The sequence below is a fragment of the Pseudomonas sp. FW305-70 genome, from assembly GCF_058783925.1.
This window is the reverse complement of record NZ_JBYSYZ010000002.1, coordinates 57672-114211: the sequence shown is the minus strand read 5'-3', so window position 1 is coordinate 114211 and position 56540 is coordinate 57672. Positions and strand designations below refer to the sequence as shown.

Genomic DNA, 56540 nt, shown 5'->3' with positions numbered 1-56540 from the left:
GCTCAATGCCGTACTGGCTGACCTTTACGGTCCGCAACGGCTGATTGCCGAAGGCCTGCTGCCCGCCGAACTGGTGTTCGGTCACAACAATTTCCTTTGGCCCTGTCAGGGCATCAGCCCGCCTGACGGAGCCTTTCTGCATCTGTATGCCGTGGATCTGGCGCGCACACCCGATGGCCGCTGGTGGGTCACGGCGGACCGCACCCAGGCGCCTTCGGGTGCCGGGTATGCGCTGGAAAACCGCACGATTGTGTCCCGGGCCTTTCCCGAGTTGTACCGTGATTTGAAGGTGCAACACCTGGCCGGGTTCTTCCGAACCTTGCAGGAAACACTGGCTCGTCAGGCCCCCAGTGACGAGGACGCACCCTTGGTGGTGCTGCTGACACCCGGGCGGTTTAACGAAAGCTATTTCGAACATCTGTACCTGGCGCGTCAGCTCGGTTATCCGCTGGTGGAGGGCGGCGATCTGACGGTGCGCGACGCCACGGTCTACCTGAAGACCCTGAGTGGACTGCGCCGGGTGCACGCGATCATGCGTCGGCTCGACGATGACTTCTGCGACCCGCTGGAACTGCGCACTGATTCGGCCCTCGGAGTCCCTGGTCTGCTGGAAGCGGTGCGGCAGGGGCGTGTGCTGGTGGCCAACGCGCTCGGCAGTGGTGTGCTGGAATCGCCGGGCTTGCTGGGTTTCCTGCCGAAGATCAATCAGTTCCTGTTCGGCGAAGAGCTGATCCTGCCGTCCATCGCCACCTGGTGGTGCGGCGAAGCGCCGGTATTGGCCCAGGCCCTGGAAAAACTGCCGGAGCTGCTGATCAAACCGGCGTTTCCGTCCCAGAGCTTTGCACCGGTATTTGGCCGCGACTTGAGTGAAAAAAAGCGCCAGGAGCTCGCCGAGCGCATGCAGGCCCGGCCATACGCTTATGTAGCGCAAGAACTTGCGCAATTGTCCCAGGCGCCGATCTGGCAATCCGAAGACGGTCAACTGCAACCCCGGGCCATCGGCATGCGCGTATATGCGGTGGCCAGCCGCGAGGGTTATCGGGTGTTGCCCGGTGGCTTGACCCGGGTCGCCGCCGACGCCGATGCCGAAGTGGTGTCGATGCAGCGCGGTGGCGCCAGCAAAGACACCTGGGTGCTGGGCGATCGTGCGCCCAGCGGCGAACAATGGAAGGCCCAACGCAACATCGGCGTGCATGACCTGGTGCGGCGCGATCCGTATCTGCCATCGCGGGTGGTGGAAAACCTGTTCTGGTTTGGCCGTTACTGCGAACGTTGCGATGACAGTGCTCGTTTGCTGCGCATCATGCTGGCGCGCTATGTCGACGGCGACGACCCGCAAGCCCTGCAGGCCGCAGTCGATCTCGGCGAACGGTTGATGCTGCTGCCCGAAGAGGGCGAATTACCCGAACGCCTGTTGGCGGCATTGCTCGGTGACGACTGGCCGTTCAGCCTGCGCTCCAATCTGCAACGCTTGCAGTGGGCCGCTTCGCAAGTGCGCGGCAAGCTCTCGCGGGAAAACTGGCAGGCGCTGGTGGAGTTGCAGCGCGAAGCCATGGAGCTGGAAACCGAAGAACCGGATTTCGGCGAGTTGCTGGATTTCCTCAACCGTCTGGTGATGTCCCTGGCGGCGCTGTCCGGCTTTGCCCTGGACGACATGACCCGGGACGAAGGCTGGCGTTTCCTGATGATTGGCCGGCGGATCGAACGCTTGCAGTTTCTCAGCGGCAGCCTGGCGGCGTTCCTGCGGGGCGCCGGGGTTTTCGATCAGGCCGGGCTGGAATGGTTGCTGGAGCTGGGCAACAGCAGCATCACCTACCGGTCGCGCTATCTGGCGGTCGCGCAGTTGATCCCGGTACTCGACCTGTTGTTGCTCGACGAGCAGAACCCTCACGCCGTGTTATTCCAGTTGAAACTGGTGACACGCACCCTCAAGCGTCTCAACGACGACTTTGGCGTACCGCGTGAAACAGTACTGCCGCAATTGGTCGAGCGTCTGGCGCGATTCGATCTGGGTTGCCTGGAAAACCCGCTGTTCGGCGACGCCAGTGTTCGCGCCGCCATCGAAGGGCTGGCCGCACTGTTGCAGGAGATCGCTGACGCCAGCGGGCAAGTCTCCGATCGCCTGGCGCTGCGGCATTTCGCCCATGTCGACGATGTCAGCCAGCGCACGGTGTCTGTCTGATGAGCGCCCGTTACCAGATTTTCCACGACACCCATTATCACTACGACAGCCCGGTGTCCCTGGCCCAGCAGCTGGCGCATTTGTGGCCGCGCCCTTGTGCCTGGCAGCGTTGCTCCGACCGGCAATTGCAGATCAGTCCGCAGCCGACCTCGCGTCGCGATGAGCTCGATGTATTCGGCAATCCGCTGACCCGGCTGGCGTTCGAGCGTCCCCACGATGAGTTGCTGGTCAACGCCAGCCTCACGATCGAAGTATTGCCCCGACCTGTGCTGGACTTCAGTAAGTCTGCGGCGTGGGAACACACACGAAGCGCACTGACCTACAGCAGCCAACCGTTGTCGCCAGAATTGCTCGAAGCCTGTCGATACCGGTTCGAATCGCCGTATGTGCATTTGAAGAAAAACTTCGTCGAGTTCTCGCAAAGCTGTTTTCCACCCGGTCGACCGTTGTTGCTAGGCGTGCAGGCGCTGATGGAGAAAATCTTCAGCGAGTTCACTTTCGATGCTGAAGCTACCCAGGTGGCGACGCCGCTGGTGGAAGTACTGGAACGCCGACGCGGGGTCTGCCAGGACTTTGCTCACCTGATGCTCGCTTGCGTACGCTCCCGTGGATTGGCCGCGCGCTACATCAGTGGCTACCTGCTGACCCAGCCACCACCGGGCCAGCCACGGCTGATCGGCGCCGATGCGTCCCACGCCTGGGTCTCGGTGTTTTGTCCGGTGTCGGGGTGGGTGGATTTCGATCCGACCAACAATGTGCAGCCGGCGCTGGAGCACATCACCCTGGCCTGGGGCCGGGATTTTTCCGATGTGTCGCCGTTGCGGGGGGTAATCCTGGGAGGAGGGAACCACGACCCGGAAGTTCGGGTAACCGTGATGCCACTGGAATAACAACGATCGACTGTAGGAGCGAGCTTGCTCGCGATGGGCGTGAACGATGACGCGTACTGTCAGGAAAAATGCGTTGTCTTGGAGTTTTTCGCGAGCAAGCTCGCTCCTACAGGGGGCGGTATGTGCAGCTCTTTGGGGTGGGGTTTTAGATCGGCCTGTGAGGATCGGCAGCCAAGCTGCCAATCCATTACACAGATCCGGTGGGCCAGATCAGATCAACCGGCCGGAGGTTCTCAGGCGTCGGGCGCCGAGTCTTTTGGTGCATCAACATCGTCTTCTGCCGCCACTTCACCCTCAGGGTTCAGTGCCGCTTCTTCAGCTGTAGCTTTCTTGCGCTGAAGCTTTTCCTCTTTCTTCTGCTCCTTGGCCAAGTCTCTCTGACGTTTGGCGAAGGAATAATTAGGTTTAGCCATGGGCGATCCTCTGGGGTCGAAGGTGAGGTTGAGCGGCGCATATTCTGCCCTGTATCGGTGCCGAGCCGTTAGCTGGGTTTTTGCTCGGCCCACTTTGGCGCTACGGACGGTTGCCAGGCATCCAGCGCATCGAGCAGGTTTTGCGGTGATTCGCTCACCTGCAGCATGTCACGGTGCTGGCCGCGAACGAAGCCTTCGCCGACGATGTGATCAAGAAAAGACGTCAATTTGCTGTAGAAACCGTTCACTTCCAGCAATCCCAGCGGTTTTCCGTGGTAGCCGAGCTGGCCCCAGGTCCAGACTTCGAACAGTTCTTCAAGGGTGCCAAGGCCACCGGGCAGCGCGATAAAGGCATCGCTGAGTTCGGCCATCCGGGCCTTGCGCGCGTGCATGCCATCGACAACTTCCAGGCGGGTCAGGCCGCTGTGGCCGATTTCCTTGTCCTTGAGGCTTTGCGGGATGATGCCGATCACTTCTCCGCCGGCCGCCAGGGCCGCATCAGCGACGATGCCCATCAGCCCCACGGCGCCACCGCCATACACCAGGGTCAGCTTGCGTTCGGCCAGAGCCCGGCCAAGGGCCACGGCTGCTTCGCGGTAAGCCGGGTGGGTGCCGGTGCTGGCGCCACAAAATACACAAACGGATGTTAAAGACATGCCTTGCTCCATGGTCAATCAGGGCCACAGAGTAAAGGCAGGCGCGCGGCACTCCAAGGGCTAGACTTGGTGTTTTGGCGTTTCGTACGTACCGCTGGCGCCGCAGGCGTAGGCGGCCAGCAAACTGCACAACAGGCTGTTGATCGACATGACAGGCATTCCATTTGAAGGGGGACGGCCTGATGATAGGCCCGGGCCAGACACTTGGCCGTTAGATATTTCGCATCGGTGCCATAGCGCGAAAGTTGTATACAATTTTTGATTCAAGTCATATGAACTTGCGAAGTTTTCAGGCAGTCTTCTGTTTATTCGCGATTTCGTTAACCCTGCCTTGGAGATTCACCATGTTTGCCAAACTTGTTGCGGTATCCCTGTTGACACTGGCCAGCAGCCAATTGATGGCTGCCGAGTGCAAAGTCACTGTCGACTCCACCGACCAGATGTCTTTCGACACGAAGGCCATCGAAATCGACAAGAGCTGCAAGACGTTTACCGTGGAACTCAAGCACTCCGGCAGCTTGCCGAAGAACGTCATGGGCCATAACTGGGTGCTGAGTAAAGAAGCCGACATGCAGCCGATCGCCACCGATGGCCTGAGCGCCGGCATCGACAAGAACTACCTGAAAGAAGGTGACGCCCGTGTGATCGCCCACACCAAGATCATCGGCGCCAAGGAAACCGATTCGGTGACCTTCGACGTGTCCAAGCTCGCGGCCGGTGAAAAGTACGGGTTCTTCTGCTCGTTCCCGGGCCACATCTCGATGATGAAAGGCACCGTGACCCTGAAGTAATCAGGTACACCGCGTCATCGTTCTTCGCGAGCAAGCCCGCTCCCACATTTAGACCGCGATCAAATGTGGGAGCGGGCTTGCCCGCGAAGGGGCCAGAAGCATCGACATATGTTGGCCAAAGAAAAAGCCCGCTGAAGCTCAACACATCAGCGGGCTTTTTCATTCACTCACGCTTCAAGGCGCAAATGGCATCACACGCTTGTGATGGGTCTTGTTGTAGGTGTCGCAAATGATCTTGAACGCTTCCTCACGCACCGGATGGCCGTGCAGGAACGCGTCGATCTCGGCATAGGTCACGCCGTGGGAGGCTTCGTCCGGTTTGCCGGGCGACAGGTCTTCAAGGTCCGCCGTCGGGACTTTTTCCACCAGCGATTCCGGCGCGCCGAAGCTGCGGGCGATGGCGCGGACCTGGTTTTTCACCAGACCGCTCAGTGGCGCCAGGTCGCAGGCGCCGTCACCGAACTTGGTGAAGAACCCCATCACCGCTTCCGCCGCGTGATCGGTGCCGATCACCAGGCCATGGGCCGCGCCGGCAATGGTGTACTGGGCGACCATGCGCATGCGCGCCTTGGTGTTGCCAAGCACGAAGTCCACCGACACCGCATGTTTGCCTTCGAAGGCCGCCACTTCACTGGCCAGGGATTTGACCGCCGGGCCGATGTTCACGGTGTGGCGCTCGTCCGGCTTGATGAAGTCCACCGAAGCCTGGGCGTCGTGTTCATCGAACTGGGTTTCGTAGGGCAGGCGCACGGCAATGAATTTGTACGCGGCATCACCGCTGCGCTGGCGCAGTTCACGCACGGCCCGTTGGGCCAGCAGGCCGGCGGTCAGGGAGTCGACACCGCCACTGATGCCCAGGACCAGGGTCTTGAGCCCGGAGTTGACCAGGCAGTCCTGAATGAAAGTCACCCGCCGGGCGACTTCGGCCTCAAGGGCGGCTTCGTCGGCGAATGGCGGCTGGACCTTGAGCTGTTCAGCAATCTCACGCTGTACGGCTTGCATGAATTCACTCCTTGCTTGATGGACTTGAAAGGGCGGCAGGTACTTGGAAAACGTGTCGCAAGTACGCGACGAAATTCGGGTCTTTGCAGTGCGTCTTGCCAGGCTCGTCGGAGATCTTCGCCACCGGCTGGCCGTTGCAGGCGGCCATTTTAAGCACGATGCTCATCGGTTCGACACCCGGAATATCACAGGTCAGGTTGGTGCCGATGCCGAAGCTGACATTGATCCGACCGCGCAGCGCCCGGAATATCTCCAGGGCCCTGGGCAGGGTCAGGCTGTCGGAGAAGGTCAGTGTCTTGCTCATCGGGTCGATACCGAGCTTGTGATAGTGGGCGATGGCTTTTTCCGCCCAGACCACCGGATCGCCCGAATCGTGGCGCAGACCGTCGAAAAGCTTGGCGAAAAACAGATCGAAATCGCCGAGGAAGGCATCCATGGTGATGCAGTCGGTCAGGGCAATCCCCAGCAGGCCACGGTATTCGCGGACCCAGCAATCGAGTGCGGCGATCTGGCTGTCGATCAGCCGCGGGCCGAGCTGCTGGTGCGCCATGATCCATTCGTGGGCCATGGTGCCCAGCGGTTTCATGTCCAGCTCCCGGGACAGGTGCACGTTGCTGGTGCCGACAAAGCGTCCGGGGAAGTCGTGCTTGAGCACATTCACCACTTCTTCCTGTACGCGATACGAGAACCGGCGGCGCGTGCCGAAATCGGCCACCTGCAACTCGGACAATTCATCGCTGCTGGCGTTGGCGCTCAGCCAGTCGAACTTGCGGTAGAGCTGCTCGCGGGCCTGCTCCAGCACGACTTCGCGATAGCGATAGCGATTGCGTACCTCGCTGACCAGCGCCAGCAGCGGCACTTCGAACAGGATCACATGCAGCCAGGGGCCGCGCAGGCGGATGACCAGCTCGCCGTTTTCGATACCGGTGTGGAGGTAGCGCAGGTTGAAGCGAAACAAGCCGAGAAAGCGCAGGAAATCCGGCTTCAGGAAGCTGATGCGTTCCAGAAAGCTCAATTGATCGGCGCTCAGGCTCAGTTCGGCCAGGCGCTCGATCTGGAAACGGATCTCCGCCAGGTAGGGGCGCAAATCCTCGCCGTTACGGCAACGAAACTCCCATTCGACTTCGACGTTGGGGTAGTTGTGCAGCACCGCCTGCATCATCGTCAGCTTGTAGAAGTCGGTGTCGAGCAGGTTCTGCACGATGCGATCGGCAAACACACTCTCGCTCATAGCGGGGGGTCTCCAGCGTTGCAGCGGTATTGATCAATGGCGCTAGTGGCGCATATCAGGGGGCAGGATTGCCAGCGATTTCTTGGATCAAAACTGATCCCTGTGGGAGCGGGCTTGCTCGCGAAAGCGGTTTCACATCCAACAATGATGTTGCCTGACACTCGGCCTTCGCGAGCAAGCCCGCTCCCACAGGGGGTGTGCAAGGGCCTAATGCGGCACCGCCTCCGGGCTATCAATCTGCTCCAGCATCCATTTCACAAAGTCCCGCACCTTGGGCACTTCCGCCGAGTGCTCCGGGTACGCAAGGTAATAGGCATCGCTGCTGGGCATTGCATGCTGCCAGGGAATGACCAGCTTGCCGTCGGCCAGTTCCTCTTCCACCAGAAAGCGCGGTAGCAGCGCCACGCCGCAGCCAACCTGGGCGGCGCGGATGCACATGTAAAAGGTTTCGAAACGCGGGCCGTGGTAGCTGTGCTCGGTGTGGTAGCCCTGGTGGTCGAACCAGTCATGCCAGGCCTGGGGGCGGGAGGCGTTTTGCAGCAGGACCAGGTCGGTCAGTTGCGTCGGGTCGGTGAACGGCGTATCCGGCAGGCTACCCGGGGCGCACACTGGCACCAGCTCTTCACCAAACAGCTTCAGGCATTCGGTGCCGGGCCGCGAGCCCTGGCCGAAGTAGAACGCCAGGTCGCTGCGACCTTGCAGCAGGTCGTCGGCTTCCTGTTCGCTGCACAGGTCCAGATGGATCGACGGGTGCCGCAGACGCCAGCCTTTCAGGCGCGGTACCAGCCAGCGCGCGCCGAAAGTGGGCGGCGTCGAAACCCGCAGGACTTCGGTTTCGCCACCGTAGGAACGCAAGTAGTGGGTCGACATCTCGACCTGAGTGAGGATTTTTCGCACCTCGACCAGGTACAGATCGCCGGCCGGCGTCATCTGCAGGCGGCGGCGCACCCGACGGAACAGCAGGTGCTGCAACAGCTCCTCGAGTTGCGCGACCTGTTTGCTCACGGCGCTCTGGGTCAGGTTCAGCTCTTCGGCAGCCCGGGTGAAGCTCAAGTGCCGGGTGACGGCTTCGAAGCACTGCAACGCAGCGATCGATGGCAGGTAGCGTTTATTCAGCATGGGCGGTCCTTGGTTCTTGTTTCTTATTGCCAGCAATGCACAGCATGAATAAACGGAATGATATCTCTCTTAAAGGTCGTTTGTTGAGTAACCTCCGGGCAGCTAAAACTACAGGCCTGATCAGCCGTGATTTTCCGGCTGCACGTGTTCTGTCTTTTGCTTGAGGAGTGACCCATGGTTGCCGCATTGCTTGATCGTCTAGGTGTGAACCCGGCCCTGTACCAGAACGGCAAAGTGCCGGTGCATTCGCCGGTCGATGGCAGCAGGATCGCCGCCGTGAACTGGGAAGGCGCGGCTGAGGTCGAGCAGCACATCAGTCGCGCAGATCATGCGTTCGAACTGTGGCGCAAGGTTCCGGCACCGCGCCGTGGTGAGTTGGTGCGTCAATTCGGTGAAGTGCTGCGCGAATACAAGGCCGACCTCGGCGAGCTGGTGTCCTGGGAGGCCGGCAAGATCACTCAGGAAGGCCTGGGTGAAGTTCAGGAAATGATCGACATCTGCGATTTCGCCGTCGGCCTGTCCCGTCAGTTGTACGGTTTGACCATCGCCTCCGAGCGCCCTGGCCACCATATGCGTGAAACCTGGCACCCGCTGGGCGTTGTCGGGGTGATCAGTGCCTTCAACTTCCCGGTTGCGGTATGGGCCTGGAACACCACGCTGGCACTGGTGTGCGGCAACCCTGTGGTGTGGAAACCGTCGGAAAAGACCCCGCTCACCGCGCTGGCCTGCCAGGCGCTGTTCGACCGCGTCGTGAAGAACTTCAGCGATGCACCTGCGAATTTGTGCCAGGTAGTGATCGGTGGTCGCGATGCCGGCGAAGCCTTGGTGGACGACCCGCGCGTAGCCCTGATCAGCGCCACCGGCAGCACCCGTATGGGCCGCGAAGTGGCACCGAAAGTGGCCGCGCGCTTTGCCCGCAGCATTCTCGAACTGGGCGGTAACAACGCCATGATCCTCGGCCCGAGCGCCGACCTGGACATGGCTGTTCGCGCGATTCTGTTCAGCGCCGTCGGCACCGCCGGTCAGCGCTGCACCACCCTGCGTCGACTGATCGCTCATGAATCGGTGAAAGAAGAAATCGTCACCCGCCTGAAAGCCGCGTACTCGAAAGTACGTATCGGCCATCCGCTGGAAGGCAACCTGGTCGGCCCGCTGATCGACAAGCAAAGCTTCGACAACATGCAGGATGCGCTGGAGCAGGCCTTGAGCGAAGGCGGCAAGGTCTTCGGCGGCAAGCGTCAGCTGGAAGACCAGTTCCCGAACGCTTACTACGTTTCGCCGGCCATCGTCGAAATGCCGGAGCAGAGCGACGTCGTGTGCCACGAAACCTTCGCCCCGATCCTGTACGTGGTCGGCTACACCGACTTCCAGGAAGCGCTGCGCCTGAACAACGCCGTGCCACAAGGCCTGTCCTCGTGCATCTTCACCACCGATGTGCGTGAAGCCGAGCAGTTCATGTCGGCGGTGGGCAGCGATTGCGGCATCGCCAACGTCAACATTGGCCCGAGCGGTGCGGAAATCGGTGGCGCGTTTGGTGGTGAGAAAGAAACCGGCGGCGGTCGTGAGTCCGGTTCCGATGCATGGCGCGGCTACATGCGCCGCCAGACCAACACCGTGAACTATTCGCTGGAGTTGCCGTTGGCGCAGGGCATCACGTTCGATTAATTGTAGGAGCGAGCTTGCTCGCGATGATCGTCAACGATAACGCGGGCTTGCTGTTTAAAACGCGTTGCCATGACGTTTTTCGCGAGCAAGCTCGCTCCTACAGTGATTTGTGTGTTGGTTAGGTTTCTGTTGGAGTCTGGCAATGCCGTTACGCGAAGAGTGTCTGTGGGAAAAACTGACGCCACAGAGGCCGGACAATTCGGCCCTCAAGGGGGAGGTCACGGTGGATGTCTGCGTCATCGGCGCCGGGTTTACCGGTTTGTCGGCGGCGGTGCATCTGCTGGAGCAAGGCAAGACCGTCTGTGTGCTGGAGGCCCATCGTGCCGGCCATGGTGGCTCGGGGCGCAACGTCGGGCTGGTCAATGCCGGGATGTGGATTCCCCCGGACGAGATCGAAGCCGGGTTCGGCACTGAAGTCGGCAGCCAGCTCAACCGCATGCTGGGGGCGGCGCCATCCCTGGTGTTCAGCCTTGTGGACAAGTACAACATCGATTGCCAGTTGCGCCGCGAAGGCACGCTGCACATGGCGCACAACGCCCGTGGCGAAGCCGACTTGCGCAGTCGTGAAGAACAATGGAAACGTCGCGGTGCGCCGGTAGAGCTGCTCACCGGTCAGGCCTGCGAGCAAGCCACCGGCACGAAAAAGATCGCCGCGGCATTGCTCGATCGCCGCGCCGGCACGCTCAACCCGATGGCCTACACCACCGGGCTGGCCAAGGCGGCCATCGGCCTGGGTGGTCAATTGTTCGATCATTCCCCGGTCACCCGGCTCGAACGCCAGGGCCAGCGCTGGTCGGTGCAAACCACCCAGGGTTCGGTGATGGCCGAGAAGGTGGTGATTGCCTCCAATGCCTACACCGAAGGCGACTGGACGGAACTGCGGCGCAATTTCTTCCCCGGTTATTACTATCAGGTGGCCTCGGTGCCGCTGACCGAAGAAGCCGCCCGGCAAATTCTGCCCGGTGGCCAGGGCTCCTGGGACACCCGACAGGTGCTCAGCAGCATCCGCCGGGATAAAGACGGTCGCCTGCTGCTGGGCAGCCTGGGTAATGGCAATCAGAAGCCGACCTGGTTCCTCAAGGCCTGGGCCGACCGCGTGCAGCAGCACTATTTCCCGTACCTCAAACCGGTGGAATGGGAGTGCACCTGGACCGGCCGCATCGCCTTCACCCCCGATCATCTGATGCGCCTGTTCGAGCCAGCGCCCGGTTTGGTGGCAGTCACCGGTTACAACGGGCGGGGCGTGACCACGGGAACGGTGGTCGGCAAGGCCTTTGCCGATTACCTGTGTAACGGAAATCCTCAAGCGCTACCGATTCCTTTCGCGCCCATGCAGCCATTGGCCGGGGTGGGGTTGCGCAGCTGTCTGTATGAGGCGGGATTCTCGCTGTATCACGCAGGCCAGTGCCTGCGGATCGTGATCTGAATGTTGATTTTTGCAGTGGGGAAGCGGCGCTTTTTCGATCTGCAGCTAGCCTGTAGTGGTGCGGGTTGTAGCAGTCTCGCACCAGCAGTGTGCACTTCGGTGACGCACGTTGTTACAGGCTGGTTGCACGTCGTTTAAAGCCGCGGTTGCAATGATGGCGCAGGCGGGTTGCGCCTCAAAAAAATAATGGTTTTACCTTCTGCGGTTTAGACGGTTGCACGCCCAATGAAAATGGGATCGAAACAGTCGAAATAACAAGAAAGCAGCGACTTTTTTCAGAATAAAAAACCGATGGCACGGCCCTTGCTCTGAGCATTCATTGAAGTCGCAGTGCCAATTAAAAAAACCATGGAGCACCACCTCATGTCCCAGACGTTTTACAAGAAAGGCTTTCTGGCCCTCGCAGTGGCAACTGCGCTGGGTGTTTCTGCGTTTGCTCAGGCTGACATCAAGATCGGCGTAGCGGGACCAATGACAGGCGCCAACGCGGCATTTGGCGAACAGTACATGAAGGGTGCACAAGCGGCGGCCGATGCGGTCAACGCGTCGGGCGGGGTCAACGGGGAAAAAATCGTACTGGTCAAGGGCGATGACGCCTGCGAACCGAAACAGGCTGTGACGGTCGCCAAGGACCTGACCAACCAGAAAGTCGCCGGCGTAGTCGGTCACTTCTGCTCCTCGTCGACCATCCCGGCCTCCGAGATCTACGACGAAGCAGGCATCATCGCCATCACTCCAGGCTCCACCAACCCGGCTGTGACCGAGCGCGGCCTGAGCGCCATGTTCCGTATGTGCGGGCGTGACGACCAGCAAGGCATCGTGGCCGGCGACTACATCGTCGACGTGCTCAAGGGCAAGAAAGTGGTCGTGCTGCACGACAAGGACACCTACGGTCAGGGCCTGGCGGATGCCACCAAGGCTCAGCTTGAGAAGCGTGGCGTGAAGCCTGTGCTGTATGAAGGCCTGACCCGTGGCGAGAAAGACTTCAGCACCATCGTGACCAAGATCCGCGGCGCTGGCGCTGACGTCGTCTACTTCGGTGGCCTGCACCCGGAAGCCGGTCCTCTGGTGCGTCAACTGCGTGAACAGGGCCTGAAAGACGTCAAGTTCATGTCCGACGACGGCATCGTGACCGACGAACTGGTGACCACCGCTGGCGGTCCGCAATTCGTTGACGGCGTGCTGATGACCTTCGGCGCCGACCCACGCCTGCTGCCAGACAGCAAGACCGTGGTAGACGCCTTCCGCAAGGCCGGTACCGAGCCTGAAGGCTACACCCTGTACGCTTACGCTTCGGTCCAGACCCTGGCCGCAGCCTTCAACGGCGCCAAGTCCAACAAGGGTGAAGAAGCGGCCGCATGGCTGAAGAAGAACCCGGTCAAGACCGTCATGGGCGAGAAGACCTGGGACAGCAAGGGCGACCTGAAAGTCTCCGACTACGTGGTTTACCAGTGGGACAAGGACGGCAAATACCACCAGCTGGAAAAACAGAAGTAAGGGCTGACTCGATCACCTGAACCCCACTGATCCCTTGTGGGAGCGGGCTTGCTCGCGAAAAACGTCAACGATAACGCGTGTTTGCTGGTTCAACGCGTTGTCCTCAGGTTCTTCGCGAGCAAGCTCGCTCCTACAGGGGGCGGTGGTGGCCAGCCTGATCGTGGTTGTCATTGCTCCGACGTATATCTGTATTTTCCTTAGAAGAACCGCACAGCCACCTGTGCAGGTTCTCATTGCGTGAGATTGCGTTATGGATGGTATTTTCCTGCAGCAACTGGTCAACGGCCTGACCCTCGGGTCGGTCTATGGCCTGATCGCCATCGGCTACACAATGGTCTATGGCATCATCGGCATGATCAACTTCGCCCACGGCGAGGTTTACATGATTTCCGCTTACCTCGCGGCAATCAGTCTGGCTCTGCTGGCTTACTTCGGTATCGAATCCTTCCCGCTGCTGATGCTTGGCACGCTGATCTTCACCATCGTCGTCACGGCGGTGTATGGCTGGGTCATCGAGCGTGTCGCCTACAAGCCCCTGCGCAACTCCACTCGACTCGCACCGCTGATCAGTGCGATCGGTATTTCCCTGATCCTGCAAAACTACGCACAGATCTCCCAAGGCGCGAAGCAACAAGGCGTTCCGACGTTGCTCTCGGGTGCCTGGCGCGTTGATATCGGTACCGGTTTCGTTCAGTTGACCTACACCAAGGTCTTCATTCTGGTCGCCGCGTTTGTCGGGATGGCCGCGCTGACCTACATCATCAAGTACACCAAGCTCGGCCGCATGTGCCGTGCAACCCAGCAAGACCGCAAGATGGCTTCGATTCTGGGGATCAACACCGATCGGGTGATTTCCTACGTGTTCATCATCGGTGCAGCGATGGCGGCCCTGGCCGGCGTGCTGATCACCATGAACTACGGCACATTCGACTTCTATGCCGGTTTCATCATCGGGATCAAGGCGTTCACCGCCGCGGTGCTCGGCGGGATTGGCTCACTGCCTGGCGCGATGCTCGGCGGGATCATTCTCGGGATTTCCGAGTCGCTGTTTTCCGGCCTGGTGAACTCGGACTACAAAGACGTTTTCAGCTTCTCGCTGTTGGTCCTCGTTCTGGTCTTTCGGCCTCAAGGCCTGCTCGGCCGTCCTCTTGTGTCGAAGGTGTAAGCGATGTCTTCAACCACTCATAAAACAATCGATATCAAAAAAAGCCTGGTTGACGCGATTCTTGCCGGTCTCATTGCCCTGATTGTGTTCGGGCCGATTGTCGGTGTCGTTCTCGATGGCTATGGCTTCAACCTGGAAACCACCCGGGTGGCGTGGATCGTGGCGATCGTCATGGCCGGGCGTTTTGCCCTGAGCATGTTCCTGCAGACAGCCCAGGGCCTGAAAATCCTCGAAGGCTTTGAAACGACAGGCTCCGGGGTGCATGTGCTGGCGCCTGACTACAAGTCGCGGCTGCGCTGGATCATCCCGCTGGTGATCTTGATTGCCCTGGTGTTTCCGTTTTTCTCCAACTCCTACCTGCTGGGCGTGGTCATCCTCGGGCTGATCTACGTGCTGCTGGGGCTGGGGCTGAACATCGTGGTTGGCCTGGCCGGCCTGCTCGACCTTGGTTACGTGGCGTTCTACGCCATCGGCGCCTACGGCCTGGCACTCGGTTACCAATACCTCGGGCTGGGCTTCTGGACGGTGTTGCCGCTGGCGGCGATCATCGCCGGCCTGGCCGGATGCATCCTCGGTTTCCCGGTGCTGCGCCTGCATGGCGACTACCTGGCGATCGTGACCCTGGGCTTCGGTGAAATCATCCGCCTGATCCTCAACAACTGGTTGTCGCTGACCGGAGGCCCGAACGGCATGCCGGCACCGCTGCCGACTTTCTTCGGCCTGGAGTTCGGCAAGCGAGCCAAGGACGGCGGTGTGCCGTTCCATGAGTTCTTCGGCATCGCCTACAACCCCGACGTGAAGTACTACTTCATCTACGCGGTGCTGTTCCTGGTGGTGCTGGCTGTGCTGTACATCAAGCATCGCCTGACCCGCATGCCGGTCGGCCGCGCCTGGGAAGCCCTGCGTGAAGACGAAATCGCCTGTCGCTCCATGGGTCTGAACCACGTATTGGTCAAGCTCTCGGCATTCACCATCGGTGCCTCGACGGCCGGTCTGGCCGGGGTGTTCTTCGCCACCTATCAGGGCTTCGTCAACCCGACCTCGTTCACCTTCTTCGAATCGGCGTTGATCCTCGCCATCGTGGTACTGGGCGGCATGGGTTCGACCATAGGCGTGGTGATTGCAGCCTTCGTGCTGACCGTCGCTCCGGAACTGCTGCGTGGCTTCGCCGAGTACCGCGTGCTGCTGTTCGGCATCCTGATGGTGTTGATGATGATCTGGCGACCGCGCGGCCTGATTCGGATCAGCCGTACCGGTGTGACGCCGCGTAAAGGAGTAGCGCCATGAGCGAAGTCGTACTCTCCGTAGAGAAGCTGATGATGCACTTCGGCGGCATCAAGGCATTGAATGATGTGAGCCTGAAGGTCAAGCGCAACTCGATCTTCGCCCTGATCGGCCCCAACGGCGCCGGCAAGACCACGGTGTTCAACTGCCTGACCGGGTTCTACAAGGCCTCCGGCGGCAAGATCGAACTGAACGTGCGCGGGCAACAGACCAACGTTATCAAGTTGCTGGGCGAATCGTTCAAGCCGACCGATTTCGTGTCGCCAAAAAGCTTCATCACCCGGCTGCGCTACAAGATGTTCGGCGGCACCCACCTGGTGAACCGTGCCGGCCTGGCGCGGACGTTCCAGAACATTCGCCTGTTCAAGGAAATGTCGGTGCTGGAAAACCTGCTGGTGGCCCAGCACATGTGGGTCAACCGCAACATGCTGGCCGGCATCCTCAACACCAAGGGGTATCGCAAGGCCGAAAGCGATGCGCTGGACCATGCCTTCTACTGGCTGGAAGTGGTGGACCTGGTGGACTGTGCCAACCGTCTGGCCGGTGAACTGTCCTACGGCCAGCAACGCCGCCTGGAAATCGCCCGCGCCATGTGCACCCGTCCGCAGATCATCTGCCTCGACGAACCGGCCGCCGGCCTCAACCCTCAGGAAACCGAAGCGCTGAGCGCGATGATCCGGCTGCTGCGCGATGAGCACGATCTGACCGTGGTGCTGATCGAACACGACATGGGCATGGTAATGAGCATTTCCGATCACATCGTGGTGCTGGACCACGGCATCGTCATCGCCGAGGGTGGTCCCGACGACATCCGCAACGACCCGAAAGTGATTGCCGCGTACCTGGGCGCCGACGAAGAGGAGGTGGTATGAGCAAACCCATCCTCGAACTCAAGGACCTGGACGTGTTCTACGGCCCGATCCAGGCCCTGAAAGGCGTCTCGCTGCACATCAACGAAGGGGAGACCGTCAGCCTGATCGGCTCCAACGGCGCCGGCAAATCGACCCTGCTGATGTCGATCTTCGGCCAGCCACGGGCCGCCGACGGGCAGATCCTTTATCAGGGCGTGGACATTACCCACAAGTCGTCCCACTACATCGCCTCCAACGGCATCGCGCAATCGCCGGAAGGGCGGCGGGTGTTCCCCGACATGACCGTCGAAGAAAACCTGCTGATGGGTACCATCCCTATCGGTGACAAGTACGCCAAGGAAGACATGCAACGCATGTTCGAGCTGTTCCCGCGGCTGGAAGAGCGGCGTACCCAGCGGGCGATGACCATGTCCGGTGGCGAGCAGCAGATGCTTGCCATCGCCCGCGCCCTGATGAGCCGGCCCAAGTTGTTGCTGCTGGATGAGCCGAGCCTGGGCCTGGCGCCGATCGTGGTCAAACAGATCTTCGCGACCCTGCGAGAACTGGCCAAGACCGGCATGACCATCTTCCTGGTAGAACAGAACGCCAACCACGCCCTGCGGTTGTCGGACCGGGCGTACGTGATGGTCAACGGCGAAATCCGCATGACCGGCACCGGCAAGGAGCTGCTGGTCAACGAGGATGTGCGTAACGCTTACCTCGGCGGCCACTGAGTTTCAGTGGGTTATGCACAAGCCCCGGCGCGCAATCGCCGGGGCTTTTTTACACTCCAAACACCGCCAATTTCCTTGTAGGAGCGAGCTCGCTCGCGATAAACCGGAGAACGCTGCGGGGTGTCTGGTTTCCCGCGTTATCGTTCACGAACATCGCGAGCAAGCTCGCTCCTACAGGGATCGCAGGAAATTGTGGAAAACAATATTCAAGAGCTTGCGAAGCGCGACATAAAGCCGCTGCAAATAGTTGTTTTGTCACGGTTTTGACTTGTCCCCGTTTGCTGTGGAGCCGGCTGTGAATAACGTGGGAGTAGCTGGCTGCAGGCCTTTTAAACCGTGGCCTGCAGAGGCGTGTTCAGTTTTTGATCAAGTGTTTTTGCGCAACTTGAAGAGCGCTTTGTCAACCTTTTTGTTCGAGATGAAACTGTGTGGAATCAGCGTGGACAATCCTGTGGATAAGTCTGTGATTAAACTCTGGAAAGACCCGGCTGAAGGCCGTGGTTACTGGCTTGGCGCCATCGCTGGTTTGACCCGTCAGTCATGAAAATCCCCAGGGGCTACACGGCGGGCTATTGAGGGTCAAGCAAAAAAGTTTCAAAAAACCGCGCAAAGCCTTGTGGACAGCGGCTTGCAGCTTTTCCACTTGCCCCCAAAGACTGTGGACCGGCCTGTGGATAACGTGCGCGCACATGGCTGCAAGCCAGGCTGGCCAAGGGCTTGCGATGGTTGTTCGTTTTTTGTACAGAAAGTGCGGTTGCCGCTATGGGCAAGGCCGGGCATTCTGCCTGCTGACTTACCATTCCAATGGCTGGCGATCAGCCGAAGCAAGGAGAACACGATGTCCAACACCCTGTTTATTACCGGCGCGACCTCCGGTTTTGGTGAAGCCTGTGCCCGTCGTTTTGCCGACGCAGGCTGGAAATTGGTGCTGACAGGCCGTCGTGAAGAGCGCCTCAATGCGCTGTGCGCCGAGCTGTCGAAGCAGACCGAAGTCCATGGCCTGGTGCTCGATGTGCGTGATCGCAAGGCCATGGAGGAGGCGATTGCCAATCTGCCGCCGTCCTTTGCCAAGCTGCGTGGGTTGATCAACAACGCCGGGCTGGCCCTGGGCGTCGATCCGGCACCCAAGTGCGACCTGGACGATTGGGACACCATGGTCGACACCAACGTCAAAGGCCTGATGTACAGCACCCGTCTGCTGTTGCCACGCCTGATCGCCCACGGTCGTGGCGCCGGCATCGTCAATCTGGGGTCCATTGCCGGCAACTATCCGTACCCGGGCAGCCATGTGTATGGCGCGACCAAGGCGTTCGTCAAACAGTTCTCCCTGAACCTGCGCTGCGACCTGCAGGGCACAGGCGTACGGGTCAGCAACATCGAACCGGGCCTGTGCGAGAGCGAGTTTTCGCTGGTGCGTTTTGCCGGTGACCAGGAGCGCTACAACGCCACCTACGCCGGTGCCGAGCCGATCCAGCCGCAAGACATCGCCGAGACCATCTTCTGGGTACTCAATGCGCCTGCGCACATCAACATCAACAGCCTGGAGCTGATGCCGGTGAGCCAGACCTGGGCCGGGTTTGCTATTGATCGCAGTGGTGGCAAGGCTTAATACCGAGTCATCGTTCTTCGCGAGCAAGCCCGCTCCCACAGGGATCACATGAAACCTGTGGGAGCGGGCTTGCTCGCGAAGGGGCCGGAACAGACAAATCAGGACATCAGCTAGACTCCTCTCCCAACAACCCCGCCGCACCCTGCGGTCTAGAGGTTCCAGAGGAGATCCAGTGAGTAATCGAGTCGAGCAGGCGCTGCTCAAACAATCGACCTTCCTGATGCTCGCCGTGACATTCGCCGGGATCATCACCGGTTTTGTGTCGGGTGCCCAATCCATCCTGTTCGATGGCTTCTTTTCGTTGATCGCGGCCTTCATCAAGGTCCTGATGCTGATCACCGCCAGGCTGATTGCCAAGGAAAGCAACCAGCGCTTCCAGTTCGGTTCCTGGCACCTGGAACCCATGGTGCTGGTGATCGAGGGTAGCTTCATTTTTCTGGTCGCCATTTACGCCTTTCTCAACGGCGTGTTCGGCATCATCAATGGTGGTCGCGAGGTCGAACTCGGACTGGTGATCGTCTATGCGGCAGTGTTCACGGTCGTCGAGCTCATTTATTTTTTCTACGTCCGCCATCGCAACCGCACGCTCAACTCATCGCTGATCCAGTTCGACAACATCAGTTGGCTGGTGGACGCGATGCTGTCGGCGGGCTTGCTGGTGAGTTTCCTCATCGCGCTGCTGCTCAAGACTCAGGGTTACGACAAGTGGGCGGTGTATGTCGACCCGATGATCCTGATTCTGCTGGCCTTGGGCATGCTCCCCCCTGCGCTCAAAATCCTCGGACCGGCCTTGCGCGATGTGTTGGGGATCGTCCCGGATCAGCTGGACGACAAGGTGCGTCAGGTGATGGAGGTGGCGAAGGTCGAGCATGGTTTCGACGACTACATTTCCTATGTGCAGAAGCACGGCAGGGCGTGTTTTATCGAGATCCACATCGTATTGCCGAAGGATTACTGGCTGGACGGGGTGGGGCAACTGGACAGCTTGCGCGAGGAAATTTCCGCGAAGCTTGGCGAGCCGGATGCCGCGCGATGGCTGACCATCAGCTTTACCGGGGATCGCAAGTGGATTGAGTGACAGTTAGGTGACCTCTTTGAGGTCATTCGCGAGCAGGCTCGCTCCCACATTGAAATGCGATCTACTGTGGGAGCGAGCCTGCTCGCGAAAGCAACCAAACAGTCAGCCGAGATATTCAGCCAACCCGCGATAACAGGTCGCCAGGTGATAAGGCGTGGTCGACGGCATGTCGCGGCGGCTGACTTCACCGTGGGCGTCACGGCATTCATACCAGCCGCCGGTATGCAGCGAACGCTGCTGCAACGCCTGCAACTGACGCAATACATCCGCTTCGCTGTCCGGACGCAGCGTCAGGGCGCGCAGGTACTCGGCCTGGGCCCAGATACGCTGTGTGGCATCCCGGACGCCACCACCTGGTTCGAGGTCGAGCATGGCCCGCACCGCACCGGTCTGCTGATCGACGCCCAACTGCTCGGTAAAGGCGAAGGCCCTTTCCAGATCGGCATGCAGGGTTGAAGTGCGCAGCAGTGCCGAGGATTCCAGCAGGAAATACCACTCGAACTGATGCCCCGGTTCAAACCAGTTATCCACAGACCCCAGCGGCTTTTCCATCAACACGCCGTGCTGCGGATCGATAAAACGCGCGTGCATGGCTGTGCATAACTCGGTGAGTGCTTGTTGCACATCGAGGTCTTCACGCACCGACAGGGTGGCGAGGAATGCTTCGGCCAGGTGCATCAGCGGGTTTTGCAAGGGGCCGCTGCCCAGCGATGCCCAGTTGCTGTCGAGCGTGGCTTCATACAGACCGTCATCCGTGGCGAAACGCTGCGCGATCACTTCCAGCGAGGCGTTGAGTACCGACTCGACCAGCGGCTCGCGGACCTTGTCCCAGTAATGGGCGCAGGCGAACAGGATGAACGCATGGGTATAGAGGTCCTTGCGCTGATCCAGCGGCGTCCCTTGAGCATCGACGCTGTAGAACCAGCCGCCGTGCTCTGCATCGTGGAAGTGCCGCTGCAACGAGCGGAACAAGGCGGCGGCACGCTCTTCGGCGCCCGGCACCTGACCGATCAGGCTGGCAAACAGATACAACTGCCGCGCACAGGCCATGGCCCGGTAGCGTTGCGGTGGCAGCGGGTGGTGTCCGGCATCCAGCGCCTCATAAGGCAACGCCATGTCGGCATTCCAGCCCGGACCTTGCCAGAGCGGCACGATGACGTTCAGGAAATGCTGCTGCACCGAGGCGAACAGGGCGGTCAATTCGGGCTGGGAGGCGGAGCGGGGAACAGGTGGCATTGGCTGGCGTCGTCACGGCAAGGGCGATTGCGCGACATGTTAGCAGAGAGGCTGACTTGAGAGAGGTTGTGTCTGTCAGGCCGCCTTCGCGAGCAAGCCCGCTCCCACAGGTGTACGCATTCCAATGTGGGAGCGGGCTTGCTCGCGAAGAGGCGGTGGAAGGCGCTAGAGAATCAACCCGCCAGCAACCACACCCCGGTCGCCGCCGAAGCCGCGCCCGCCAGTCGAACCAGCGGTGCTGCCGCCAGCGGCAAGGTCCGCACCAGCGCATAACCCGCCGCATGCAACACCGCCGTCGCGGCGACAAAGCCTGCGGCAAAGGTCCATGGACTCGACATGTCCGGCAGTTCCAGCCCATGTGCAACACCATGAAACAGTGCAAACAAGGCTGTCGCACCTACCGCCATCACCAACGGTGGACGCACAGCCAGCGCCACCGCCAGCCCCAAGGCCAATACGGAAGCGGCAATCCCGCTCTCCAGGGCAGGCAGGTTCATTCCTTCAAAACCCAGCACCCCGCCAATCAGCAGGGTCCCGACGAAGGTGCATGGCAGCACCCAGCGTGCAGCACCTTGTTGCTGTGCGGCCCACAGGCCGACCGCGAGCATCGCCAGCAGGTGATCGAGACCGCCAAGCGGATGGCTGATACCGGCGATCAAGCCATTGTCGCCGTGCCCCGGATGGGCGAGGGCAAGGGCTGGCGTCAGCAGCAGGGCCAGGGCGCCCAGAATGTGTTTCAGTGTCATGGAAAGCTTCCTTGTTGAAGGGGTGATCAGGCCGCGCTCAGCAAGCCCTGGCGTTCGATGAAGGCGATGATCTGTTCCAGACCCTGGCCGGTTTTCTGGTTGCTGAAGACAAATGGCTTGCCGTTGCGCATGCGCTGGGTATCGCTGTTCATCATCTCCAGCGAGGCACCGACCAGCGGCGCCAGGTCAATCTTGTTGATCACCAGCAGGTCGGATTTGCAGATCCCCGGCCCACCCTTGCGCGGCAGCTTGTCGCCGGCCGAAACGTCGATCACGTAGATCGTCAGGTCGGACAGTTCCGGGCTGAAGGTCGCGGAGAGGTTGTCGCCACCGGACTCCACGAGAATCAGGTCCAGGCCCGGAAAGCGGCGATTGAGTTGATCCACGGCTTCAAGGTTGATCGAAGCGTCTTCGCGGATGGCGGTGTGCGGGCAGCCGCCGGTTTCCACGCCGATGATGCGTTCCGGCGCCAGGGCTTCGTTGCGCACGAGGAAGTCGGCGTCTTCGCGGGTGTAGATGTCGTTGGTCACCACGGCCAGGTTGTAGCGCTCGCGCAGGGCCAGGCACAGGGCCAGGGTCAGGGCGGTTTTGCCGGAGCCGACCGGGCCGCCGATGCCAACGCGCAGGGGTTGTGTGTTCATGTGATTCTCCAAAATAAACGGCCCTAGGAACGGAACAGACGGCTGTACTGGCGCTCATGGGCCATACACGCCAGGGACAGGCCGAAAGCGGCACTGCCGTAGTGATCGGGATCGATCCGGGTGGCGTTCTGTTGAGCCTGTTGAAGCCGCGGCAACAGTTCGCTGGTCAGGCGTTGGGCGGCTTGCTGGCCCAGTGGCAAGGTCTTCATCAGCACCGCCAACTGGTTTTCCAGCCAGTTCCATAGCCACGCAGCCAAGGCGTCCTGCGGGCTGATCTGCCAGGCGCGCGCGGCCAGGGCCCAACCCAGGGCCAGATGGGGTTCGCTACGTTGTTCGAGGAAGGCACGGGCGGCTGTGTCGAGTTCCGGCAAGCCGTTGAGCAACTGCTGCAACGAGTAGCCCATCTGCCGGCTTTCCTGATGCAACTCGCGGGTTTCGCGACTGGCGCGATGTTCCTCGCAGCGTTGCAGCAATTGCCCCCAGTTGTCCTCGCTGGCGGCCACGCAATGGGCAAGCAGCAAAGGTGCTTCGAAGCGTGCCAGATTCAACAGCAACTGATCGCCGATCCAGCGTCGCGCACTGTCGCGGTCGTTTACCCGGCCGTTATCCACAGCCATTTCCAGCCCTTGGGAGTAGCTGTAGCCGCCAATCGGCAATTGCGGACTGGCCAGGCGCAGCAGCGCCCAGGCCGGGTTCATGGGCGTACGCCGAACTGGTGCAGTTTCGGCGCGTAGTTGAAGTCTTCATCACCGTGGCGCGAATGATGATGGCCACCGCCGTAGGCGCCATGTTCCGGCTGGAACGGCGCTTCGATGTTCAAGGCAATGGCACCGAGTTGTTCGAGCATGGCCTTGAGCACGTAATCGTCGAGCAGGCGCAACCAGCCGTCGCCGACTTGCAAGGCGACATGGCGGTTGCCCAGGTGATAGGCCGCGCGGGTCAGTTCGAAGGCATTGGCGCAGGTGACGTGCAGCAATTGTTCGGGGCGGGCGCAGACACGCACGATTCGCCCGTCTTCGGCTTGCAGGCATTCGCCGTCATGCAGGGGCGGTTGGCCGCGCTCCAAAAACAACCCGACGTCTTCGCCCTCGGCACTGAAACAGCGCAAACGGCTTTTGCTGCGGGCTTCGAACGTCAGGTGCAGTTCCGCGGCCCAGACGGGTTGAGGGTCGATTCTGCGATGAATCACCAGCATCGGAAGGCTTCCAGCAATGGACGATGCTCAGGCTAGAGCAAGGGGCTTGCCAATCGACATGATGCGTAGGAAATGGCTGACGGAGACGTAGGAGGGGGATCGATTAAGTGGGTTTTTTGGTTGAAGTTGGTGCGTTTATTTTGATTTGCGCACCAAGCTGAGGCGCTGAGGTTCAATGTGGGAGCGGCGGTGCGACGATTCGACTTGCTCGCGAAGGCGGTGTACCTGTCACATCAATGTTGAATGTGCCGGCGCTTTCGCGAGCAAGCCGGCTCCCACAGGGATATGGGCTTGCTCAAGAGGTTACTCGGTGCTGCCGAGCCCTTGCCAATGCTTGAGGCCGATAAAGATGAAACGCAGTTGCTGGGTGATCTTGGCCTGGGGCGTCAGGTGCTCAGGCAAGGCCTCGGCGGGCGGATCGATGATGTCCGGCAGGGTGGCGAACACGCTTTTGACGATCAGATCCGCCATGACGCTCAGGTCGGCGATGTCCAGGTGCTGCAGTTTCGGCATCAGTGACAAATCCGCCGCCAGGTCCGAACTGATGCCTTCGCGCAGACGGCCAATGGCCTGGCGCACCGGCAGCGAACCGCCGTATTGCTCGCGGGCGAGAAACAGGAACTGCGAGCGGTTGGCGCTGACCACGTCGAGAAAAATCCGCACCGAGGCATCGATGATGCCCCCCATCACGAATTCGTTGTGCCGTACCAGGCGAATGGTTTCGCGGAAGGTCTGGCCGACTTCGCGGACCAGCACCAGGCCCAGTTCGTCCATATCGGCAAAATGGCGGTAGAAACCGGTCGGAACGATGCCGGCGGTTTTCGCAACTTCACGCAGGCTCAGGCTGCCGAATCCTCGGCCGCCATCCATCAGGCGCCGGGCAGCGTCCATCAGGGCATTACGGGTCTGTTGTTTCTGTTCGGCGCGGGGCAGCATCGCAAGGGCGTTTTCTGGACAAGGACGCGGCGCACTCTAGCAAATCGGCTTTGCCGGCGTCGAACGACTGTGATGGATCAAGCGGGGAAGTGCGGCATCTATAAAGCGCAGTGCTGAAAAGTCAAAAGCCCAATCCGGGGATTGGGCTTTTTTTCTGGGCGGCCATGGGGCTTAGCTCAGAGCGCTGTTGCGTTCGATCACACGGTCACCACCGCCTTCAGCGAGGGTTTGACCTTGTGGAGTGCGATCCGAACCGTCGGCAGCGAGGGTTTGACCTTGTGGGGTGCGATCCGAGCCGTCGGCAGCGAGGGTTTGACCTTGTGGGGTGCGATCCGAACCGTCAGCGGCGAGGGTCTGGCCTTGTGGGGTGCGATCGGAACCATCGGCAGCCAGGGTCTGGCCTTGTGGAGTACGGTCCGAGCCATCCTGAGTGATCAGGCCTTTTTCTTTCAGGCGATCATTACCGCCTTCGGCAAGGGTCTGGCCTTGTGGGGTGCGGTCGGAGCCATCGGCGGCGACGGTCTGGCTGAACACCGAGTGGTCTTGTTTCACTTGTGGGGTGGCCTGGTCAGCTGCTGGCAGGGCAAAAGCAGTGCTGGCCAGCATCGAGAGTGAAAGGCTAAGCAGTAATTGGCGTTTCATGATTGTTGTGCTCCTCGGGGGTGCGAAAAAGTGGGTACGAGGGCAATGCTACTCTCGATAAGTCGATATAAAAGTTCATAAACGCAATGGTAATAATCAACGGAATTGATTGTTTGCTGGGGAGGCTCTAGGCCGGGCGTTTCCGACGAGTTGTCTGGCACTGGTTTGGGTATTTTCGACTCACTCGTGACGTGTAAAAGTGCGGGGTCGGTAACGCTGAATGACTGATGGGTCAGTATTGGACTGGCTGAATTCGGCGAAATCGGTCTATCGATTAAACCTGCCGGGTCTTTATCAGTCGTAGACTTCATGGCGAGCCGCTTCCGGCTCACCGTTTCACCTGTGCGTCGCAGTCGGGGCACACAGTCGTATCAGGAGCCCTGTGCAATGACGCGCACCCAAAAGACATTTGTCTGGACCCTTTCCACCTTCCTTACCTTGTTGGCGTTGCTGGTGCTGATCATCGTGTTCTTCGACTGGAACCGGATCAAACCGCCGCTCAATGCCAAGGTTTCCGAAGAACTGCACCGCGCTTTTGCCATCAACGGCAATCTGTCGGTGGTCTGGCAGACCGAGCCCGATGAAAGCGGCTGGCGCGCTTGGGTGCCATGGCCTCATGTGGTGGCCGAGGACATCAGCCTGGGCAATCCGGACTGGTCCAAGCAACCGCAGATGGCCACTCTCAAGCGTGTCGAGTTGCGCATTTCACCCCTGGCTTTGCTGGCGCAGCGGGTGGTGATCCCGCGTATCGACCTCGCCGAGCCGAATGCGCAGCTGCAACGCCTGGCTGACGGGCGCGCCAACTGGACGTTCAAATTCGATCCCAAGGACCCGAACGCCGAGCCTTCCAGTTGGGTGGTGGATATCGGTGCGATCGGTTTCGACAAGGGCCACGTCACCCTCGACGACCAGAGCCTGAAGACGCAGCTCGACGTGCTGATCGATCCGTTGGGCAAGCCGATTCCGTTCAGCGATATCGTCGGCGACAAAGCGGCGAAAGCCGTGCAGGAAAAGGGCTCGTCCCCCCAGGATTATGCGTTCGCCCTCAAGGTCAACGGCCAGTACCACGGCCAGAAACTCGCGGGCCAGGGCAAGATTGGCGGGTTGTTGGCGTTGCAGGATGCGGCACGCCCGTTTCCGCTTCAGGCGCAGGTGAAGATCGCCGATTCCAGCGTCGAACTGGCTGGCACCCTGACCGATCCGCTGAATCTCGGCGCCCTGGACCTGCGCCTGAAACTGGCCGGCACCAGCCTTGGCAACCTCTACCCACTGACCGGCGTAATCCTGCCGGACACCCCACCCTATGCCACCGACGGCCATCTGATCGCCAAGTTGCACGAGCCAGGTGGCGCGGTGTTTCGCTATGAGGAATTCAACGGCAAGATCGGCGAGAGTGACATCCACGGCAGTCTGACCTACGTAGCCAGCCAGCCACGGCCAAAACTCAGCGGCTCGCTACTGTCCAATCAATTGCTGTTCGCTGACCTGGCGCCGCTGATTGGCGCTGATTCCAACGCCAAACAGAAGGCCCGTGGCGGTGACAGCAAACAACCGGTGGACAAAGTGTTGCCGGTCGAAGAGTTCAAGACAGACCGCTGGCGCGATATGGACGCCGATGTCGAGTTCACCGGCAAGCGCATCGTGCACAGCGAAAAATTGCCATTCAATGACCTCTATACCCATCTGGTGCTAACCGATGGCGTGCTCAGCCTCGAACCGCTGCGCTTCGGCGTGGCCGGTGGCAAGCTGGACGCGCAGATTCGCCTGAACGGCCACACCGATCCCCTGGAAGGCCACGCCAGGCTCACGGCGCGGGGTTTCAAGCTCAAACAGTTGTTCCCCGGCTTTGAGCCGATGAAAACCAGTTTTGGCGAGCTCAATGGCGACGCTGATATCAGCGGGCGCGGCAATTCGGTGGCCAGGCTGCTGGGCAGCGCCAATGGCAATCTGAAAATGCTGATCAACGATGGCGCCATCAGTCGCGAATTGATGGAACTGGCGGGCCTGAACGTCGGCAACTACGTGGTTGGCAAGATCTTTGGCGACAAGGAAGTGAAGATCAACTGCGCGGCCGCCGACTTCGGTATCCAGTCCGGCCTGGCAACCACCCGGCTGTTCGTATTCGACACCGAGAACGCCATCGTCTACATCGACGGCACCGCTAACATGGCGACGGAACAACTGGACCTGACCATCACCCCGGAATCCAAGGGCTGGCGCCTGATTTCATTGCGTTCGCCGCTGTATGTGCGCGGCAAGTTCATGAAGCCCGATGCCGGGGTCAAGGCCGTGCCGTTGATGCTGCGCGGCGCCGGAATGGTGGCGCTGGGTGTGATTGCCGCACCGGCGGCAGGGTTGCTGGCGCTGGTGGCACCGAGCGGTGGTGAGCCGAATCAATGCGCGCCGTTGCTGGAGCAGATGAAGTCGGGCAAGGCGCCGAAGACGGTCAAGCAATAGAAGAGTTTGTGTGCACGCTATTGGACCAGAGAGCCAATAGCGTGATGAGCGGTTACGCTTCGATGGGAAACAGGCAGGTGTGAGGCTTGCTTCCAAGCTTACTAATGACCTGATCCCGAATCTTGGCGTAGTTGCCTTCCGACAGATAGGTTGTCCACAAAACGGATTCGGTATCACCCAGGATGATCTTGTCAGAGATTGGTTGTTCAAAGACGGCAAGTCCTACTGCGCGAGTAGTTTCGAGCGATATTTGGAGTGAAAGGATTTTTTTATTTTCGCAAACCAGAGTGAACAGTGTGCTCACGGTGAACGTGGGTGCTTCACCGTCGACGGGTGCATTTTGCTTTTGAACCCTGTTCAGGAGCGTTTCACCTGCAGGTGTATCAGCGGCTAACTGTGCGATGGAAGATAATGCATCGCTCAGTTGCTGTAATCGTTCTTTTTGTATTGCATCAGGCAAGGCTGTGGATGCGATATTTAGCAGGCTGGTTGTTTCGTTGGGAAAATTGTGGGGGTTGGTTTTATTGATTGCCCAGTAAAATTTGCCCAGTGTGGTTATATAGGAAGAGAGCCAGGTGTTGGGGGAATGGTCCGCAATCAACTGACCCAGCAAGCTGGAGTGTAAAATATCTTTTTTGAATTGCTCGGCATGAGTACCAAAAAAAATCGTGATATTGCCATTGACGATGTAAGTATCGGATTTTAAAGATTCCATGTAGGCCTCGGATCAATTGGGGCGGTTGGGTTGAGGTCTCGATTCGACCTCAACGCCAATTTGAAAGCTTTTGGTTATTGGAAACCTGGAATTCCATCGAGGAACTCTTCGGCCGCATTTCCCAGTTTCTCAAGAACCTTGTTTCGTACTTTGGAATAGACTTGAGTATTGAGGTAAACCGGTGTTGCCTGCGATTTTACGGTGGTGGATTTAGTTGTCGATTTCCACCAAAGAATACCGCGAGTACTTTCCCTGACATCCACACTTGTACAGCTGAGGATCATCATCGGAGAGCCTTCCCGGGTTTGCCAGACTGGGGAAATATCAAATACCGCTTGAGAACCTTTTTGAGCGTTACGATTGTAGATCTGGATCAGGCCGTCCTCACCTTTCACTCCCTCCACGGCTTTGCCAGTCAGTTCTGCCAAGCGAGGAGCGTTTACCCCGACCAGCTTCTGAAGTATGTCAAAAGCGACGGCATCCATGGTAAGGCCGGTTCTTTCAATGATTATGTCCTGAGCGTAAATCTTGTTGATCGTCCATCCGAGGTTACGCAGGCCTTCTGTGTAAAAGTTGTACCACTGATGCAACTCTTTAATCATGTCGTATTTTTGCGATGCTGCGTTTTGCATCAGTAATTTGCAGTTGTCTACATCTTCACGGTTTTGCACCGATACACCGGGTACATAGATGTTCATCATGTCCGGGCCGACGGTGCCACTTTCCTTGTTTGGATCAATTGGAAGCTCGTCTGAGACGCTTTGAGTTTGAGCATAGGCAGCACGTCGAGCACGTCGAGCAGGCAGGGCGGGCAGGCTGTCCAGAAATTCAAGTTGTTGTTCAAAGTGCATGGTTGTTTAGTCCTTAATATGTTTTGCAGACTTCTTGTCTGTCAGTTTAATATAAGGGCTGGGAGAGTTTAGTCCATGGTGTGGTTGTAACTTGATAAATATCGTGCCTTGCTGTTTTGGTGTGGGGAGTTGGTCGGGTTAAGTTTGTGAACAGTATGTCTGGTAACTAATGTCGTTATTTTCGTCGCTCGATGAGCGTTCATCGCAACGAATGACCGGATGCCAATGCCTCCTCACGCAACCACCCAAAAAACGCCCGCACCGGTGGATGGCGTTCGCGTCCCGGAACACACAGCGCACTGTATCCGGCGCCATCCACCTGAACGTCCCCGCGATAAGGCGCCAGTAATCCACTGGCCACGCTCTCGGACACCAGAATATTGCTCGCCAGCACCAGACCCTGCCCGGCAATGGCCGCTTGCAGGGCGTAATGCTCTTCGTCGTATTCGCGCACCGCTGGCCGACCGCTCAGCCAGGTTTCGCCCGATTGCGCGCACCAGGCTTCCCAGCCGTGGGCATAGAGTCTGGAGTTGTGCCAGCGCACGCTGATCAGCGTCGGGGCACGATTGACCGCCAGCGCCACTTGTTCGGGCGAACCGTAGACGCCGAAGGACTCATCGAACAGGCACTGGCCGTACAGGTTGGGGTAATCGTCGAGGCTGTAGCGCAGCACCAGATCGACACTGGCGTCCTGATGCAAATCGATGACTTCGCAGTGGGTGTCGAGGCGCACGCTGATGTTCGGGTGGCGCGCATAGAAGCGTCCCAGGCGCGGTACCAGCCACAGCGCGGCGAAGGCCGCGGTGGTGGAGACCGTCAGGTTGGCGCCGCTGCTTTGCGGGCGCAGGGTATCGACACTTTGCGCCACCTCGAGGAACGCCCCGTGCAGGCTCTGGAACAGCCGTTCGCCGCACTCGGTCAGGCGCACCTGGCGTGGCAGGCGTTCGAACAGCGGCACGCCGAGCCAGCTTTCCAGGGAACGGATCTGATGGGACACCGCCGTCGGGGTGACGGACAGTTCTTCGGCGGCGGCCTTGAAACTCAGCAGGCGTGAAGCGGATTCGAAGGCGCGCAGGGCGGTCAAGGGCAGCGAGGCGAACATCGGAAACTCCACAGGTGAAATAGATTCACCTTGGCTGATTTTTACTCATTTGAAGGGGTGCAGCCACGAGCTTCAAGCTGCAAGCCACAAGCCGTTTGAGTTTAGCCCTGAGGAGAGACAGATGAGTAAAATTCTTGCTGTTCATGCCAGCCCCCGTGGCGATCGTTCGCACTCCCGGCGTTTGGCCGAAGTGTTTCTGTCGGCCTGGCAGGCCCGTCATCCACATTCGCCACTGACCCGGCGCGAAGTCGGCCGGGCACTGATCCCGCCGGTCAACGAGGCATTCGTGGCCGCCGCGTTTTACCCCGAGCCCGACGCTCGGCCGCTGTCGATGCAGGCCGACCTGGCGTTCAGCGACGAACTGGTCGGCGAACTGCTCGGCCATGATGTGCTGGTGATTTCCACTCCGATGCACAATTTCAGCGTTCCCAGCGGCTTGAAGGCCTGGATCGATCAGATCGTGCGGGTGGGGGTGACCTTCGATCACAGCCTGGACAACGGCGTGGCCCAGTACGAGCCATTGGTGCAGGGCAAAAAAGCCCTGATCATTACCAGCCGTGGCGGCTTCGGTTTTGGTCCGGGCGGCGAGCTGGAAGCCATGAACCATGCCGACACGCTACTGCGCACGGTGCTCGGCTTCATCGGCATCACCGATGTCACAGTGGTCGCTGCCGAGGGCGAGGAGTCCGCCGAACGCAGTTTTGAAATCTCTGCCGCCGAGGCTGAGCAGCGCTTGTTGGCGCTGGCCGGGGAGTTCTAGATGGCCTGGGTGTTTCTGCTGGTCGCCGCCGGGTTCGAAGTCACCTTCGCCATGGGCATGAAGTACGCCGAGGGCTTCACCCGGCTCTGGCCTTCGCTGATCACGGTGGTGGCCGCTGTGGGCGGGATCTACTTCCTGACCCTGGCCATGCGCGAGTTACCCGTGAGCATCGCGTACCCGATCTGGACCGCCATCGGTTCGCTGGGCACGGTGTTTCTCGGGTTCGCGCTGCTGGGGGAAAGCCTGAGCGTGATCAAACTGGTCTCGGTCGGCCTGATCGTGGCGGGCGTGGCAGGGTTGAAGTAGGGTGGATGACATAGACTTGTCGTCGAGTTGTCATCTTCGCAGGCGTAGCTTGGCGGATGTCTTGCATTGCGCCTTGCGTCACCACCCGACCACAAGGATGTCCACCCATGTCGCAAGGTTCTGCCCCGCGCTACCCACTGGTGCTGGTCCCGGGAATGCTCGGGTTCATCCGGTTGGTGCTTTATCCGTACTGGTACGGGATCGTCGAGGCGCTGCGCCGCGGCGGTGCGGTGGTGTTCGCGGTGCAGGTCTCGCCGCTTAATTCGAACGAAGTACGCGGCGAGCAATTGCTGGCGCGTATTGACGAAATCCTGCGGGAAACCGGGGCCGACAAGGTCAACCTGATCGGCCATAGCCAGGGCTCGCTGACTGCCCGTTACGCCGCGGCCAAACGCCCGGACCTGGTGGCATCGGTGACCTCGGTGGCGGGGCCGAACCACGGTTCGGAGCTCGCCGATTACCTGCATCAACACTATCCCCATGACAGCCTGCGTGGTCGTCTGCTGTGCTTTTTGCTGCGAATGGTCGGCACGCTGATGGGGTGGCTGGATACCGGTTACCACGGGCCGAAGTTGCCGGTGGATATCCATGCCTCCCATCACGCCCTCACCACCGCTGGCGTCGCGCTGTTCAACCAGCGTTATCCACAGGGCTTGCCTGAAACCTGGGGCGGTCACGGGCCGGAGGAGGTCAACGGTGTGCGCTATTACTCCTGGTCCGGCACTTTGCAGCCGGGCATCACCGATCGCGGACGCAATCTGCTGGACGGTACCAACCGCAGTTGTCGGTTATTCGCCAAAACCTTCATCCGTGAAGCCGGGCATTGCGACGGCATGGTCGGGCGCTACAGCTCACACCTGGGCACGGTGATTGGCGATGAGTACCCACTGGATCACTTCGATATCGTCAATCAGTCGCTGGGGCTGGTGGGCAAGGGGGCTGTGCCGGTCCGGTTGTTTGTCGAGCATGCGGCGCGGCTAAGCGCGGCTGGACTTTAGACCGCGTTATCGTTCTTCGCGAGCAAGCCCGCTCTCACATGGGAATGCATTCCAAATGTGGGAGCGGGCTTGCTCGCGAAGGCGCTGGATCAGGCAACGCTGACCTTACGCCCCAACACCGTCGTCCAGCGCTCGGAAACAATCACCCCGCCCAAGGTCAACACCCCGCCCACCAAGTGGTACATCGCCAGTTGTTCATGCAGCACCACCGCTGCAATCAATGCGGTAATCAACGGCAGCAAATTGAAGAACTGCGTGGTCCGGCTCGGACCCAAACGTACCACCGCCTGCATCCACGCCAACGGCGCGACCATCGAAGCCAGCAGGCAGGCGTACAGCACCAGCGGGATGTTCTGCAGGGTCGGGCCGACTTTCGGTGAGGCGAGGAACAGCGGAAACAGCACCACCACGGCCACCAGCACCTGCAGATACAAGAGCACCAGCGGCGGCAGTTTCAGCTGCCATTTTTTCAACAGGGTGCTGTAGACCGCGTAGGCCAGGGTGGCGATCAGCATCATCGCGTCGCCCAGGTTGACCCCGTGTTCGAGCAATGTGCCCAGGCTGCCGGACGACACCACCACCAGGACACCGGCGAACGATAGCACCGCTCCGGCCAGGGCTCCCATGGTCAGGCGCTGGCCGAGGCTGATGATCGCCATCGCGAGCGACATCAGCGGCATCAGCGACAGGATGATGCCCATATTGGTGGCCGAGGTCAGGCTCGCGGCGAAGTACGCCAGGCTTTGATAGACCGCCATGCCGAGAACACCGAGGACAAAGATCTTGCCCAGTTTCGGGCGGATCAGCGGCCAATGGGCGAGCACCGGTTTGAGCATGAAGGGCGTGAACAGCAACCCGGCCAGCAGCCAGCGGTAGAAACCGATCTCGGCGGGGAAGATCGCCCCGGCCGACATTTTGGTGATCACGGTATTGCCGGCCCAGATGAAAATGGCCAGCAGGGGGTAAGCGTATTGCATCGGGAAAAACCAGAACGTTAATGAAGTGCAATTATCCGCTTGTCTGGATGCAAGCCTATACTTCGATTCGGACAACTCGCCCCTGATGACGGACAGCATGAGCAGTAAACACATCGACCTGCTGGACTTCAGCGAACTGCCGTCGGCGGTGTACTTCCGCTACGCCGATTTTGACGCCCACGAATACGCCGCCCCCCATCGGCATCCCTGGGGGACGCTGGAATATGCAGCCCACGGCGTGCTGCACATGGATGTCGAGGGCAGCCGCTTCATGTCGCCTCCGCAATACGCGGTGTGGGTGCCGCCACAGATCGAGCACAGTTTCTATAGCCACCAACCGGTCAACTACCGCGCCGTGTGCCTGGCGCCCAAGGTGTGCGCTGATCTGCCGTCGCGAGCCTGTACCCTGGCCATCAGCGACATCCTCAAGGCGATCCTCAAGGACTTCGCCGCCCGGGACGTGCAAATTCCCGAGCGCGATGCGGACCAGCGTCTGGCCCAGGTATTGGTGGATCAACTGCAACAGGCCCCGGTGCACGAGTGCTATCTGCCCTACGCCAGCAGCCCCGGATTGCTGGGGATTCTGGAAGCATTGCAGGCCGAGCCTGGGGATAACCGGCCGCTGGCGGAATGGGCCGCACGCATCCATGTCAGCGAACGCACCCTGGCACGGCAGTTCATGCGGGAGTTGGGCATGAGCTTCGGTGAGTGGCGCCAGCGCTTGCGTTTTCTGGCGGCGATCGAAGCGCTGGACAGCCAGCGCAGCATTCAGGAAATCGCTTTCGACATGGGCTACAGCACCGGCTCGGCGTTTATCGCGATGTTCCAGCGCCAGGCCGGGTGTACGCCGGAGCAGTACCGGCGCAGCCATCTGGAGAACAGGAAGGTGTAACAGGGGTTGTCTACACTCCAGTACGAGGCCGCCCACCTCGGTGTGGCAACAAGGAGAAAACTCCATGAAGATGTTGCGTGTCCCGTTGTTGATGATCGGTTTGCTGCTCTGCTCCCAGGGTTTCGCCGCCACAGCCCAACAGGAAAAGATGACTACCTGCAATGCCGACGCCACGGCCAAAAGCCTCAAGGGCGACGAGCGCAAAGCCTTCATGAGTACCTGCCTGAAGGCTACTCCGGCGGCAAACGATGCCGGCAAGGCCTTGACACCGCAGCAAGAGAAAATGAAAACCTGCAACGCCGACGCCGCCACCAAAGCCCTCAAGGGTGATGAGCGCAAGGCGTTCATGAGTGATTGCCTGAAGAAAAAATAATTCACAGGGATCAACTCAGTCGAGTGTGGGAGCGGGCTTGCTCGCGAAGGCGGTGTACCTGTCACAACAATGTTGAAGGTGATGGCGCCTTCGCGAGCAAGCCCGCTCCCACAGGTGATCGGCGATGTATGGGCTGTCTGGGGAATGTCAAAATTTGCCCAGCCCCCGACCAAGGTCGAGCCACACAATCCCTAGTGCTCGCACCGGATCGCTGGCAGACTGCCAATCCTTTTTACGCCGTTCGTTTTTGAGGCTGTATGCCAACGTTTTCTCAGCGTCAAGTTTTGCTGGTCATCAGCTGGGTCATCATTTTTGGCGGGCTGCTGCTGGTCCTGCCGCTGCGGTTGCTGCCGAGCCTGCTCGCCGGATTGCTGGTGTTCGAACTGGTCAACATGCTCACTCCGCAACTGCAACGGCTGATCGAAGGCCGGCGTGCGCGCTGGTTGGCGGTGGCATTGCTGGGGACGCTGATTGTCAGCGTACTGTCGCTGATCTTTGCCGGTGCCTTCAGCTTCCTGTTGCACGAGGCGGAAAACCCCGGCGCCTCCCTCGACAAATTCATGGGGGTGGTCGACCGCGCACGCGGGCAACTGCCGCCGTTCATCGACGCCTACCTGCCGGCCAGTGCCGCCGAGTTTCGTGTGGCCATTGGCGAGTGGGTCAGCAAGCACCTGAGCGAATTGCAACTGGTGGGCAAGGATGCGGCGCACATGTTCGTGACCTTGCTGATCGGCATGGTGCTGGGCGCGATCATTGCGTTGCAGCGTGTACCGGATCTGACCAAGCGCAAACCGCTGGCGGCGGCGCTGTTTGATCGACTGCACCTGCTGGTCCAGGCGTTTCGCAACATCGTGTTCGCCCAGATCAAGATTTCCCTGCTCAACACCATTTTCACCGGTATTTTCCTGGCGGTGATCCTGCCGATGTTCGGCATCAAGCTGCCGCTGACCAAAACCCTGATCGTGCTGACGTTCCTGCTCGGCTTGCTGCCGGTGATCGGCAACCTGATGTCCAACACCCTGATCACCATCGTCGGTCTGTCGCTGTCGATCTGGGTCGCCGTCGCGGCGCTGGGTTACCTGATTGTTATCCACAAGCTCGAATACTTCCTCAACGCGCGCATCGTCGGCGGGCAGATCAGTGCCAAGTCGTGGGAGTTGCTGCTGGCGATGCTGGTGTTCGAGGCCGCGTTCGGCCTGCCGGGGGTGGTGGCGGGGCCGATTTACTACGCGTATCTGAAGAGTGAGTTGAAGCAGGTGGGGATGGTTTAAGAGCAGCTACGAGCCTCAAGCTTCAAGCTGCAAGTCAAAGCCAGGAGCGAACACCGCACCTGCTCCTACTTGAAGCTTGCAGCTTGAAGCTCACAGCTGCTTTTCAACCGTAACGTTTCGCAGCCTCGATCGCCAGACCACTACCGATACTGCCAAAGATATTCCCTTCCACATGCCGCGCTTTCGGCAGCATCGCCGAGACGCTGTTGCGCAGCGCCGGGATGCCGCTCGAGCCGCCGGTGAAGAACACCGTGTCGACCTGATCGACCCGGACATCGGCGTCTGTCAGCAATTGGGTGACGCTGTTGCGCACCCGCTCCAGCAGGTTGTCGATGGCCGACTCGAACAGCGCACGGCTCAAGTCCACGCTCAGGCCCGCTTCAATGCGGTCCAGCGGCACGTGGCGGTTGTCGGCGTGGGTCAGCTGGATCTTGGTTTCTTCCACTTCCATCGCCAGCCAGTGGCCGGCGCGCTGTTCGATCAGCTTGAACAGGCGATCGATGCCGCCGGTGTCCTCGATGTCGTAGCGCATGCTGCCCAGGGCCAGTTGCGATTTCTGCGAGTACACCGAGTTGATCGTGTGCCAGGTCGCCAGGTTCATGTGATGGCTGGTGGGCATGTAGGCACCGCTCTTCATCCGGCTGCCATAGCCGAACAGTGGCATCAGGCCGGCCAGCGAGAGTTGTTTGTCGAAGTCGGTCCCGCCGATGTGCACGCCGCCGGTGGCGAGGATGTCGTCCTGGCGGTTATCCACAGCGCGCCGCTCCGGTGACAGGCGCACCAGGGAGAAGTCGGACGTACCACCGCCGATGTCGACGATCAGTACCAGCTCTTCTTTCTCGATGGTCGACTCGTAGTCGAATGCCGCGGCAATCGGTTCGAACTGGAACGAGACTTCCTTGAAGCCGATCTTGCGCGCCACGTCGACCAGGGTGTCTTCGGCTTCCTTGTCGGCCATCGGGTCGTCGTCGACGAAGAACACCGGGCGACCCAGCACCACTTCTTCGAATTCCCGACCGGCGGCGGCTTCGGCACGGCTCTTGAGCTGGCCAATGAACAGCCCGAGCAGGTCCTTGAACGGCATCGCCGTGCCCAGGACGCTGGTGTCGTGCTTGATCAGCTTGGAACCCAGCAGGCTCTTGAGCGAGCGCATCAGGCGGCCTTCGTAGCCTTCCAGGTACTCGTGCAGCGCCAGCCGACCGTACACCGGGCGACGTTCTTCGATATTGAAGAAGACCACTGACGGCAGGGTGATCTTGTCGTCCTCCAGCGCGATCAGCGTTTCCACGCCGGGGCGCAGCCAGCCGACGGTGGAGTTGGACGTGCCAAAATCGATACCCACGGCACGGGCTGGAGATGCGTTGTTCATGTCTTTCAGGTTCCGGTTAAAAAACGGCCGCGCAGTGTATGCCAGTGCGCGCCAGATTCGAAGGCCGGTTATCTGCTAATTCTTCGCAAACAATGCCTTGAAAGATGGGGCATCCCCCCCAAACTACCCTGCATCAACCGGACAGCCGCGGGCGTGCTCGCAAGAAGCCCCGCCGGCTGCCGATAAACTTCTGCCGCGCCGCCCGGTCACAAATTTGAGATCGGTCAAACCAACGGCTGCAAACAAGCGCATGCTGTGGCCCGTGGCGCGATTTGATAACGGATGGTGATTCCCGCGATGGACTTCAAAGACTATTACAAGATTCTCGGTGTGGAGCCGACCGCAGACGATAAGGCGATCAAGGCCGCCTATCGCAAGCTGGCGCGCAAATACCACCCCGACGTCAGCAAGGAAAAGGACGCCGAGGCCAAGTTCAAGGACGCCTCGGAAGCCTATGAAGCGCTGAAAAGCGCCGACAAGCGCGCCGAATACGATGATCTGCGCCGCTATGGCCAGCACGGCCAACCGTTCCAGGGGCCACCGGGCTGGCAGAGCCGTGGCGGTTTCGGTGGCGGTGGTCAGGACACGGGCGATTTCTCGGACTTCTTCAGTTCGATCTTCGGCAACCGTGGGCCTGGTTTCAGTGGTGGTGGACAGTCGCGTCGCAGCACCGGACGTCGAGGGCAGGACGTGGAAATGGAGCTTGGGGTTTTTCTCGAAGAAACACTGTCGACCGAGTCGAAGAAGGTCACCTTCCAGGTACCGCAGTACAACGCGGCCGGCCAGCATGTGAGCAACACCAGCAAAAGCCTGAACGTGAAGATTCCGGCCGGTGTGGCCGACGGCGAGCGCATTCGCCTCAAGGGGCAGGGCGCTCCGGGTGTGGGTGGCGGCGCCAATGGCGACCTGTACCTGACGATCCGTTTCGCACCGCACCCGAAATTCGACGTCGAAGGCGATAACCTGATCATCACCTTGCCACTGGCTCCGTGGGAGCTGGCGCTGGGGGCCGAAGTCGCCGTGCCGACCCTGACCGGCAAGATCAACCTCAAGGTGCCGGCCGGCAGCCAGAACGGCCAGCGCATGCGCGCCAAGGGCCATGGGCTGATGAACAAGGCCGGTGAGCGCGGTTACCTGTTCGTGCAATTGAAGGCCGTGATGCCGAAGAAATCCGACGATGACATCAAGGCCCTGTGGCAGGAACTGGCGAAAAAAGCCGCGTTCGACCCGCGAGAGCATTTTTGATCCCTTAGAACCAAGGAGTCACTGACAATGAGCAGTCCCCTGATCGTTCAACTGGACATGGCAGAATTCTGTGAGGCGACCGAGCTGTCGGACGTCTACGTGATCGAAATCGTCGAGCACGGCATCCTCGAACCTCAGGGCGCTCAGCCCAAGGACTGGGTTTTCAACGACTATGAGCTGACCCTGGCCAAGCGTGCCGCCAAGCTGCGGCGCGACCTTGACCTGGAGTGGGAAGGCGTCGCCCTGGCGCTGGACCTGCTCGAAGAAGTGCAGCAGCTGCGCGCCGAGAACCGCATGCTCAAGCAGCGGTTGGGGCGGTTGTTGGTGGAGTAGTTCCTCAAGTAGTAACCAACACTAACTCTGTGGCGAGGGGGCTTGCCCCCGTTCGGGTGCAAAGCGCCCGCCAATCGAACGACTGGGTACAACTGACAAAACTGCAGTGTCTGGTTTCAGGACTGCTGCGCAGCCCAACGGGGGCAAGCCCCCTCGCCACAATGGCTCTATATTGTCCTCGGCAACACCACGGTAAAGGTCGTGCCATCCCTCTCACTGGAACTGACTTCAATCGTCCCCTGATGGGCGTCGACCACCTCCTTGACGATAAACAACCCCAACCCAAGGCTGGTAGTGGGCTCGCCGAGTTCTTCGCTGGCACTGCGCACCAGCGGGTCGAAAATGGTCGGGATCGCATCGCAGGGGATGGGGACTCCGTCGTTCTGCACCGTCAGCCGAACGCCGTCGGCCTCGCCCTTGAGGGTCAAGGTCACTTCACGTTTGCTCGAGCCATGCTGCAAGGCATTGCCGATCAGGTTTTGCAGCATCTGATCGACCCTGCGCGGGTCCCAGGTACCGCGGGTGTCACCCTGTACCGTCAGGGTCGGATCGCACTCCGGTTGACCGGCACAGGCCCGCGCAATCGCGTCCCGTGCCGCTTCAGCCAGGTCCATGGGCGCCGGTTCGATCGGCAGATGTTTGCCCAGGCGACTGCGCACCAGTTCCAGCAAATCCCCGACCATCACTGCCAGATGTCCGCTGCTGCGCTGGATATTGATCGCGCACTTGAGCGCATCACCTTCCAGCGCGGCTTTGCGCAGCAGGATTTCGGTGGACATGCTCACCGCCTGCAGGGGCGCACGCAGGTCATGCCCGAGGATCGCGAGGAAAATGTCCCGGGAGCGGTTGACCATTTCGGCATAGGCGGCGGTGGATTCGGCCAGGGCTTCGTCGATGGCTTCGTTGAAGCGGATCATGTCCTGGAAGTAGGCCAGGTCAGGCGATTGCAGGCTATTGACCCACAGGCGGATGACACAGGCGCGCAAATGACGGAATTCACTGGTCATCTGCACCAGGTCAAAACCCACGGTATGGCGCAACTCGCCATGGCTGGCACCGGCCTCGTCGAGGCTCGGGGTTTTCTCCGGGCCTTCGCCGCGTGCCTTGGCCGCTTGTTCGGAGGGTGTCTGGGGTTTGCACATGTCCCGGGCCGCGGCCAGCAGGATTGACCGGGCATGGTCGCGCAAGGCGGCGCTGTCCATGGACTCGGCGGCCGGGGTGATGGTTTTGGCGAACTGCTCCCACTCATCGACGATGCGATCAACCTGTAGCACGATGAATTCGGAAAGACGCATGGCGGTTACCTGAGCATGAATCGGGGACAGCGAATCGAATAGTAGTCCCTTTGCCGGAAAAAACACGACCGCTCGTTCGGTGGCATAAGTCCAGGCCTCAGTGGCGGTACTTATGTATTGAAGGCTCTTTGAATTTCGAACGGTGGAGGCCTTTTTTCAGGGGCGGCCCAGCGGTTTTTTGGGCTTTTGTTTGGCGGTTGGGTTGGCGAAGCTGTGGGTTCAAATCCAGCCATCAAGGTGATGTAACAGTGTCTGAATTGCATGGAAGCCATTCACAGCAAACGATTGAAACCACAGGCGTCGAACACCAGGGCGTGCATTACCGTCGCGTATTCGACGGGATACCGGGTGCCCTGAAAAATGCCCCGCTTGCAAGGCTCAAATCCCTTGAAACCCTGAGGCCGGCGATGCCCGAATGGTACAGCGGAGCACGGGTCATCGACCGCCAGTACTTGAAGCAATTGATCGAGGAACGCTGGCGTGTGCAGGGCGTACTGGACAAAACCCTGGGCAGCTTGCAACACGACATTGAGGCCTTCGCCGAACCACTGGTCAGTGAGATGTTGCAGGCGAATTTCAGCTCCGTTGAACGCGTCGACGAACTCAGCGTGCAGCTCGAGGTGCCCAGTACGATCATATTCGGCATCGACACCGGCGCCAGTCGCGTCCGCCAGTCCACCTTGCTGGAGGCGGCGCTGCACAACTTCGAGGAAGCTGAAACCGTCGAAGGGGCGTTCCGAAACAGCTCCGGTATTTACCGTAAGGACAGCCGGGGCAGTCTCAGCCTGGAATCGGCCATTGCCCTGCCGGATTTTGCCGCGTTGTGCCGCAGCCTGGACATCGGCGGGCAATACCAGCGGCACATCAAGTCCGTCCTGTTGCCCGATACCCCGCAAGCACGGCGAACCTTGCAACAAGACTCGGTGGCCAGTGAACAAGCGGCCTTTCATGTGGCCGCACTGATTGCCCGATTGAAGGGCGATATCAGTGACCATGCCTACGGCAAACTGGGCCAGGTGCGTGAGGGGCAGGCAAACGTCACGCTGTACGACCGGCCGTTGCATGCTCATCGCTTGTCGCTGATGGGTTTTCGGTTGACCGGCATCGTGTTGTTCAGCGCGGTCAGCGAGCCATCGCAAATAAAGCGCGAAGTTGAAGCGTTGACGCCGGCCCTGTTGAGATTCTGGATCGACTGGTCGCGCCGCATTCCTGTTCTGCCGGGCCGGGAATACGATCAATTCAAACTGCTGCAAGCCTTCTTCGCCAATGGGCCGCAGGGGTTGAGCGATGAACTGTTGCGCCGCGACGATATCTATCAACAGAGTCGTGTAAGCGGTCCGTTGATCGCCTATGTGCCCGATGATCCTGACCATCCGTTGAAGGAGTATCCCTCACTGACCGCGTTCATGAAGGCGCTCCTGGGGCAGTTGAGAAATACGGATTACCAGGCGTTTTTCAGCCGGTTTGTGGCGCAGAAGGACAAGGGGCTGTTTTTCGCCCGGGTCAAAGAACGTCTCACGACCTACACCTGGCATGAGCGCGAACCGCTGGACATGGGCCCGTGGTGGCGTGAAACGGCGGTCGAAAATCCCGATGCAGAACCGGTGACCAACCAGATCGCGGATGATCTGTGGATCACCCTGTTTGTGGCGCGGCGGAACAAGGCCATCGCCGATGCCCGGCTGATCGCCGTACCGACCGGCGACGAAGATGCCAACGCACGCTTCAAGCGCCTGACCGGTTACCTGTCGATCGGCTGGAATGTTTTCAATTTCGCCGCAATGCTGGTGCCGGGCCTGGGTGAAGCCATGCTTGGCATCATGGTCGCGCAAATGCTCGCCGAGGTTGCCGAAGGCGTCGAGGACTGGAGCAAGGGTGACAAGGAACAGGCTTCGGCGTACTTCAACGGGGTCTTGATCAACTTCGCGCAACTGGCACTGATGGGCGCCGGACATGTATTGCCCGGCACCGCTGTCGTACCGATCAAGGTGTCGCCGTTTGTCGAGGGGCTCAAGCCAGTGGAAGTCGGCGGCAAGGAGCGGTTGTGGAACCCTGACCTTGCGCCCTATGAGCAATCGATCACATTGCCCGATGGGGCGAAGGCCGGTGACACAGGGCTGTACCGTTATCAGGAGCAAGACCTGCTGCGCCTCGATGACAAATGCTATGCCGTCAGGCAAGACCCGGAAACCGGCCAGCACCGGCTGCAACACCCGACTCGCGCCGATGCCTATCAGCCGCTGTTGGAGCACAACGGTGCCGGCAGCTGGAAGACCGAACTCGATCAACCGCTCGAATGGGATCGGCGTGTAGTGCTCAGGCGTCTGGGCGCTTCGGTGGAGGGGCTGTCCGATGAGACCCTGGAGCAGGTTTTGACTGCCAGCGGCGTACATGAAAACGTGCTGCGCCGACTTCATGTCGAACATGAAACTCCGCCCGCGTCATTGGCCGATACCCTCAAGCGCTTCAAGGCCCATGCCGATGCTGAAGCCGGTGCGCAACAGATTCTGGCCCATCGGATCAGTAACGATTGGGCGGATTACTCGCTTCGACTCATGACGGAATTGCGCGGCTGGCCCGGCGACAAGGCCATTGAAGTCTTCCAGGGACCGGGCCTGACCGGTGTATCGATCAAGGAAGGCTACGCCAATGCTTCAGCGACCAATACCTTGCAGATGACCTGGTCTGAACTGCTTGCGGGTGAGTTGCCTGAACGGGTGGTCGGTTTCCTTGACGAAACTGCGCAACGCGAACTGCTTGGAGAAGGGTATTCCGGTGACCAGGCGAAACGTGCACAGGCACTGTGTGATCAATGGGCGGCGCTGGCGCGTCAGCGCAAAAGTCAGTTGTTCGACCTGTTGTACAAGCGCCGTACCCGGTCGGACGATCCGTTGGTGAACATGCTCAAGGATGATGGGGCTGATATCTCTGTCAGTCAGGCGCAGGAGTTGCTGAGTGAAGCGCATCCCTCGGATGTGCAGCATTTGAACGAAAAAAAACGTGTTCCGTTGAGACTGGCTCAACAAGCTCGGGAGGCAGCGGAACAACTGCGTGTGACACGGGCTTATGAAGGCCTGTACCTCGACGGACTGCACAATCGCGATACCGCACGCCTGGAGCTGCACTCGCTGGCCGCATTGCCGGGCTGGCCGGCGGATCTGCGTCTGGAAATCCGTGAGTATTCATTCACGGGATCGCTGACCGACAGTCTCGGCCCCGTCGACGCGACGACCCGCAAAGTGCTGGTCCTGGGTGAGGATGGCCAATACGAGGCACGGGACGGCAGCGATCAACATCTGCACGGTGCGGACAATCTGTACGCGGCGGTGCTGTATGCCTTGCCCGACTCCGAGCGCACAGCGCTTGGCTTTGAAATCCATGAGTCTTCACGCCTTGAGCAAGCGGTCAGGGCGCAGCCGCTGGATCGATCCCGGTTTGAGCCGATTCTGCGGGACAACCCGATCACCAGGCCGGCTTACGACCCGAGCGTCATGCGCTTGCGTGGCGGCATGCGTGGCTATGCCCGACAAGCACCGCAAGGCGTGGGGCTGCGACAACGGGCTCATGCACTGTATCCGGATTTTACCTCGGAGGAAGTGGAGACACTGCTGGCGGGTTTCGGTCAGGGCGAAGGGACGGTGCATGCGCGGCTGACCGTGCTGGAGGCCGAGTTCAACCAATTGAACCGCGCCCTGCAACGCTGGATGAATTCGCCGACGCAATCCGCTCGGTTTACCCCGGCGGGCGTGGCGGAGTGGCATGCGCGAAACAACATCTACAAAGCGCTCAGGCAATGCTGGCAGCGCACCGGGCCGGAGGGCATCGAGGCTTACGGGGTAGTGCGGGCGCAGGCGTTGAGTCTGGACAACATTCCCAGGCTGAGCCGACTGCTGGAAACCCTGCCGAGGCTGGAGGCCAACTTCGATCATGTCACCAGCCTGAGCCTGCGCGGTGGGCAGTTGCGTTCCGGGAACCTGTCGTTCCTCGACCCGTTCCATCAGGTGCGCTACCTCAATCTGCAAGACAACCTGCTGACGACGCTTCCGCAGGCGGTGAAAGACATGCGTCATCTCACTCACCTGTTTCTTGACCGCAATAACATTGAACTGGATGCATTGGCGCTCGATCACCTGAAAAACCTGACGCGCATGACAGTCCTGCGCTTGCGCGGCAACCCGCTCAAGCTCATTCCGAACATCAGCCGAATGCCGCATTTGCAGGTGTTGTTGCTGGGCGAAACCGGACTGGACAGCTGGCCCGTCGGGCTGTTTTCGCAATCGCGACCGCGCAGTATCTACCTTGACTTGAGCGGCAACCCGATCAGTCGGATACCCGAGGTCGCACCCGGTTCATTTCGCGCAGAGCTACTGGCGCGCACCGTAATCAGCCGGGGCCCGCGTTGGATCTCGTCGGAGAATCTCGAGATCCTCAAGTCTTACATCGAGTCGGTCGGAATGGACCCGGAGCGTCCTTATCCGCCCCGAGGCGTACTCGACAGCGCGGATTGGGATATGGGCATGACCGAGCGGCAATGGCAGGAAAAGCAGGAAGTCTGGAACGACGTTGAAGACGAGTTTGGTTCGGTGCCGTTTTTCAATGAACTGCGCAAGCTCACCCAGTCCGCCGACTTCAAGGCCGGCGGTGACTATCAGACGGAACTGACGATCAAGGTCTGGCGCATGCTCGAAGCCATGGCCAGCGACAGTGAACTGCGAAGCAAACTGTTCAACGAGGCGGCAACGCCCACCGAGTGCGTGGATGGCGGCACGCAACTGTTCAATGCCATGGGCGTGCAGGTGATGGTGCATGAAGCCTACGCCCTGGTGCGTGCGGACCTGATCGAGGCGCAATTGCTGGAACTGGCCCTGGGCAAGTCCCGGCTCGATGAACTCGGCGCCATTGCCCGTCAGCGGGTGTCTGAGCGGTTGGCTAACGGCGAACGGTTCCGTCGCTACGACGCCAATGGCGATGCGACCGGCACTATCGATGAAGTGGAAGTGCACCTGGCTTACATGACCGATCTGGCAGAGCGTCTGGATCTGCCGTGGCAGGCGCGGGGCATGCAGTTTCGCAACATCGCCGGTGTGAGCAAGGAGATGATCGAAGCAGCGTTCCAGCGGATCAAGGCACTGGAGGAAGGTGATCTGCTGATTGATCGCGTCTTCGAGCAACCGCTCTGGCGAATCTGGCTGGAGACTACTTACCGCGAGGAATTGAACGGCTTGAAGCGCAGGATCGACGCCACTATCGATTTACAGGATGCGTTGCAGCGCAGGGCCGAAGGTACGCGGATCACTGCCGAGGGAAAGGCGGCGGTGGAGGTGGAAATCAAGGGGTTGTGCAGTGAGTTGGGCAAAAGTGAAACTGACTTTGCGAACGGCAAGCTGATGACTGACGAGGAATATGTTCAAGCCTTGGATGACATCGATCTGCAAATTACGCAGTTGCTGAAAAAACTGACACGGGAAGCGATGATTCGGGCCAAGCTGGATCGGCTGCGGATTGAATCCGTTCAGTAATCACGGAAAAAACAAAGGCCTCGCCACAGGGTGTGCGAGGCCTTTGCTCGTGTCGTGGTTGCCGGGTCAGAACAGGAAGTAACGCTGGGCCATCGGCAATGTCTCAGCCGGTTCACACCACAGCAAAACCCCATCGGCCTTGACCTGATAGGTCTGCGGATCGACGTCGATGTTCGGCAGGTAGTCGTTGTGGATCAGGTCGGTTTTCTGCACGTCGCGGCAACCTTTGACCACCGCGATTTTCTTCTTCAAACCCAGCGCATCAGGCAAGCCTGCCTCCTGCGCCGCCTGACTGATGAAGGTCAGGCTGGTGGCGTGCAGCGAGCCGCCGTAGCTGGCGAACATCGGGCGGTAGTGCACCGGTTGCGGTGTCGGGATCGAGGCATTGGCGTCGCCCATCAGGCTGGCCGCGATGGCACCGCCCTTGAGAATCAACGTCGGTTTCACGCCAAAAAACGCCGGCCGCCAAAGCACCAGGTCCGCCCATTTACCCACTTCCACCGAACCCACTTCATGGCTGATGCCATGGGTGATCGCCGGGTTGATGGTGTACTTGGCGATGTAGCGCTTGGCGCGGAAGTTGTCGTTGCCCTCACCATCGCCGGGCAGCGGCCCGCGTTGTTTTTTCATTTTGTCGGCGGTCTGCCAGGTGCGGGTGATGACTTCACCGACCCGCCCCATGGCCTGGCTGTCGGAGCTGATCATCGAGAACGCACCGAGGTCGTGGAGGATGTCTTCGGCGGCAATCGTCTCACGGCGGATGCGGCTTTCGGCGAAGGCCACGTCCTCGGCAATGCTCGGATCGAGATGATGGCAGACCATCAGCATGTCGAGGTGTTCGTCGATGGTGTTGCGGGTGAACGGCCGGGTCGGGTTGGTCGAACTCGGCAGCACGTTGGCAAAGCCGCAGGCCTTGATGATGTCCGGCGCATGACCGCCACCGGCACCTTCGGTGTGATAGGTGTGAATGGTGCGGCCCTTGAAGGCGGCGAGGGTGGTCTCGACGAAACCGGATTCGTTGAGGGTGTCGGTGTGGATCGCCACCTGCACGTCGAACCGGTCGGCCACGCTCAGGCAGTTGTCGATGCTCGCGGGTGTGGTGCCCCAGTCCTCATGCAACTTGAGGCCGATGGCACCGGCCTTGACCTGTTCGATCAACGGCTCCGGCAAGCTGGCGTTGCCCTTGCCGGTGAGGCCGATGTTCATCGGGAAGGCGTCGGCGGCCTGGAGCATGCGCGCCAGGTGCCACGGCCCGGAGGTGCAGGTGGTCGCATTGGTGCCGGTAGCCGGTCCGGTGCCGCCACCGATCATGGTGGTGACACCGCTCATCAATGCCTCTTCGATCTGCTGCGGGCAGATGAAGTGGATGTGGGTGTCGATGCCGCCAGCGGTGAGGATCATGCCTTCACCGGCGATGACTTCGGTGCTGGCGCCAATGGCGATGTTGACGTTGGGCTGGATGTCCGGGTTGCCGGCCTTGCCGATCGCCGCGATGCGCCCGTCCTTGAGGCCGACGTCGGCCTTGACGATACCCCAGTGATCGATGATCAGCGCGTTGGTGATCAGGGTGTCGACCACGTCGGCGGCCAGCAACTGGCTCTGACCCTGGCCGTCACGAATGACTTTACCGCCACCGAATTTCACTTCTTCGCCGTAGGTGGTGAAGTCCTGTTCCACTTCTATCCACAACTCGGTATCGGCCAGGCGCACCTTGTCACCAACGGTGGGACCGAACATGTCGGCGTAGGCTTGACGGGAAATCTTCAATTACTCGTTCCTCGTAATTGAGCTGCAAGCTTCAAGCTGCAAGCCTCAAGTAAAAGCAGATAGGGGGGGCCGCAAACTGCTCTTCCTTGCAGCTTGCAGCTTGCTGCTGAAGTCGACCTATAAGTCGCCCATGATTCTTCCCGCAAACCCAAAAACCCGACGCAACCCCGCCAGCTCGACAAGCTCGACTTCCCGACTCTGCCCCGGTTCGAAACGCACCGCCGTGCCGGCCGGGATGTTCAGGCGCATGCCACGACTGGCGGCACGGTCGAACGCCAGGGCGTCGTTGGTTTCGAAAAAGTGGTAATGCGAGCCGACCTGGATCGGCCGGTCACCACTGTTGGCCACCTTCAGGCTGATCGTGCGGCGGCCGACGTTGAGTTCGATGTCGCCGGGCTGGATCTGGTACTCACCGGGAATCATCATTGGGCTCCTTGGAGAATCTTGTAATAGAGGGCAGTCGGTTTGTAGCGGCCGCTCGGGTCGCAGGCGTAGTCGGGAATTTCACCGGCGCGGGTATAGCCCAGCGATTGGTAGAAGGCTTCGGCGGGCGAACCGGCCTCGGTGTCGAGGTACAGCATGCCGCGCTTGTGCTGCAGGGCGGCGGCCTCCAGAGCGTTCATCAGTTGCTGGCCCAGACCGCGACGCCGGGCATGTTCGCGCACCAGCAGTTTTTGCACTTCGGCGCGGTTGAGGCCGTTGGCTTTCTGGCACAAACCCAACTGCACGCTGGCCTGCACCTGTTCGTCCTTGACCACCACCCACAGCAACAGATTGCCCTTGTTCAGGTTGTCCTGGACCTCATCGAAATAGGCGTGGGCCTGGGTCGCATCGAGGCCGGCCATGAAGCCGACACTGGCCCCGTAGCCGACGGCATCGAGCAGCAGGTCGATCAGGCCCTGACGATAGTGCGCAAAGCTTTCAACGTTGACGCGTCGCAGTTGGGCGGCGTTCATCGGGTATTACTCCTGGTTGATGCCTGGCGGCTGCGCGCCGGGGTTGAGGGTCAGTTGCATGAACGTCAGGTCCAGCCAGCGGCCGAATTTGGTGCCGACCTGAGGCATTTGCCCGGTGGTGATGAAGCCGATGCGCTCATGCAAGCGAATGGACGCGGCGTTACCGCTTTCGATGGCGGCGACCATCACGTGCTTGCCGCAGCCTTTGGCGCGCTCGACCAGTGCTTCCATCAATTGTGGGCCGAGGCCGTTGCCGCGCTGGTCGCTGCGCACGTAGACCGAGTGCTCGACGGTGTGGCGGAAACCGTCGAAAGGTCGCCAGTCACCGAATGAGGCATAGCCCAGTACCGAATTTTCACCATCGACGATCACCAGAATCGGGTAAGCCTGGGATTGCCGGGCGCTGAACCATGCCTGGCGGTTGTCGAGGTCGACCGCCTGTTCATTCCAGATCGCCGTGGTGTTGAGCACGGCGTCGTTGTAGATGTCACAGATGGCCGGCAAGTCGGCAGGCACGGCATCGCGGATGTGGTAAGTCATGGCGCGGCCTCAGGCGATGGGTTGGTGGACGGTGACCAGTTTGGTGCCGTCAGGAAAGGTGGCCTCGACCTGGATTTCCGGGATCATTTCCGGGATGCCTTCCATCACTTGTTCGCGAGTCAGCAGGGTGGTGCCCAAGTGCATCAGGTCGGCCACGGTCTGGCCGTCACGGGCGCCTTCGAGCAAGGCCGCGGAGATATAGGCCATGGTTTCCGGGTAATTGAGTTTCACGCCGCGTGCCAAACGCCGCTCGGCCACCAGGCCCGCGGTGAAGATCAGCAGCTTGTCTTTTTCGCGTGGGGTCAGGTCCATCGTAGACATCCATAATCGGCAGTTAAACAGTCATTCAATTTGAGAACACAATTCCTGTGGGAGCGGGCTTGCTCGCGAATGCGGAGTGTCATCCAACATCAATGCTGACTGGTCCACTGCATTCGCGAGCAAGCCCGCTCCCACATTCGATCGCATTTCAGGTGCTCCATATTCTGGGTGATACGGCCTCGCGACCCAGAAGGGCGGGGCGTAACAACTTCCAAAGTTCAATCAACCATCCCCGCGCCAACAACGCCTCACTCGCCAGGCACCGTGCAACCAGCAACCCCGGCAACTGGGTCAAATCCCCGCGCACGTCGTTGGGCAGCGAGCGGCAGGACTCCAGCAGTTCGCTATCGATTTCACCCGTCACCAATAACGTGGCAAACACCGGTTGCCCGTCGAGCCCGACGGGCGAATCAAGTAAACCGTCCGCTCCGACAATGCGCTGACGTTCATGCCAGAGCAACTGGCCGTCGCGGCGCACATCCAGTCGTGCCTGGAAATGCCCAAGGTCGAAGCGCTCGCCACTGGCCGGACGGCCCAGGGCCACGACGTCCCAGTAGAAAAGACGCGCATCGCCTTCAAGGTCGATGAAGGTGCTGAGTTCAGCCTGGGCCGCACTGAAAATGATCGTCTCCTGGGGCAGCCATTCCAGTGTCGCACCGGCCGCCACCTTCAACTTCAGTTGCTGAAAGGCCGGGCCGGCAGCGCGATACCACTTGGCCGCGCCGGGGCTGGTGATTTGCGCCCAGGCATTGCCCTCGACGCTGGCCGAAATGTCCAGTCGATCGCCGCCGGCAATTCCGCCGGGTGGGTGGACGATGATGTGCTGGCAGACTTCCGGCCCCTCGGCATACAGGTGTTTTTGTACCCGCAGCGGACCTTTGTGCCGGCGCTGGACCGGGCGCGTGGTGTTGTCGAATCGGGCGTAGCCCAGTTCCAGTTCGGCATGCCAACTGGGGGTAAACAAAACGCCTGAAGCCGGAAGAGTCATAGTCAATGCTTGTCGAGAGGTCATCAGGATGTTTGCAAAGGCTGTGCCGCAAGGCATTGCAGGCAGGAGGTGGCTGTTTAGTGTCGTGATGCACCAATAGCGTGCGCAGTCGCAAATTCGGCGCGACAAATTGGTGCCGTGGCAAAAGAAGCGGAGCGTGACGGCTCAGATGGTAACGAGCCCGCGTACGCCTTCTGTTTCCATGTTTTCACCACGCCCCTGTTGCACGATTTCACCCCGGGACATCACCAGGTATTGGTCAGCCAGTTCGGCGGCGAAATCGTAGAACTGCTCCACCAGCAAAATGGCCATGTCGCCCCGGGCCGCGAGCTTTTTGATCACGGCACCGATCTCCTTGATCACCGACGGCTGGATGCCTTCGGTGGGCTCGTCGAGAATCAGCAGGCGAGGGCGGCTGGCCAGCGCGCGGCCGATGGCCAGTTGTTGTTGCTGGCCGCCGGACAGATCGCCGCCGCGCCGCTGCTTCATTTGCAACAGCACCGGGAACAGCTCGTAGATAAACGCCGGGACTTCCCTGGCTTCGCTGCCGGGAAACCGCGACAGCCCCATCAGCAGGTTCTCTTCCACGGTGAGGCGGCCGAAGATCTCCCGGCCCTGGGGTACGTAGGCAATGCCGGCATGCACGCGCTGATGCGGTTTGAACGCGGTGATGGGGTTGCCCTCCCAGTTCACCACGCCTTCCCTGGCCGGCAGCAGGCCCATCAGGCATTTGAGCAGGGTGGTCTTGCCCACGCCGTTACGGCCGAGCAGACAGGTGACTTCGCCGACCTTCACGTCAAACGTCAGGCCGCGCAGGATGTGGCTTCCGCCGTAGTACTGGTGCAGTTTTTCGACTTGTAGCATAGGGCCCTCCGGGCAGTTGTAAGCGGCAAGCTACAAGCTGCAAGAAAAAGCCGGACCGCTTTTCGCTCTTAACTTGCCGCTTGTAGCTGAAAGCTTGTAGCTGTCGCGTCAGCGACCGAGATACACCTCGATCACCCGCTCGTTGTCCTGCACCTGCTCCAGTGAGCCCTCGGCCAGCACGCTGCCCTGATGCAACACGGTGACGTGGTCGGCAATCGAGCCGACGAAGCCCATGTCGTGTTCCACCACCATCAGCGAATGCTTGCCGGCCAGGCGCTTGAACAGTTCGGCGGTGAATTCGGTTTCGGCGTCGGTCATGCCCGCCACCGGTTCATCGAGCAGCAGCAATTGCGGGTCCTGCATCAGCAGCATGCCGATCTCCAGGAACTGTTTCTGGCCGTGGGACAGCAGGCCGGCCGGGCGATTGACCGAGTTGGTCAAGCGAATGGTGTCCAGCACTTCGGCGATGCGGTCTTTCTGCTCGCCGCTCAAGCGCGCCCGCAGGCTGGCCCACACCGACTTGTCGGTTTTCTGCGCCAGTTCCAGGTTCTCGAACACGCTCAAGGCTTCGAACACCGTCGGCTTCTGGAACTTGCGGCCGATGCCGGCCTGGGCGATCTGCACTTCGCTCATCTGCGTCAGGTCCAGGGTTTCGCCGAACCAGGCTTTGCCGTGGCTGGGGCGGGTCTTGCCGGTGATCACGTCCATCAGCGTGGTCTTGCCCGCACCATTGGGGCCGATGATGCAGCGCAGTTCGCCGACGCCGATGTACAGGTTCAAATCGTTCAGCGCCTTGAAGCCGTCGAAGCTGACGCTGATGTCTTCCAGGGTCAGGATGGTGCCGTGGCGCGTATTCAGGCCTTTGCCGGCGCGCTGGCCAAGTCCGATGGCGTCGCGGCTGCTGCCGGCGTCCTTGTTGGGTTCTACGGGGAAAAACGCCGGTTCGAGCATGAATTCAGCGGTTGCCGTGATTCTCATGATTCACCTCTTTTCTTCAGCAGACCGATCACGCCTTTGGGCAGGTACAGGGTCACGACGATGAACAGCGCGCCGAGGAAGAACAGCCAGTACTCGGGGAACGCCACGGTGAACCAGCTCTTCATGCCGTTGACCACACCGGCACCGAGCAACGGACCGATCAAGGTGCCGCGCCCGCCGAGCGCGACCCACACAGCCGCTTCGATCGAGTTGGTCGGCGACATCTCGCTCGGGTTGATGATGCCGACTTGAGGCACGTACAGCGCACCGGCCAGGCCACACAACACCGCGCTCAGCACCCAGACAAACAACTTGAACCCGCGCGGATCGTAGCCGCAGAACATCAGGCGGTTCTCCGCATCGCGCAGTGCGGTCAGCACCCGCCCGAACTTGCTTTGCGCCAGGCGCCAGCCGATGTACAGGCTCGCCACCAGCAACAGCACCGTGGCGAAAAACAGCACCGCGCGGGTGCCCGGATCGGTGATGCCAAAGCCAAGAATGGTGCGGAAGTTGGTGAAGCCGTTGTTGCCGCCAAAACCGGTTTCATTGCGGAAGAACAGCAACATGCCGGCGAAGGTCAGGGCCTGGGTCATGATCGAGAAATACACGCCCTTGATCCGCGAACGGAAGGCGAAGAAACCGAACACCAATGCCAGCAACCCCGGCGCCAATACCACCAGGCACAGGGTCCAGAGGAAGCTGCTGGTGCCGGTCCAGAACCACGGCATTTCAGTCCACGACAGGAACGTCATGAACGCCGGCAAGCCATCACCCGAAGCCTGGCGCATCAGGTACATGCCCATGGCATAGCCGCCGAGGGCGAAGAACAGGCCGTGCCCCAGGGACAGCAGACCGGCGTAGCCCCAGACCAGGTCGAGCGCCAGGGCGACGATGGCGTAGCAGAGAATCTTGCCTACCAACGTCAGCGTATAGGCTGAAACATGCAGCGTGCTGTCCACCGATAACAACGACAGCAGCGGTAACGCCAGCAACACAATGAGGATCACTGCGCCGATGGCAATCGAGACTTTGGGGCCGGCTTTTTGGGTCGCGGTAACGAGCAGGGGTTGGTTCATCAGTCGATCACCCGTCCTTTGAGTGCGAAGAGGCCTTGCGGACGTTTCTGGATGAACAGAATGATCAGCGCGAGGATGAGGATCTTGCCGAGCACCGCACCGATCTGCGGTTCGAGAATCTTGTTGGCTATCCCTAAGCCGAATGCCGCCAGCACGCTACCGGCCAACTGGCCGACACCACCGAGCACCACCACCAGGAACGAGTCGATGATGTAGCTCTGGCCGAGGTCCGGGCCGACGTTGCCGATCTGGCTCAGGGCCACGCCACCGAGGCCGGCGATGCCCGAGCCAAGACCGAAGGCGAGCATGTCCACGCGTCCGGTGGGCACGCCGCAGCAGGCGGCCATGTTGCGATTCTGGGTGACCGCTCGCACGTTCAGGCCCAGGCGTGTCTTGTTCAGCAGCAGCCAGGTCAGCACCACCACAAACAGCGCAAAGGCAATGATGACGATGCGGTTGTAGGGCAGTACGAGATTGGGCAGCACCTGAATCCCGCCCGACAGCCAGGCCGGGTTGGCCACTTCGACGTTCTGCGCGCCGAACAGCAACCGAACGAGCTGAATCAGCATCAGGCTGATGCCCCAGGTGGCGAGCAGGGTTTCCAGCGGGCGGCCATAGAGGTGGCGAATCACCGTGCGCTCCAGCGCCATGCCGATGGCGGCGGTGACGAAAAATGCCACGGGTAGCGCGATCAATGGATAGAACTCGATGGCCTGCGGAGCGAAGCGCTGGAACATCAGTTGCACCACATAGGTCGAGTAGGCGCCGAGCATCAGCATCTCGCCGTGAGCCATGTTGATCACACCGAGCAGGCCGAAGGTGATCGCAAGGCCCAATGCCGCGAGCAGCAGGATCGAACCGAGGGACATCCCGCTAAACGCCTGGCCCAGCATCTCGCCGACCAGCAGTTTGCGCTTGACCTGGGCGAGGCTGGTTTCAGCGGCGGTGCGCACCATCGCGTCGGTTTCAACGCCCGGCTCCAGCAGGCTTTCGAGGCGGGTGCGGGCCAGCGGATCGCCGGTTTCACCGAGCAGGCGTACGGCAGCGAGGCGCACGGCCGGATCGCCGTCGACCAGTTGCAGATTGGCCAGGGCCAGGCTGAGGGCGGCGTGGACGCCTTCATCCGTTTCGCCCGCCAGTTGCTGGTCGAGGAATTTCAACTGCGCCGGTTTGGCGCTCTTCTGCAATTGCTGCGCGGCGGCCAGACGGATTTTGGCGTCGGCGGCGAGCAACTGATGACTGGCCAGGGCCGAGTCGATCAGGCCTCGCAGGCGGTTGTTCAGGCGCAGGGTTTTCGGTTGCCCGTCGATGGTCAGTTCGCCTTGTTGCAGGGCATCGATCAACTCGATACGGGCCGGATCGGGTTGCGCGGCCCAGGCTTCCAGAAGTTTGGCTTGCTGCACGGAATTGGCGGCGACGAAGTCTTCGGCGTCGCCGGCGTGGGTGGCCATCGGCAGCAACAGTGCGATGGCGAGGAGGAAGCGGTAGAGGGCAGTGGGCATATGCTTGGCCTTGCGCGGACTAAATGTGGGAGCGGGCTTGCTCGCGAAAGCGGTGTGTCTGTCACATAGTTGTTGGATGTGCCGCCGTCTTCGCGAGCAAGCCCGCTCCCACAGGAATCGTGTCGGGTCTGAACTCCATGTTCGGCCCCGACACCCAATGGCTTTAGTTGCTCTTCACCGCATACTCCGGCTTCTTGTCGTTGCCCTGGATGAACGGGCTCCACGGTTGGGCGCGGATCGGTCCTTCGGTCTGCCACACCACGTTGAACTGACCGTCAGACTGGATCTCACCGATCATCACCGGCTTGTGCAGGTGGTGATTGGTCTTGTCCATGGTCAGCGTGTAACCGGACGGCGCAGCAAAGGTCTGGCCGGCCAGGGCTTCGCGGACTTTGTCGACGTCGGTGGACTTGGCTTTTTCTGCCGCTTGCGCCCACATGTGGATGCCGACGTAGGTGGCTTCCATCGGGTCGTTGGTCACCGCTTTGTCGGCGCCCGGCAGGTTGTGTTTCTTGGCGTAGGCTTTCCAGTCATCGACGAACTTCTTGTTCACCGGGTTCTCGACCGATTCGAAGTAGTTCCACGCAGCGAGGTTGCCCACCAGTGGCTTGGTGTCGATGCCGCGCAGTTCTTCTTCGCCGACCGAGAACGCCACGACCGGAACGTCGGTGGCTTTCAGGCCCTGGTTGGCCAGCTCTTTGTAGAACGGCACGTTGGAGTCGCCGTTGACGGTGGAGATGACGGCGGTCTTGCCTCCCGCCGAGAACTTCTTGATGTTGGCGACGATGGTCTGGTAGTCGCTGTGACCGAAGGGGGTGTAGACCTCTTCGATGTCCTTGTCGGCCACACCTTTGGAGTGCAGGAACGAACGCAGGATCTTGTTGGTGGTGCGCGGGTAGACGTAGTCGGTGCCGAGCAGGAAGTAGCGCTTGGCGCTGCCGCCTTCTTCGCTCATCAGGTATTCAACGGCGGGGATCGCCTGCTGGTTCGGCGCGGCGCCGGTGTAGAACACGTTCGGCGACATCTCTTCGCCTTCGTACTGCACCGGGTAGAACAGCAGGCCATTGAGCTCTTCGAACACCGGCAGTACCGATTTGCGCGACACCGAAGTCCAGCAACCGAACACCACGGCGACCTTGTCCTGGGTCAGCAACTGACGACCCTTTTCGGCGAACAGCGGCCAGTTCGACGCCGGGTCGACCACCACCGGCTCCAGCATCTTGCCGTTCACGCCGCCCTTGGCGTTGATCTCGTCGATGGTCATCAGCGCCATGTCTTTCAATGACGTTTCGGAGATCGCCATGGTCCCGGACAACGAATGCAGAATACCGACCTTGATGGTCTCGGCTGCCTGGACGGTCCAGGTCATGCCCATTGCGGCAATGGATGCCGAGAGAGTGAAAGCCTTGATCAAACTGCGACGCTTCATTGTGCGATCTCCATGAACTTATGAGTTTTCTTGGTTGGCAGATGCGGACTACTGAAGGGTCTTTAGCAAGGGCTGTGCCCGGTCGGGGAAAGGTAGGGGAATAGCGTTTTAGAGCGGTTGTGCGGATTGATGGCGCACCAGGAAGGATCGCGGCAGGCGTGTTGGTGCGAAGCGTTGCGCCAGATTGGGGCGCAGATTGTGTGAGCAACAACAATCGATTGTGGGAGCGGGCTTGCTCGCGAATGCGGTGTTTCAGATGCCATTGATGTTGTCTGACACACCCTCTTCGCGAGCAAGCCCGCTCCCACAAGGTCAGCGGCGCATCAGCTCAGCTTTTGATGCAGGTTTCAAAACCATGTCCGCCACCTTTGTACTCCGGGCCGTAGTAGTACTTGGTGAATGAAGTTTTTCCGTCAGGCGTGGAAGCGATGTTCGCTATCCCGACACCGTAGTCCTTGAGCGACGGATCCGTATGGGCAAAGTAAATCGCCAGGGAACTCGAGTTGGCGGCGGCAAAGCCGTCATACCGGGAGTTGTCGGGCAACGTCAGGGTAATACCGTAGGCGCCATGTTCGCCGGTACTTTGTTCGGCATTGAATTTCATGTCGACAACACCTTCAAACGCACCGATATGGCTGTCCATCCCGGTGCATTGATATCGGCCGCT

At 60.3% G+C, this 56540-nt stretch carries 53 protein-coding genes (2 of these 53 cut by a window edge); 23 read left to right on the top strand and 30 right to left on the bottom strand.

Features of this window, described 5'->3' with window-relative positions:
• Positions 1 to 2182 carry the 3' portion of a circularly permuted type 2 ATP-grasp protein gene (locus tag AC3WN7_RS02065; protein ID WP_102673153.1) on the top strand. Its footprint begins 305 nt before the window's first position, so only the last 2182 of its 2487 coding nucleotides appear in the window; its start codon lies beyond the left edge, outside the window; its stop codon occupies positions 2180 to 2182.
• Positions 2182 to 3072, top strand: a complete 891-nt coding sequence (locus tag AC3WN7_RS02060) for a transglutaminase family protein (protein ID WP_102673152.1) — start codon at positions 2182 to 2184, stop codon at positions 3070 to 3072. Before AC3WN7_RS02065 ends, AC3WN7_RS02060 begins: the two co-directional genes overlap by 1 nt.
• A 233-nt stretch (positions 3073 to 3305) precedes the next feature.
• On the opposite strand, the gene AC3WN7_RS02055 is transcribed toward AC3WN7_RS02060, so the two are convergent.
• Positions 3306 to 3485, bottom strand: coding sequence for a hypothetical protein (locus tag AC3WN7_RS02055; protein WP_007973286.1), 180 nt, complete (start codon positions 3483 to 3485; stop codon positions 3306 to 3308).
• Between the two features lie 68 nt (positions 3486 to 3553).
• Positions 3554 to 4141, bottom strand: a complete 588-nt coding sequence (locus tag AC3WN7_RS02050) for a cytokinin riboside 5'-monophosphate phosphoribohydrolase (protein ID WP_007973290.1) — start codon at positions 4139 to 4141, stop codon at positions 3554 to 3556.
• Positions 4142 to 4485: 344 nt separating this feature from the next.
• On the opposite strand from AC3WN7_RS02050, the gene azu reads away from it, so the two are divergent.
• Entirely contained in the window at positions 4486 to 4932 is a 447-nt protein-coding gene (gene azu, locus AC3WN7_RS02045) for an azurin (protein ID WP_015093240.1), read from the top strand.
• A 174-nt stretch (positions 4933 to 5106) separates the two neighbouring features.
• Here azu and nadE read toward each other — a convergent pair whose 3' ends face one another.
• The 3 genes from nadE to AC3WN7_RS02030 all read right to left on the bottom strand — a co-directional run bounded on the left by nadE (position 5107) and on the right by AC3WN7_RS02030 (position 8284).
• Positions 5107 to 5934: an NAD(+) synthase gene (gene nadE / locus AC3WN7_RS02040; RefSeq protein ID WP_095964709.1), complete on the bottom strand. Its 828-nt coding sequence runs from the start codon at positions 5932 to 5934 to the stop codon at positions 5107 to 5109.
• Between the two features lie 4 nt (positions 5935 to 5938).
• Positions 5939 to 7165: a nicotinate phosphoribosyltransferase gene (gene pncB / locus AC3WN7_RS02035; RefSeq protein WP_007973300.1), complete on the bottom strand. Its 1227-nt coding sequence runs from the start codon at positions 7163 to 7165 to the stop codon at positions 5939 to 5941.
• Positions 7166 to 7372: 207 nt separating this feature from the next.
• Positions 7373 to 8284: a LysR family transcriptional regulator gene (locus AC3WN7_RS02030; protein WP_095964711.1), complete on the bottom strand. Its 912-nt coding sequence runs from the start codon at positions 8282 to 8284 to the stop codon at positions 7373 to 7375.
• 174 nt (positions 8285 to 8458) lie between these two features.
• Between AC3WN7_RS02030 and amaB the strand changes: the two genes are divergently transcribed.
• The 10 genes from amaB to AC3WN7_RS01980 all read left to right on the top strand — a co-directional run bounded on the left by amaB (position 8459) and on the right by AC3WN7_RS01980 (position 19593).
• A complete protein-coding gene (gene amaB / locus AC3WN7_RS02025; protein WP_007973303.1) occupies positions 8459 to 9949 on the top strand; it encodes an L-piperidine-6-carboxylate dehydrogenase in 1491 nt (496 codons plus the stop codon).
• A 142-nt stretch (positions 9950 to 10091) separates the two neighbouring features.
• Complete coding sequence (gene amaA, locus AC3WN7_RS02020) at positions 10092 to 11375, top strand: L-pipecolate oxidase (RefSeq protein ID WP_102673151.1); 1284 nt, start codon at positions 10092 to 10094, stop codon at positions 11373 to 11375.
• Positions 11376 to 11738: 363 nt separating this feature from the next.
• Complete coding sequence (locus tag AC3WN7_RS02015; RefSeq protein ID WP_095964713.1) at positions 11739 to 12872, top strand: ABC transporter substrate-binding protein; 1134 nt, start codon at positions 11739 to 11741, stop codon at positions 12870 to 12872.
• Between the two features lie 250 nt (positions 12873 to 13122).
• Positions 13123 to 14037 carry an ABC transporter permease subunit gene (locus AC3WN7_RS02010; RefSeq protein WP_008048116.1) on the top strand — a complete coding sequence of 305 codons (915 nt, stop codon included), beginning with the start codon at positions 13123 to 13125 and terminating at the stop codon, positions 14035 to 14037.
• 3 nt (positions 14038 to 14040) lie between these two features.
• Positions 14041 to 15324, top strand: a complete 1284-nt coding sequence (gene livM / locus AC3WN7_RS02005; protein WP_095964714.1) for a high-affinity branched-chain amino acid ABC transporter permease LivM — start codon at positions 14041 to 14043, stop codon at positions 15322 to 15324.
• On the top strand, positions 15321 to 16193 hold the full coding sequence (locus AC3WN7_RS02000) for an ABC transporter ATP-binding protein (protein WP_095964715.1): 873 nt from the start codon (positions 15321 to 15323) through the stop codon (positions 16191 to 16193). Before livM ends, AC3WN7_RS02000 begins: the two co-directional genes overlap by 4 nt.
• Positions 16190 to 16906, top strand: coding sequence for an ABC transporter ATP-binding protein (locus tag AC3WN7_RS01995; RefSeq protein ID WP_007979701.1), 717 nt, complete (start codon positions 16190 to 16192; stop codon positions 16904 to 16906). Before AC3WN7_RS02000 ends, AC3WN7_RS01995 begins: the two co-directional genes overlap by 4 nt.
• Positions 16907 to 17201: 295 nt before the next feature.
• The gene (locus AC3WN7_RS01990; RefSeq protein WP_173862029.1) at positions 17202 to 17450 is read left to right on the top strand and encodes a hypothetical protein; all 249 of its coding nucleotides are present in this window, start codon (positions 17202 to 17204) and stop codon (positions 17448 to 17450) included.
• Positions 17451 to 17744: 294 nt separating this feature from the next.
• Positions 17745 to 18515, top strand: coding sequence for an SDR family oxidoreductase (locus AC3WN7_RS01985; RefSeq protein ID WP_095964716.1), 771 nt, complete (start codon positions 17745 to 17747; stop codon positions 18513 to 18515).
• A gap of 172 nt (positions 18516 to 18687) precedes the next feature.
• On the top strand, positions 18688 to 19593 hold the full coding sequence (locus AC3WN7_RS01980; protein WP_102673149.1) for a cation diffusion facilitator family transporter: 906 nt from the start codon (positions 18688 to 18690) through the stop codon (positions 19591 to 19593).
• Between the two features lie 102 nt (positions 19594 to 19695).
• Here the strand turns inward: AC3WN7_RS01980 and AC3WN7_RS01975 are convergent, their stop codons facing one another.
• The 7 genes from AC3WN7_RS01975 to AC3WN7_RS01945 form a co-directional block, all read right to left on the bottom strand.
• Positions 19696 to 20829 carry an AGE family epimerase/isomerase gene (locus AC3WN7_RS01975; RefSeq protein ID WP_102673148.1) on the bottom strand — a complete coding sequence of 378 codons (1134 nt, stop codon included), beginning with the start codon at positions 20827 to 20829 and terminating at the stop codon, positions 19696 to 19698.
• A 173-nt stretch (positions 20830 to 21002) separates the two neighbouring features.
• Complete coding sequence (locus AC3WN7_RS01970; RefSeq protein WP_102673147.1) at positions 21003 to 21575, bottom strand: HupE/UreJ family protein; 573 nt, start codon at positions 21573 to 21575, stop codon at positions 21003 to 21005.
• Between the two features lie 26 nt (positions 21576 to 21601).
• Positions 21602 to 22216: an urease accessory protein UreG gene (gene ureG / locus AC3WN7_RS01965; RefSeq protein ID WP_095964720.1), complete on the bottom strand. Its 615-nt coding sequence runs from the start codon at positions 22214 to 22216 to the stop codon at positions 21602 to 21604.
• Positions 22217 to 22239: 23 nt separating this feature from the next.
• A complete protein-coding gene (locus AC3WN7_RS01960) occupies positions 22240 to 22914 on the bottom strand; it encodes an urease accessory protein UreF (protein WP_102673146.1) in 675 nt (224 codons plus the stop codon).
• Positions 22911 to 23411 carry an urease accessory protein UreE gene (gene ureE, locus AC3WN7_RS01955; RefSeq protein WP_102673145.1) on the bottom strand — a complete coding sequence of 167 codons (501 nt, stop codon included), beginning with the start codon at positions 23409 to 23411 and terminating at the stop codon, positions 22911 to 22913. Before ureE ends, AC3WN7_RS01960 begins: the two co-directional genes overlap by 4 nt.
• 303 nt (positions 23412 to 23714) lie before the next feature.
• Positions 23715 to 24347, bottom strand: a complete 633-nt coding sequence (locus tag AC3WN7_RS01950; protein WP_095964723.1) for a TetR family transcriptional regulator — start codon at positions 24345 to 24347, stop codon at positions 23715 to 23717.
• A 171-nt stretch (positions 24348 to 24518) separates the two neighbouring features.
• The gene (locus AC3WN7_RS01945) at positions 24519 to 24989 is read right to left on the bottom strand and encodes a hypothetical protein (RefSeq protein WP_102673144.1); all 471 of its coding nucleotides are present in this window, start codon (positions 24987 to 24989) and stop codon (positions 24519 to 24521) included.
• Positions 24990 to 25376: 387 nt separating this feature from the next.
• Between AC3WN7_RS01945 and AC3WN7_RS01940 the strand changes: the two genes are divergently transcribed.
• A complete protein-coding gene (locus tag AC3WN7_RS01940) occupies positions 25377 to 27446 on the top strand; it encodes an AsmA family protein (protein WP_095964725.1) in 2070 nt (689 codons plus the stop codon).
• A gap of 52 nt (positions 27447 to 27498) precedes the next feature.
• Here AC3WN7_RS01940 and AC3WN7_RS01935 read toward each other — a convergent pair whose 3' ends face one another.
• The 3 genes from AC3WN7_RS01935 to AC3WN7_RS01925 form a co-directional block, all read right to left on the bottom strand.
• Complete coding sequence (locus AC3WN7_RS01935; RefSeq protein WP_102673143.1) at positions 27499 to 28161, bottom strand: hypothetical protein; 663 nt, start codon at positions 28159 to 28161, stop codon at positions 27499 to 27501.
• A gap of 74 nt (positions 28162 to 28235) precedes the next feature.
• Positions 28236 to 29012 (bottom strand): hypothetical protein, encoded by a 777-nt coding sequence (locus AC3WN7_RS01930; protein ID WP_095964727.1) that lies wholly within the window; start codon positions 29010 to 29012, stop codon positions 28236 to 28238.
• 199 nt (positions 29013 to 29211) lie between these two features.
• Positions 29212 to 30126: a LysR substrate-binding domain-containing protein gene (locus tag AC3WN7_RS01925; protein ID WP_173862027.1), complete on the bottom strand. Its 915-nt coding sequence runs from the start codon at positions 30124 to 30126 to the stop codon at positions 29212 to 29214.
• Positions 30127 to 30235: 109 nt separating this feature from the next.
• On the opposite strand from AC3WN7_RS01925, the gene AC3WN7_RS01920 reads away from it, so the two are divergent.
• From AC3WN7_RS01920 to AC3WN7_RS01910, 3 genes are all read left to right on the top strand, one after another.
• Complete coding sequence (locus AC3WN7_RS01920; RefSeq protein ID WP_102673141.1) at positions 30236 to 30874, top strand: FMN-dependent NADH-azoreductase; 639 nt, start codon at positions 30236 to 30238, stop codon at positions 30872 to 30874.
• Entirely contained in the window at positions 30875 to 31180 is a 306-nt protein-coding gene (locus AC3WN7_RS01915) for a DMT family transporter (protein WP_007979676.1), read from the top strand. It abuts the gene before it with no gap.
• A 107-nt stretch (positions 31181 to 31287) separates the two neighbouring features.
• Complete coding sequence (locus AC3WN7_RS01910) at positions 31288 to 32178, top strand: esterase/lipase family protein (RefSeq protein WP_102673140.1); 891 nt, start codon at positions 31288 to 31290, stop codon at positions 32176 to 32178.
• 89 nt (positions 32179 to 32267) lie between these two features.
• Here the strand turns inward: AC3WN7_RS01910 and AC3WN7_RS01905 are convergent, their stop codons facing one another.
• Complete coding sequence (locus AC3WN7_RS01905; protein ID WP_095964732.1) at positions 32268 to 33155, bottom strand: DMT family transporter; 888 nt, start codon at positions 33153 to 33155, stop codon at positions 32268 to 32270.
• 97 nt (positions 33156 to 33252) lie between these two features.
• On the opposite strand from AC3WN7_RS01905, the gene AC3WN7_RS01900 reads away from it, so the two are divergent.
• The 3 genes from AC3WN7_RS01900 (at position 33253) to AC3WN7_RS01890 (ending at position 35691) form a co-directional block, all read left to right on the top strand.
• Positions 33253 to 34047: an AraC family transcriptional regulator gene (locus tag AC3WN7_RS01900; RefSeq protein WP_095964813.1), complete on the top strand. Its 795-nt coding sequence runs from the start codon at positions 33253 to 33255 to the stop codon at positions 34045 to 34047.
• 64 nt (positions 34048 to 34111) lie between these two features.
• Positions 34112 to 34420, top strand: a complete 309-nt coding sequence (locus tag AC3WN7_RS01895) for a PsiF family protein (RefSeq protein WP_102673139.1) — start codon at positions 34112 to 34114, stop codon at positions 34418 to 34420.
• A 257-nt stretch (positions 34421 to 34677) separates the two neighbouring features.
• Positions 34678 to 35691: an AI-2E family transporter gene (locus tag AC3WN7_RS01890; protein WP_015093263.1), complete on the top strand. Its 1014-nt coding sequence runs from the start codon at positions 34678 to 34680 to the stop codon at positions 35689 to 35691.
• Between the two features lie 103 nt (positions 35692 to 35794).
• Here the strand turns inward: AC3WN7_RS01890 and AC3WN7_RS01885 are convergent, their stop codons facing one another.
• Positions 35795 to 37060, bottom strand: a complete 1266-nt coding sequence (locus tag AC3WN7_RS01885; RefSeq protein WP_102673138.1) for an Hsp70 family protein — start codon at positions 37058 to 37060, stop codon at positions 35795 to 35797.
• A gap of 297 nt (positions 37061 to 37357) precedes the next feature.
• Here AC3WN7_RS01885 and AC3WN7_RS01880 point away from each other — a divergent pair, with 297 nt between their 5' ends.
• Together AC3WN7_RS01880 and AC3WN7_RS01875 are read left to right on the top strand one after the other, a co-directional pair.
• A complete protein-coding gene (locus AC3WN7_RS01880; protein ID WP_007979664.1) occupies positions 37358 to 38305 on the top strand; it encodes a DnaJ C-terminal domain-containing protein in 948 nt (315 codons plus the stop codon).
• Positions 38306 to 38332: 27 nt separating this feature from the next.
• Entirely contained in the window at positions 38333 to 38638 is a 306-nt protein-coding gene (locus AC3WN7_RS01875) for a chaperone modulator CbpM (protein ID WP_007979663.1), read from the top strand.
• A 167-nt stretch (positions 38639 to 38805) separates the two neighbouring features.
• Here AC3WN7_RS01875 and AC3WN7_RS01870 read toward each other — a convergent pair whose 3' ends face one another.
• The gene (locus AC3WN7_RS01870; protein WP_102673137.1) at positions 38806 to 39933 is read right to left on the bottom strand and encodes a sensor histidine kinase; all 1128 of its coding nucleotides are present in this window, start codon (positions 39931 to 39933) and stop codon (positions 38806 to 38808) included.
• A gap of 248 nt (positions 39934 to 40181) precedes the next feature.
• On the opposite strand from AC3WN7_RS01870, the gene AC3WN7_RS01865 reads away from it, so the two are divergent.
• Complete coding sequence (locus tag AC3WN7_RS01865; RefSeq protein WP_102673136.1) at positions 40182 to 45452, top strand: dermonecrotic toxin domain-containing protein; 5271 nt, start codon at positions 40182 to 40184, stop codon at positions 45450 to 45452.
• Positions 45453 to 45518: 66 nt separating this feature from the next.
• Here AC3WN7_RS01865 and ureC read toward each other — a convergent pair whose 3' ends face one another.
• The 12 genes from ureC to AC3WN7_RS01805 all read right to left on the bottom strand — a co-directional run.
• Entirely contained in the window at positions 45519 to 47219 is a 1701-nt protein-coding gene (gene ureC, locus AC3WN7_RS01860) for an urease subunit alpha (protein ID WP_102673135.1), read from the bottom strand.
• A 117-nt stretch (positions 47220 to 47336) separates the two neighbouring features.
• Positions 47337 to 47642: an urease subunit beta gene (locus AC3WN7_RS01855; protein WP_095964738.1), complete on the bottom strand. Its 306-nt coding sequence runs from the start codon at positions 47640 to 47642 to the stop codon at positions 47337 to 47339.
• Positions 47642 to 48175, bottom strand: a complete 534-nt coding sequence (locus AC3WN7_RS01850) for a GNAT family N-acetyltransferase (protein ID WP_095964739.1) — start codon at positions 48173 to 48175, stop codon at positions 47642 to 47644. Before AC3WN7_RS01850 ends, AC3WN7_RS01855 begins: the two co-directional genes overlap by 1 nt.
• Positions 48176 to 48181: 6 nt before the next feature.
• Positions 48182 to 48715 (bottom strand): GNAT family N-acetyltransferase, encoded by a 534-nt coding sequence (locus AC3WN7_RS01845; RefSeq protein WP_102673134.1) that lies wholly within the window; start codon positions 48713 to 48715, stop codon positions 48182 to 48184.
• A gap of 9 nt (positions 48716 to 48724) precedes the next feature.
• Positions 48725 to 49027, bottom strand: a complete 303-nt coding sequence (locus tag AC3WN7_RS01840; protein WP_015093271.1) for an urease subunit gamma — start codon at positions 49025 to 49027, stop codon at positions 48725 to 48727.
• Between the two features lie 157 nt (positions 49028 to 49184).
• Positions 49185 to 50024: an urease accessory protein UreD gene (locus tag AC3WN7_RS01835; RefSeq protein WP_102673133.1), complete on the bottom strand. Its 840-nt coding sequence runs from the start codon at positions 50022 to 50024 to the stop codon at positions 49185 to 49187.
• 165 nt (positions 50025 to 50189) lie between these two features.
• Positions 50190 to 50888 (bottom strand): urea ABC transporter ATP-binding subunit UrtE, encoded by a 699-nt coding sequence (gene urtE, locus AC3WN7_RS01830; protein WP_102673132.1) that lies wholly within the window; start codon positions 50886 to 50888, stop codon positions 50190 to 50192.
• Positions 50889 to 50996: 108 nt separating this feature from the next.
• On the bottom strand, positions 50997 to 51866 hold the full coding sequence (gene urtD / locus AC3WN7_RS01825; RefSeq protein WP_095964743.1) for an urea ABC transporter ATP-binding protein UrtD: 870 nt from the start codon (positions 51864 to 51866) through the stop codon (positions 50997 to 50999).
• Positions 51863 to 52942 carry an urea ABC transporter permease subunit UrtC gene (gene urtC, locus AC3WN7_RS01820; protein WP_095964744.1) on the bottom strand — a complete coding sequence of 360 codons (1080 nt, stop codon included), beginning with the start codon at positions 52940 to 52942 and terminating at the stop codon, positions 51863 to 51865. Before urtC ends, urtD begins: the two co-directional genes overlap by 4 nt.
• Positions 52942 to 54444 (bottom strand): urea ABC transporter permease subunit UrtB, encoded by a 1503-nt coding sequence (gene urtB / locus AC3WN7_RS01815; RefSeq protein ID WP_095964745.1) that lies wholly within the window; start codon positions 54442 to 54444, stop codon positions 52942 to 52944. Before urtB ends, urtC begins: the two co-directional genes overlap by 1 nt.
• 163 nt (positions 54445 to 54607) lie before the next feature.
• Positions 54608 to 55873 carry an urea ABC transporter substrate-binding protein gene (gene urtA / locus AC3WN7_RS01810; protein WP_007979634.1) on the bottom strand — a complete coding sequence of 422 codons (1266 nt, stop codon included), beginning with the start codon at positions 55871 to 55873 and terminating at the stop codon, positions 54608 to 54610.
• A 328-nt stretch (positions 55874 to 56201) separates the two neighbouring features.
• On the bottom strand, positions 56202 to 56540 hold the 3' portion of the coding sequence (locus AC3WN7_RS01805; RefSeq protein ID WP_095964746.1) for a hypothetical protein. It continues 84 nt past the right edge of the window; the window shows 339 of its 423 coding nt (coding positions 85-423); the start codon falls outside the window, past its right edge; the stop codon is at positions 56202 to 56204.

What these genes read in the sequence shown, in the direction of transcription:
- AC3WN7_RS02060 (WP_102673152.1), top strand. Translation starts at nt 2,182, where the DNA reads ATGAGCGCCCGTTACCAGATTTTCCACGACACCCATTATCACTACGAC.
- AC3WN7_RS02055 (WP_007973286.1), bottom strand. Translation starts at nt 3,485, where the DNA reads ATGGCTAAACCTAATTATTCCTTCGCCAAACGTCAGAGAGACTTGGCC.
- AC3WN7_RS02050 (WP_007973290.1), bottom strand. Translation starts at nt 4,141, where the DNA reads ATGTCTTTAACATCCGTTTGTGTATTTTGTGGCGCCAGCACCGGCACC.
- azu (WP_015093240.1), top strand. Translation starts at nt 4,486, where the DNA reads ATGTTTGCCAAACTTGTTGCGGTATCCCTGTTGACACTGGCCAGCAGC.
- nadE (WP_095964709.1), bottom strand. Translation starts at nt 5,934, where the DNA reads ATGCAAGCCGTACAGCGTGAGATTGCTGAACAGCTCAAGGTCCAGCCG.
- pncB (WP_007973300.1), bottom strand. Translation starts at nt 7,165, where the DNA reads ATGAGCGAGAGTGTGTTTGCCGATCGCATCGTGCAGAACCTGCTCGAC.
- AC3WN7_RS02030 (WP_095964711.1), bottom strand. Translation starts at nt 8,284, where the DNA reads ATGCTGAATAAACGCTACCTGCCATCGATCGCTGCGTTGCAGTGCTTC.
- amaB (WP_007973303.1), top strand. Translation starts at nt 8,459, where the DNA reads ATGGTTGCCGCATTGCTTGATCGTCTAGGTGTGAACCCGGCCCTGTAC.
- amaA (WP_102673151.1), top strand. Translation starts at nt 10,092, where the DNA reads ATGCCGTTACGCGAAGAGTGTCTGTGGGAAAAACTGACGCCACAGAGG.
- AC3WN7_RS02015 (WP_095964713.1), top strand. Translation starts at nt 11,739, where the DNA reads ATGTCCCAGACGTTTTACAAGAAAGGCTTTCTGGCCCTCGCAGTGGCA.
- AC3WN7_RS02010 (WP_008048116.1), top strand. Translation starts at nt 13,123, where the DNA reads ATGGATGGTATTTTCCTGCAGCAACTGGTCAACGGCCTGACCCTCGGG.
- livM (WP_095964714.1), top strand. Translation starts at nt 14,041, where the DNA reads ATGTCTTCAACCACTCATAAAACAATCGATATCAAAAAAAGCCTGGTT.
- AC3WN7_RS02000 (WP_095964715.1), top strand. Translation starts at nt 15,321, where the DNA reads ATGAGCGAAGTCGTACTCTCCGTAGAGAAGCTGATGATGCACTTCGGC.
- AC3WN7_RS01995 (WP_007979701.1), top strand. Translation starts at nt 16,190, where the DNA reads ATGAGCAAACCCATCCTCGAACTCAAGGACCTGGACGTGTTCTACGGC.
- AC3WN7_RS01985 (WP_095964716.1), top strand. Translation starts at nt 17,745, where the DNA reads ATGTCCAACACCCTGTTTATTACCGGCGCGACCTCCGGTTTTGGTGAA.
- AC3WN7_RS01975 (WP_102673148.1), bottom strand. Translation starts at nt 20,829, where the DNA reads ATGCCACCTGTTCCCCGCTCCGCCTCCCAGCCCGAATTGACCGCCCTG.
- AC3WN7_RS01970 (WP_102673147.1), bottom strand. Translation starts at nt 21,575, where the DNA reads ATGACACTGAAACACATTCTGGGCGCCCTGGCCCTGCTGCTGACGCCA.
- ureG (WP_095964720.1), bottom strand. Translation starts at nt 22,216, where the DNA reads ATGAACACACAACCCCTGCGCGTTGGCATCGGCGGCCCGGTCGGCTCC.
- AC3WN7_RS01960 (WP_102673146.1), bottom strand. Translation starts at nt 22,914, where the DNA reads ATGAACCCGGCCTGGGCGCTGCTGCGCCTGGCCAGTCCGCAATTGCCG.
- ureE (WP_102673145.1), bottom strand. Translation starts at nt 23,411, where the DNA reads ATGCTGGTGATTCATCGCAGAATCGACCCTCAACCCGTCTGGGCCGCG.
- AC3WN7_RS01950 (WP_095964723.1), bottom strand. Translation starts at nt 24,347, where the DNA reads ATGCTGCCCCGCGCCGAACAGAAACAACAGACCCGTAATGCCCTGATG.
- AC3WN7_RS01945 (WP_102673144.1), bottom strand. Translation starts at nt 24,989, where the DNA reads ATGAAACGCCAATTACTGCTTAGCCTTTCACTCTCGATGCTGGCCAGC.
- AC3WN7_RS01940 (WP_095964725.1), top strand. Translation starts at nt 25,377, where the DNA reads ATGACGCGCACCCAAAAGACATTTGTCTGGACCCTTTCCACCTTCCTT.
- AC3WN7_RS01935 (WP_102673143.1), bottom strand. Translation starts at nt 28,161, where the DNA reads ATGGAATCTTTAAAATCCGATACTTACATCGTCAATGGCAATATCACG.
- AC3WN7_RS01930 (WP_095964727.1), bottom strand. Translation starts at nt 29,012, where the DNA reads ATGCACTTTGAACAACAACTTGAATTTCTGGACAGCCTGCCCGCCCTG.
- AC3WN7_RS01920 (WP_102673141.1), top strand. Translation starts at nt 30,236, where the DNA reads ATGAGTAAAATTCTTGCTGTTCATGCCAGCCCCCGTGGCGATCGTTCG.
- AC3WN7_RS01915 (WP_007979676.1), top strand. Translation starts at nt 30,875, where the DNA reads ATGGCCTGGGTGTTTCTGCTGGTCGCCGCCGGGTTCGAAGTCACCTTC.
- AC3WN7_RS01910 (WP_102673140.1), top strand. Translation starts at nt 31,288, where the DNA reads ATGTCGCAAGGTTCTGCCCCGCGCTACCCACTGGTGCTGGTCCCGGGA.
- AC3WN7_RS01905 (WP_095964732.1), bottom strand. Translation starts at nt 33,155, where the DNA reads ATGCAATACGCTTACCCCCTGCTGGCCATTTTCATCTGGGCCGGCAAT.
- AC3WN7_RS01900 (WP_095964813.1), top strand. Translation starts at nt 33,253, where the DNA reads ATGAGCAGTAAACACATCGACCTGCTGGACTTCAGCGAACTGCCGTCG.
- AC3WN7_RS01895 (WP_102673139.1), top strand. Translation starts at nt 34,112, where the DNA reads ATGAAGATGTTGCGTGTCCCGTTGTTGATGATCGGTTTGCTGCTCTGC.
- AC3WN7_RS01890 (WP_015093263.1), top strand. Translation starts at nt 34,678, where the DNA reads ATGCCAACGTTTTCTCAGCGTCAAGTTTTGCTGGTCATCAGCTGGGTC.
- AC3WN7_RS01885 (WP_102673138.1), bottom strand. Translation starts at nt 37,060, where the DNA reads ATGAACAACGCATCTCCAGCCCGTGCCGTGGGTATCGATTTTGGCACG.
- AC3WN7_RS01880 (WP_007979664.1), top strand. Translation starts at nt 37,358, where the DNA reads ATGGACTTCAAAGACTATTACAAGATTCTCGGTGTGGAGCCGACCGCA.
- AC3WN7_RS01875 (WP_007979663.1), top strand. Translation starts at nt 38,333, where the DNA reads ATGAGCAGTCCCCTGATCGTTCAACTGGACATGGCAGAATTCTGTGAG.
- AC3WN7_RS01870 (WP_102673137.1), bottom strand. Translation starts at nt 39,933, where the DNA reads ATGCGTCTTTCCGAATTCATCGTGCTACAGGTTGATCGCATCGTCGAT.
- AC3WN7_RS01855 (WP_095964738.1), bottom strand. Translation starts at nt 47,642, where the DNA reads ATGATTCCCGGTGAGTACCAGATCCAGCCCGGCGACATCGAACTCAAC.
- AC3WN7_RS01850 (WP_095964739.1), bottom strand. Translation starts at nt 48,175, where the DNA reads ATGAACGCCGCCCAACTGCGACGCGTCAACGTTGAAAGCTTTGCGCAC.
- AC3WN7_RS01845 (WP_102673134.1), bottom strand. Translation starts at nt 48,715, where the DNA reads ATGACTTACCACATCCGCGATGCCGTGCCTGCCGACTTGCCGGCCATC.
- AC3WN7_RS01840 (WP_015093271.1), bottom strand. Translation starts at nt 49,027, where the DNA reads ATGGACCTGACCCCACGCGAAAAAGACAAGCTGCTGATCTTCACCGCG.
- AC3WN7_RS01835 (WP_102673133.1), bottom strand. Translation starts at nt 50,024, where the DNA reads ATGACTCTTCCGGCTTCAGGCGTTTTGTTTACCCCCAGTTGGCATGCC.
- urtE (WP_102673132.1), bottom strand. Translation starts at nt 50,888, where the DNA reads ATGCTACAAGTCGAAAAACTGCACCAGTACTACGGCGGAAGCCACATC.
- urtD (WP_095964743.1), bottom strand. Translation starts at nt 51,866, where the DNA reads ATGAGAATCACGGCAACCGCTGAATTCATGCTCGAACCGGCGTTTTTC.
- urtC (WP_095964744.1), bottom strand. Translation starts at nt 52,942, where the DNA reads ATGAACCAACCCCTGCTCGTTACCGCGACCCAAAAAGCCGGCCCCAAA.
- urtB (WP_095964745.1), bottom strand. Translation starts at nt 54,444, where the DNA reads ATGCCCACTGCCCTCTACCGCTTCCTCCTCGCCATCGCACTGTTGCTG.
- urtA (WP_007979634.1), bottom strand. Translation starts at nt 55,873, where the DNA reads ATGAAGCGTCGCAGTTTGATCAAGGCTTTCACTCTCTCGGCATCCATT.